The 57,671-nt window shown below is 65.8% G+C and carries 48 protein-coding genes and 3 pseudogenes (1 of these 51 only partly in view); 19 read left to right on the plus strand and 32 right to left on the minus strand.

All coding sequences use genetic code 11. The features are described 5' to 3' along the window. The first annotated feature begins 75 nt into the window (after positions 1 to 75). The 10 genes and pseudogenes from ABDW31_RS02765 (at position 76) to ABDW31_RS02810 (ending at position 11,981) form a co-directional block, all read left to right on the plus strand. The gene (locus ABDW31_RS02765; protein WP_343698267.1) at positions 76 to 1,611 is read left to right on the plus strand and encodes a DUF1800 domain-containing protein; all 1,536 of its coding nucleotides are present in this window, start codon (positions 76 to 78) and stop codon (positions 1,609 to 1,611) included. A gap of 10 nt (positions 1,612 to 1,621) precedes the next feature. Then, positions 1,622 to 2,812 (plus strand): DUF1501 domain-containing protein, encoded by a 1,191-nt coding sequence (locus tag ABDW31_RS02770; protein ID WP_343698268.1) that lies wholly within the window; start codon positions 1,622 to 1,624, stop codon positions 2,810 to 2,812. 295 nt (positions 2,813 to 3,107) lie between these two features. Next, the gene (gmd, locus tag ABDW31_RS02775) at positions 3,108 to 4,184 is read left to right on the plus strand and encodes a GDP-mannose 4,6-dehydratase (RefSeq protein ID WP_343698269.1); all 1,077 of its coding nucleotides are present in this window, start codon (positions 3,108 to 3,110) and stop codon (positions 4,182 to 4,184) included. After that, complete coding sequence (locus ABDW31_RS02780) at positions 4,150 to 5,130, plus strand: GDP-L-fucose synthase (RefSeq protein WP_343698270.1); 981 nt, start codon at positions 4,150 to 4,152, stop codon at positions 5,128 to 5,130. The genes gmd and ABDW31_RS02780 overlap by 35 nt, the downstream gene beginning before the upstream one ends. A gap of 2 nt (positions 5,131 to 5,132) precedes the next feature. Further along, positions 5,133 to 6,251: a polysaccharide pyruvyl transferase family protein gene (locus tag ABDW31_RS02785; protein WP_343698271.1), complete on the plus strand. Its 1,119-nt coding sequence runs from the start codon at positions 5,133 to 5,135 to the stop codon at positions 6,249 to 6,251. 50 nt (positions 6,252 to 6,301) lie between these two features. Beyond that, the gene (locus ABDW31_RS02790) at positions 6,302 to 7,243 is read left to right on the plus strand and encodes a glycosyltransferase (protein ID WP_343698272.1); all 942 of its coding nucleotides are present in this window, start codon (positions 6,302 to 6,304) and stop codon (positions 7,241 to 7,243) included. 2 nt (positions 7,244 to 7,245) lie between these two features. Next, on the plus strand, positions 7,246 to 8,496 hold the full coding sequence (locus ABDW31_RS02795) for an oligosaccharide flippase family protein (protein ID WP_343698273.1): 1,251 nt from the start codon (positions 7,246 to 7,248) through the stop codon (positions 8,494 to 8,496). 103 nt (positions 8,497 to 8,599) lie between these two features. Continuing rightward, positions 8,600 to 9,212: pseudogene (locus ABDW31_RS02800) on the plus strand (integrase core domain-containing protein); the annotation flags it as partial. A 476-nt stretch (positions 9,213 to 9,688) separates the two neighbouring features. Then, the gene (locus tag ABDW31_RS02805) at positions 9,689 to 10,843 is read left to right on the plus strand and encodes a hypothetical protein (protein ID WP_343698274.1); all 1,155 of its coding nucleotides are present in this window, start codon (positions 9,689 to 9,691) and stop codon (positions 10,841 to 10,843) included. Between the two features lie 499 nt (positions 10,844 to 11,342). Next, a complete protein-coding gene (locus ABDW31_RS02810) occupies positions 11,343 to 11,981 on the plus strand; it encodes a glycosyltransferase family 4 protein (RefSeq protein WP_343698302.1) in 639 nt (212 codons plus the stop codon). Between the two features lie 113 nt (positions 11,982 to 12,094). Here the strand turns inward: ABDW31_RS02810 and ABDW31_RS02815 are convergent. From ABDW31_RS02815 to ABDW31_RS02865, 11 genes and pseudogenes are all read right to left on the minus strand, one after another. After that, positions 12,095 to 12,339 (minus strand): annotated as a pseudogene (locus ABDW31_RS02815) (transposase); the annotation flags it as partial. A gap of 29 nt (positions 12,340 to 12,368) precedes the next feature. Further along, on the minus strand, positions 12,369 to 13,628 hold the full coding sequence (locus ABDW31_RS02820) for a WcaI family glycosyltransferase (protein ID WP_343698275.1): 1,260 nt from the start codon (positions 13,626 to 13,628) through the stop codon (positions 12,369 to 12,371). A gap of 45 nt (positions 13,629 to 13,673) precedes the next feature. Continuing rightward, the gene (galE, locus tag ABDW31_RS02825) at positions 13,674 to 14,651 is read right to left on the minus strand and encodes a UDP-glucose 4-epimerase GalE (RefSeq protein WP_343698276.1); all 978 of its coding nucleotides are present in this window, start codon (positions 14,649 to 14,651) and stop codon (positions 13,674 to 13,676) included. A gap of 52 nt (positions 14,652 to 14,703) precedes the next feature. Beyond that, a complete protein-coding gene (locus tag ABDW31_RS02830) occupies positions 14,704 to 15,357 on the minus strand; it encodes an exopolysaccharide biosynthesis polyprenyl glycosylphosphotransferase (RefSeq protein WP_343698277.1) in 654 nt (217 codons plus the stop codon). A gap of 627 nt (positions 15,358 to 15,984) precedes the next feature. Continuing rightward, a pseudogene (locus tag ABDW31_RS02835) lies at positions 15,985 to 17,184 on the minus strand (aminotransferase class V-fold PLP-dependent enzyme); the annotation flags it as partial. A 219-nt stretch (positions 17,185 to 17,403) separates the two neighbouring features. Further along, positions 17,404 to 18,582 carry a DUF563 domain-containing protein gene (locus ABDW31_RS02840; protein ID WP_184716236.1) on the minus strand — a complete coding sequence of 393 codons (1,179 nt, stop codon included), beginning with the start codon at positions 18,580 to 18,582 and terminating at the stop codon, positions 17,404 to 17,406. A 4-nt stretch (positions 18,583 to 18,586) separates the two neighbouring features. Then, positions 18,587 to 19,552, minus strand: coding sequence for a glycosyltransferase 61 family protein (locus tag ABDW31_RS02845; protein WP_184716234.1), 966 nt, complete (start codon positions 19,550 to 19,552; stop codon positions 18,587 to 18,589). A gap of 26 nt (positions 19,553 to 19,578) precedes the next feature. Beyond that, positions 19,579 to 21,996: a glycoside hydrolase family 99-like domain-containing protein gene (locus ABDW31_RS02850; protein WP_343698278.1), complete on the minus strand. Its 2,418-nt coding sequence runs from the start codon at positions 21,994 to 21,996 to the stop codon at positions 19,579 to 19,581. Then, a complete protein-coding gene (locus ABDW31_RS02855) occupies positions 21,993 to 22,685 on the minus strand; it encodes a class I SAM-dependent methyltransferase (RefSeq protein WP_184716232.1) in 693 nt (230 codons plus the stop codon). Before ABDW31_RS02855 ends, ABDW31_RS02850 begins: the two co-directional genes overlap by 4 nt. Beyond that, the gene (locus ABDW31_RS02860) at positions 22,682 to 23,458 is read right to left on the minus strand and encodes an ABC transporter ATP-binding protein (RefSeq protein WP_184716230.1); all 777 of its coding nucleotides are present in this window, start codon (positions 23,456 to 23,458) and stop codon (positions 22,682 to 22,684) included. Before ABDW31_RS02860 ends, ABDW31_RS02855 begins: the two co-directional genes overlap by 4 nt. Before the next feature lie 10 nt (positions 23,459 to 23,468). Further along, a complete protein-coding gene (locus ABDW31_RS02865; protein ID WP_184716228.1) occupies positions 23,469 to 24,260 on the minus strand; it encodes an ABC transporter permease in 792 nt (263 codons plus the stop codon). A 256-nt stretch (positions 24,261 to 24,516) separates the two neighbouring features. Between ABDW31_RS02865 and ABDW31_RS02870 the strand changes: the two genes are divergently transcribed. Further along, positions 24,517 to 26,268, plus strand: a complete 1,752-nt coding sequence (locus ABDW31_RS02870; RefSeq protein ID WP_184716226.1) for a hypothetical protein — start codon at positions 24,517 to 24,519, stop codon at positions 26,266 to 26,268. Positions 26,269 to 26,369: 101 nt separating this feature from the next. Here the strand turns inward: ABDW31_RS02870 and ABDW31_RS02875 are convergent, their stop codons facing one another. The 8 genes from ABDW31_RS02875 to ABDW31_RS02910 are packed head-to-tail and all read right to left on the minus strand — an operon-like array spanning position 26,370 to position 33,729. Further along, positions 26,370 to 27,458 (minus strand): chemotaxis response regulator protein-glutamate methylesterase, encoded by a 1,089-nt coding sequence (locus ABDW31_RS02875; RefSeq protein WP_184716224.1) that lies wholly within the window; start codon positions 27,456 to 27,458, stop codon positions 26,370 to 26,372. After that, the gene (locus tag ABDW31_RS02880; protein ID WP_343698279.1) at positions 27,455 to 28,336 is read right to left on the minus strand and encodes a CheR family methyltransferase; all 882 of its coding nucleotides are present in this window, start codon (positions 28,334 to 28,336) and stop codon (positions 27,455 to 27,457) included. The genes ABDW31_RS02875 and ABDW31_RS02880 overlap by 4 nt, the downstream gene beginning before the upstream one ends. A gap of 35 nt (positions 28,337 to 28,371) precedes the next feature. Next, positions 28,372 to 28,833 carry a chemotaxis protein CheW gene (locus tag ABDW31_RS02885; protein ID WP_343698280.1) on the minus strand — a complete coding sequence of 154 codons (462 nt, stop codon included), beginning with the start codon at positions 28,831 to 28,833 and terminating at the stop codon, positions 28,372 to 28,374. 38 nt (positions 28,834 to 28,871) lie between these two features. Continuing rightward, positions 28,872 to 30,572 (minus strand): methyl-accepting chemotaxis protein, encoded by a 1,701-nt coding sequence (locus ABDW31_RS02890; protein WP_184716220.1) that lies wholly within the window; start codon positions 30,570 to 30,572, stop codon positions 28,872 to 28,874. 16 nt (positions 30,573 to 30,588) lie between these two features. Next, positions 30,589 to 31,065, minus strand: coding sequence for a chemotaxis protein CheW (locus ABDW31_RS02895; RefSeq protein WP_184716218.1), 477 nt, complete (start codon positions 31,063 to 31,065; stop codon positions 30,589 to 30,591). A gap of 11 nt (positions 31,066 to 31,076) precedes the next feature. Then, positions 31,077 to 33,047 (minus strand): chemotaxis protein CheA, encoded by a 1,971-nt coding sequence (locus ABDW31_RS02900; protein WP_184716216.1) that lies wholly within the window; start codon positions 33,045 to 33,047, stop codon positions 31,077 to 31,079. Next, on the minus strand, positions 33,044 to 33,409 hold the full coding sequence (locus ABDW31_RS02905; RefSeq protein WP_184716214.1) for a response regulator: 366 nt from the start codon (positions 33,407 to 33,409) through the stop codon (positions 33,044 to 33,046). The genes ABDW31_RS02900 and ABDW31_RS02905 overlap by 4 nt, the downstream gene beginning before the upstream one ends. After that, positions 33,406 to 33,729, minus strand: a complete 324-nt coding sequence (locus ABDW31_RS02910; RefSeq protein ID WP_184716212.1) for an STAS domain-containing protein — start codon at positions 33,727 to 33,729, stop codon at positions 33,406 to 33,408. Before ABDW31_RS02910 ends, ABDW31_RS02905 begins: the two co-directional genes overlap by 4 nt. Positions 33,730 to 34,026: 297 nt before the next feature. Here ABDW31_RS02910 and ABDW31_RS02915 point away from each other — a divergent pair, with 297 nt between their 5' ends. Then, positions 34,027 to 34,974, plus strand: a complete 948-nt coding sequence (locus ABDW31_RS02915; RefSeq protein ID WP_184716210.1) for a thioesterase family protein — start codon at positions 34,027 to 34,029, stop codon at positions 34,972 to 34,974. Here the strand turns inward: ABDW31_RS02915 and ABDW31_RS02920 are convergent. Further along, a complete protein-coding gene (locus ABDW31_RS02920) occupies positions 34,971 to 35,861 on the minus strand; it encodes an alpha/beta hydrolase (protein WP_184716208.1) in 891 nt (296 codons plus the stop codon). The two genes, ABDW31_RS02915 and ABDW31_RS02920, sit on opposite strands and share 4 nt — an antisense overlap. A gap of 75 nt (positions 35,862 to 35,936) precedes the next feature. On the opposite strand from ABDW31_RS02920, the gene ABDW31_RS02925 reads away from it, so the two are divergent. Then, a complete protein-coding gene (locus ABDW31_RS02925; RefSeq protein ID WP_184716206.1) occupies positions 35,937 to 36,371 on the plus strand; it encodes a DUF488 domain-containing protein in 435 nt (144 codons plus the stop codon). Here the strand turns inward: ABDW31_RS02925 and ABDW31_RS02930 are convergent. Then, positions 36,368 to 37,159, minus strand: coding sequence for an SH3 domain-containing protein (locus tag ABDW31_RS02930; protein WP_184716205.1), 792 nt, complete (start codon positions 37,157 to 37,159; stop codon positions 36,368 to 36,370). The genes ABDW31_RS02925 and ABDW31_RS02930 overlap by 4 nt on opposite strands. Before the next feature lie 96 nt (positions 37,160 to 37,255). On the opposite strand from ABDW31_RS02930, the gene ABDW31_RS02935 reads away from it, so the two are divergent. Next, positions 37,256 to 38,107, plus strand: coding sequence for a crotonase/enoyl-CoA hydratase family protein (locus tag ABDW31_RS02935; RefSeq protein ID WP_184716203.1), 852 nt, complete (start codon positions 37,256 to 37,258; stop codon positions 38,105 to 38,107). A gap of 47 nt (positions 38,108 to 38,154) precedes the next feature. Here ABDW31_RS02935 and mdoH read toward each other — a convergent pair whose 3' ends face one another. From mdoH to ABDW31_RS02975, 8 genes are all read right to left on the minus strand, one after another. After that, positions 38,155 to 40,056, minus strand: a complete 1,902-nt coding sequence (gene mdoH / locus ABDW31_RS02940; RefSeq protein WP_343698281.1) for a glucans biosynthesis glucosyltransferase MdoH — start codon at positions 40,054 to 40,056, stop codon at positions 38,155 to 38,157. Positions 40,057 to 40,141: 85 nt separating this feature from the next. Continuing rightward, a complete protein-coding gene (locus ABDW31_RS02945; protein WP_184716199.1) occupies positions 40,142 to 41,677 on the minus strand; it encodes a glucan biosynthesis protein D in 1,536 nt (511 codons plus the stop codon). A gap of 85 nt (positions 41,678 to 41,762) precedes the next feature. Then, entirely contained in the window at positions 41,763 to 43,184 is a 1,422-nt protein-coding gene (locus ABDW31_RS02950) for an alpha/beta hydrolase (RefSeq protein ID WP_184716197.1), read from the minus strand. Positions 43,185 to 43,247: 63 nt separating this feature from the next. Continuing rightward, positions 43,248 to 44,012 carry a MipA/OmpV family protein gene (locus tag ABDW31_RS02955; RefSeq protein WP_184716195.1) on the minus strand — a complete coding sequence of 255 codons (765 nt, stop codon included), beginning with the start codon at positions 44,010 to 44,012 and terminating at the stop codon, positions 43,248 to 43,250. A gap of 104 nt (positions 44,013 to 44,116) precedes the next feature. Further along, positions 44,117 to 45,352, minus strand: a complete 1,236-nt coding sequence (locus ABDW31_RS02960) for a pentapeptide repeat-containing protein (protein WP_184716193.1) — start codon at positions 45,350 to 45,352, stop codon at positions 44,117 to 44,119. A gap of 105 nt (positions 45,353 to 45,457) precedes the next feature. Beyond that, a complete protein-coding gene (locus ABDW31_RS02965) occupies positions 45,458 to 46,417 on the minus strand; it encodes a magnesium transporter CorA family protein (RefSeq protein ID WP_184716191.1) in 960 nt (319 codons plus the stop codon). 62 nt (positions 46,418 to 46,479) lie between these two features. Next, a complete protein-coding gene (locus ABDW31_RS02970; protein ID WP_184716189.1) occupies positions 46,480 to 47,178 on the minus strand; it encodes a CHAP domain-containing protein in 699 nt (232 codons plus the stop codon). 67 nt (positions 47,179 to 47,245) lie between these two features. Next, a complete protein-coding gene (locus tag ABDW31_RS02975) occupies positions 47,246 to 48,343 on the minus strand; it encodes an acyltransferase (protein WP_343698282.1) in 1,098 nt (365 codons plus the stop codon). Positions 48,344 to 48,469: 126 nt separating this feature from the next. Here ABDW31_RS02975 and ABDW31_RS02980 point away from each other — a divergent pair, with 126 nt between their 5' ends. Then, on the plus strand, positions 48,470 to 49,258 hold the full coding sequence (locus ABDW31_RS02980; RefSeq protein WP_184716185.1) for a TerC family protein: 789 nt from the start codon (positions 48,470 to 48,472) through the stop codon (positions 49,256 to 49,258). Between the two features lie 6 nt (positions 49,259 to 49,264). Continuing rightward, the gene (locus tag ABDW31_RS02985; RefSeq protein ID WP_184716183.1) at positions 49,265 to 50,821 is read left to right on the plus strand and encodes an MDR family MFS transporter; all 1,557 of its coding nucleotides are present in this window, start codon (positions 49,265 to 49,267) and stop codon (positions 50,819 to 50,821) included. On the opposite strand, the gene ABDW31_RS02990 is transcribed toward ABDW31_RS02985, so the two are convergent. Beyond that, on the minus strand, positions 50,818 to 52,977 hold the full coding sequence (locus tag ABDW31_RS02990) for a primosomal protein N' (RefSeq protein ID WP_184716181.1): 2,160 nt from the start codon (positions 52,975 to 52,977) through the stop codon (positions 50,818 to 50,820). The two genes, ABDW31_RS02985 and ABDW31_RS02990, sit on opposite strands and share 4 nt — an antisense overlap. A 124-nt stretch (positions 52,978 to 53,101) precedes the next feature. Between ABDW31_RS02990 and ABDW31_RS02995 the strand changes: the two genes are divergently transcribed. The 3 genes from ABDW31_RS02995 (at position 53,102) to ABDW31_RS03005 (ending at position 56,849) form a co-directional block, all read left to right on the plus strand. Next, the gene (locus ABDW31_RS02995) at positions 53,102 to 53,782 is read left to right on the plus strand and encodes a DUF484 family protein (RefSeq protein WP_184716179.1); all 681 of its coding nucleotides are present in this window, start codon (positions 53,102 to 53,104) and stop codon (positions 53,780 to 53,782) included. Then, positions 53,779 to 54,693, plus strand: a complete 915-nt coding sequence (locus ABDW31_RS03000; protein ID WP_184716177.1) for a tyrosine recombinase XerC — start codon at positions 53,779 to 53,781, stop codon at positions 54,691 to 54,693. The genes ABDW31_RS02995 and ABDW31_RS03000 overlap by 4 nt, the downstream gene beginning before the upstream one ends. Before the next feature lie 137 nt (positions 54,694 to 54,830). Next, positions 54,831 to 56,849: a methyl-accepting chemotaxis protein gene (locus tag ABDW31_RS03005; RefSeq protein ID WP_184716175.1), complete on the plus strand. Its 2,019-nt coding sequence runs from the start codon at positions 54,831 to 54,833 to the stop codon at positions 56,847 to 56,849. A gap of 156 nt (positions 56,850 to 57,005) precedes the next feature. Here ABDW31_RS03005 and ABDW31_RS03010 read toward each other — a convergent pair whose 3' ends face one another. Together ABDW31_RS03010 and lpdA are read right to left on the minus strand one after the other, a co-directional pair. Further along, the gene (locus ABDW31_RS03010; RefSeq protein WP_184716173.1) at positions 57,006 to 57,410 is read right to left on the minus strand and encodes a hypothetical protein; all 405 of its coding nucleotides are present in this window, start codon (positions 57,408 to 57,410) and stop codon (positions 57,006 to 57,008) included. Positions 57,411 to 57,503: 93 nt separating this feature from the next. Then, positions 57,504 to 57,671 carry the 3' end of a dihydrolipoyl dehydrogenase gene (lpdA, locus tag ABDW31_RS03015; protein WP_184716171.1) on the minus strand. It continues 1,233 nt past the right edge of the window, so only the last 168 of its 1,401 coding nucleotides appear in the window; the start codon falls outside the window, past its right edge; the stop codon is at positions 57,504 to 57,506.

Consider the following 57,671-nt stretch of genomic DNA (forward strand, 5'->3'; position numbering starts at 1 on the left):
GGTAACGGCCCAAGGTGATGCACGTCCGGACTATGGCGACGCTGCGCCTTGAAACGGCCCCGGCGGCGTCCGAGCATGGCGTTGCTCATCGAGGGCCCGCGCATGCGCCACCTTTGGCTCGCCATCGTTGTCTGCCTTTCCTGCGCTGCATCAAGCATGTCGGCAGCAGCCAAAGTCGCGGACAATGCCGCCCTCGTCGACCGCCTGACTTGGGGACGGACGTCTCATGACCTCGCTGAAATCGATCGCTTAGGCCCTGATCGCTGGTTGAAGAGGCAACTGCGGCCCGCAGGGCCCGATCTGCTCCCGCCTCAGGCACAGGAGCAGATCGACGCACTACGGATATCAAATGAGCCAATGAGGCAGATTGCGGTCGCGATGGACGCCGAGATCAGGGCGGCAGCCAAGCTGCAAAATCCGAGCGCGCGGCAAGCCGCCCAGCAGGCGTATCAAAGGGCGATGACCGACTTGAAGCAGCAGGCCGCCGCGCGCTCGCTGCTGCGTGACCTCTATTCGCCGCACCAGCTTCAGGAACAGATGACTTGGTTCTGGATGAACCATTTCAACGTCCATGCCGAAAAGCGCGACATCCGGGCGATGATCGGCGACTACGAGGATCAGGCGATCCGCCCGCACGCGCTGGGCAAGTTTCGCGACCTCCTGAAGGCAGCCGATCTGCATCCGGCCATGCTGCGCTACCTCGACAACGACCAGAACGCGGTCGGCCGTATCAACGAGAACTACGCCCGCGAGATCCTTGAGCTGCATACGATGGGCGTCGGCTCCGGCTACAACCAGAAGGACGTCGAGGAGATGGCGCGGGTGCTGACCGGCGTCGGCGTCAGCCTCTCGCCCGATACGCCTAAGCTGAAGCCCGAACAGCAGGCCTTCTACGTCCGGCGCGGCTTGATGGAGTTCAATCCGGCGCGGCATGACTTTGGCGCCAAGGTGGTCCTGAGACGCCAGATCGGCGGCACGGGGCTCTCTGAGTTCGAACAAACGCTCGACGCGCTGGCCCGCGAACCGGCGACCGCGCGGCACGTCTCCCGCAAACTGGCGCTTTATTTCATGGGCGAGGCGCCATCCGACCTGATCGACCGGATGACCGCCAAGTTCCTGCGCAGCGATGGCGACATCGCCGAGGTGCTCGGCGTGTTGTTCAAGTCGTCGGCGTTCAAGGCGTCACTCGGCAAGAAGCTGAAGGACCCGATACACTACGCCGTCTCGGCGGTGCGCCTGGCCTATGACGGCCGCACGATCGCCAACACCGCCCCCCTGCAAGGCTGGATCAGTCGCCTAGGCCAGGGCCTCTATAGTCGCGACACGCCCGATGGCTATCCGCTGGAAGACACGGCCTGGTCCGGCCCAGGCCAGCTCGCCACCATGTTCGAAGTCGCCCGCCAGGTCGGCGCCAATTCGGCGGGCCTCTTCAAGCCCAGCGAGCCCGGCGCCGAGGATCAGGCAGCATTCCCTCAGCTCCAGAACGCACTCTTCTACGCCACGTTGGAAAAGCGGCTTTCCCCTCGGACGCGATCGGCCTTGGCGCAGGCCCGATCGCCGGCGGAGTGGAACACGCTCTTCCTGTCGTCTCCCGAGTTCCTGCATCGATGAGGTCGCCGCCATGCATCGTCGACACTTTCTGACCGGGAGCCTCGCCGCGACGACGGCCGCGGTGGGCGGCCGGGCCTGGAGCGCGCCGGCCACCGACCAGCGCCTGCTCGTGATCTTCCTGCGCGGCGGCTACGACGCGCTCAACGTGGTGATCCCCACTTCCAGCGACTTCTACTACGAGAGCCGCCCGACCATCGCGATCGCGCGGCCCGATCCGGCCAATCCCAAAGCCGCCCTGCCCCTCGACAGCGACTGGAGCCTGCACCCCGTCTTGCGCGACACCCTCTACCCGCTCTGGACCAAGAAGCAGATCGCCTTCGTACCCTTCGCGGGGACCGACGATATGACGCGCAGCCATTTCGAGACTCAGGACACCATCGAACTCGGCCAGCCGGTAGGCGGTTCGAGGAACTATCGCTCGGGCTTCATGGGGCGCCTGGCTCAGGAGCTCTCGGGCGGGCGCCCGATCGCCTTCACCGCCCAGCCGCCGCTGGCCTTTCAGGGGCCGATGTCGGTGCCCAACATCGCGATTACATCGGTGAGCAAGCCCGGCGTAGACGATCGGCAGGCCAAGCTGATCCAGGAGATGTATCAGGGCCACAACCTGCAGGCGGCGGTGACGCAAGGCTTCTCGGCGAGGGACAAGGCCTACGCGGCCCTGGCCGGCGAAATTGCGGCGGCCAATCGCAACGCGATCTCCCCCAGCGGTTTTGAACTAGCCGCCCGCCGCGTCGCCCGCTTGATGAAGACCGACTATAATCTAGCCTTCCTCGATGTCGGCGGTTGGGACACGCACGTCAATCAGGGCGGGGCGACGGGCGTGCTCTCCGATCGGATCGGCCAGTTGGGGCGCGGTCTGGCGGCACTGGCCGAAGACCTCGGTTCGGATACGTGGGCAAAGACGACCGTGGTGGTGCTCTCGGAGTTCGGCCGCACCTTCAAGGAGAACGGGGACAAGGGCACTGATCATGGGCACGGCAGTGTGTACTGGGTGCTCGGTGGTGCATTGAAGGGCGGACGCCTCGCTGGCGAGCAGGTCGCCATCCGGCCAGAGATGCTCAATGACGGCAGGGAGTTGAAGGTGTTGACTGACTATAGGTCCATCATCGCCGAAATTGTCGCGCGCGCCTTTGGCATGAACCCTCGCTCATTAAATGCGACATTTCCGGAAGTTCGCCCCACTCGCCTCGCACTGGTGTAAAAGCCATGGGCTCGCATTAATATTAAGAGGAGCCAATCCGAAGTTGAGCAATAAAGACCAGAGCAACGCGTCGAACCGAAAGCGGAGCAAGGCCTCAGTAGAGCACCGTTGGATATATTCCTGTAATGGAACGTGACTAATATCACAGTCGGTTTATGGTTAGCGGTGCCCATCAGACGTCCAAATTAAATTTTTCACGCGCCGAGGCTATTACGAGGGTCGCGCTGACCAGCAGCTTACGCTATGAGGCGCCTACGCAAGGCTAAATAGCCGCGTTCTCGATGGTGGGGATCTAATGACGGTTAAAAGCAATGGTAAGGTCGCGCTCATCACGGGCGTGACTGGTCAAGACGGCGCGTACCTGTCTGAGCTGCTGCTCTCGAAGGGCTATACGGTCCACGGCGTGAAGCGGCGTTCGTCGTCGTTCAACACGGGCCGGATCGAGCACCTCTATCAGGACCCGCACGAAGCCGACCCGCGCTTCATCCTGCACTACGGCGACATGACCGATAGCACGAACCTGATCCGGATCGTGCAGCAGACCCAGCCTGACGAAATCTATAACCTGGCGGCCCAGAGCCACGTCCAGGTCAGCTTCGAGACCCCGGAATATACCAGCAACGCCGACGGCACTGGCACCCTGCGCCTGCTGGAAGCCATCCGCATCCTGGGCCTGGAAAAGAAGACCAAGTTCTACCAGGCCTCGACCTCGGAGCTGTACGGCCTCGTCCAGGAAGTTCCGCAGAGCGAGAAGACGCCCTTCTATCCGCGCAGCCCGTACGCCGCCGCGAAGCTCTACAGCTACTGGATCGTGGTGAACTACCGCGAGGCCTATGGCATCCACGCCAGCAACGGCATCCTGTTCAACCACGAGAGCCCGCTGCGCGGCGAGACCTTCGTCACCCGCAAGATCACCCGGGCCGTCGCGGCGATCAAGCAGGGCTTCCAGGACAAGCTCTACCTCGGCAACCTCGACGCAAAGCGCGACTGGGGTCACGCCCGCGAGTACGTCCGCGGCATGTGGCTGATGCTGCAGCAGGAGACGGCGGACGACTACGTCCTGGCCACCGGCGAAACCACCCTGGTCCGCGACTTCGTGGCCAAGGCCTTCTCGGAAGTCGGCATCACGATCAACTGGTCGGGCGCGGGCGTCGACGAGAAGGGAACCTGCGCCGAGACCGGCAAGGTGCTGGTCGAAGTCGACCCTCGCTACTTCCGCCCGACCGAGGTCGAGCTGCTGATTGGCGATCCGACCAAGGCCAAGACCAAGCTGGGCTGGGTCCACGAAACCAAGTGGGAGCAACTCTGCGCCGAGATGGTCGCGGCCGACATGATCAATGTCGCGCGGGAGAAGCGTCGCAATGCCGAATGACGTGATCTTCCCTCTTGAGGGCAAGCGCGTCTGGGTGGCCGGCCATCGCGGGATGGTCGGCTCCGCCATCGTCCGGCGCCTCGCCTCGGAAGGCTGTGAAGTCCTGACCGCCGGCCGCGACGTCCTTGATCTCGAGCGCCAGAGCGCCGTCGAGGCCTGGATGGCCAAGGAAAAGCCGGACGCCATCTTCATGGCTGCGGCCAAGGTCGGCGGCATTCTGGCCAACGACACCTATCCGGCCGACTTCCTCTACAACAACCTGGTCATCGAGACGAACATCGTCGACGCGGCCTGGCGCAACGGCGTGGGCAAGGTGCTGTTCCTGGGCTCGTCGTGCATCTATCCCAAGTTCGCGCCGCAGCCGATCATGGAAGACGCCCTGCTCACCGGCCCGCTCGAGCCGACCAACGAGTGGTACGCGATCGCCAAGATCGCCGGCATCAAGCTGGCCCAGGCCTATCGTAAGCAGCACGGCTGCGATTTCATTAGCGCCATGCCTACCAATCTCTATGGCCCTGGGGACAATTTCGACCTTAACAGCAGTCACGTGCTGCCCGCGCTAATCCGCAAAGCTCATGAGGCCAAAGTTTCGGGCGCCGATCACATAGATATTTGGGGAACCGGCACCCCTAGAAGAGAATTCCTTCATGCCGATGACTGTGCAGATGCCTGCGTATTTTTGATGCAGCGTTATTCTGACTTCGAACACGTCAATGTTGGTTCAGGTGAAGACATCCCCATCGGCGAGCTGGCCCAATTAGTGTGCGAAGTCGTCGGATTTGAAGGTGAAATCCAAACCGATGCGACCAAACCGGACGGGACACCTCGAAAGTTGATGAGTGGAGAAAAGCTAAAAGCTATGGGCTGGACCCCAAAGATCAGCTTGCGAAGCGGCATCTCCCGCACCTACCAGCAATACGCGTCTACCATCTCGGCCGAGCAATAAAGATGAAGCAGAAGATCGGAATAATAACTCGTCACTGCTACCCAAATTACGGCTCCATCTTGCAGGCATACGCGTTGGAAAACGCTTTCAAGCAACTTGGCGCAGACCCCGAAGTTATTGATTACGTAAATCCCAGCGACACTCCTCTCGGGTTGGTGGCCGCCAATCTTCGGATTTCATCTATGGGGCGCTCCTGGTGGAAAAGAGCCATTTACCAGCTCGTGCAAACCCCAACCTTCCTGTCTATGGGCTTAACCTTTCGCCGCCACCAAAAGCGACTGCTCACGCTAACCCATAGTGCACGTGGTGCCAGCCAACTCAAACAGGTCTGCTCTTCATTTCACATGGTGGTCGCCGGTAGCGACCAGATTTGGAATAGAATTACTAGCGAAATAGACACAAATTATTTTCTTCCATTTCTGGAAGACGAAAAGAAGCGCGCATCATATGCTGCCAGCCTTGGCTCCACAAAGCCCCTAGACGAAGATATTGCAAAAGTACTGAGCTCAGTTGGACAGTTTTCCCACGTATCCGTGAGGGAGCCCTCCTCTGCAGATTGGCTCAACTCCCATGGAATAGACGCCAGGAGCGACGTTGATCCGGTACTCCTGCACAACAAGGAATTCTGGAGCACCTTTGCAGGAAGGTCTCGGAGCAAGAGCCCTTACATCCTTGTCTACCAACTGCATAACACGAAACAATTCAGGCATAGACTGGCAGAGGTTGAGGCGCGCTACGGCTTGCCGGTTATCAGAATCACACCGGACTGGAAGCACATTGCCCGCCACGGACGCACAAAAATTCTCGTGTCTCCAGAATCCTTTGTCGCATGGATTAGAGACGCGGCTTGCGTCGTAACCGATTCATTCCATGGCACCGCCTTCTCGCTACGCCTCGGAACGCCGCTATATGTGATCCCGCCAGGCAAGTACTCGACACGGCTTCTCGATGTTGTGGCACGTGTCGGCTTGGAGCGCCTAGTTGTCCCCGCCGATATAAGCACCCCGATTACCGAGCCACCCGACTATGATGTAGAGCTCGTTCACACGGCCCTCGATGCACAGGCAGATCGCTCTAGAGAATATCTAAGGCAACTTATTGAGACAGGAACGCGGAACTAGGCCACCCAATGAAGGAGTTACCCCAAACAGCAAGGGACGCATTGGTCTCAGTGATCGTGCCTATCTACAATGTAGAGAGGTACCTAGAGCAATGCATCGCCTCTATCATTAATCAATCGTATGAAAATCTTGAAATAATATTGGTCAACGACGGCTCGCCAGATAATTCCGGATCGATCATTGATAAGTTCTCCGCGCAAGACAGGCGCATCCTGGCTTTCCACCAATCCAATTCAGGGGTGAGCTCTGCACGAAACACGGGTCTTGCTAATGCCACTGGAAAATACGTCTGCTTCATAGATGCTGACGACTGGATTGAACAAGGTTTCGTCGAGGAATTTGTACATATCGCGGAAGCGTACAGTGCGGATCTTGTAATATCTAAATCTGTATTTGACGAAAAGCACCTCAGGAACAATTCTAGTATATCGGCAGAATTATTAACGCCCGAGCGCGCCACGGAACAGTTTCTTTACGCGCAAATCATCATAGGTTGCTGGAACAAGTTATTCAGGCGGGAGCTTATTGAACATAAAGGCCTGAGATTCATTCCTGAATATTTTATGGGCGAGGGGCTAAACTTCATAACTACATTCTCTCAGATTTCTTCAAATATAATATCGATAAGCAGTTCATCGTATCATTATAGAAAAGACAACGAAGAATCCGCAACGCAGAAGGTAAGTTTAGAAAAGTACAAAAACGCAGTTCATGCGATCGAAAATATCCGCAATAATCTAATCATTGAATCAAATGCCGTAAACTTGGCGTTGGAATTTCAAAAGTGGTGGACGTGCTTCTACGCGCTACGTGCGGCCCGCGTCACGGGTGAACGTGAAGATGAATTCTGCGAAACTTGTTATAGCTACATTAGGTCGGCGTCGTACCGTATGCTTACCCGCGCGAAAATTCCCTTTCGTAGACGTATGCTTGTGTTCCTTGTCTTTATATCCCCCCAAATTGCTCTGTTAGCAGCTGCACTGCGAGGTTAATGATGGGGGACGGCCACCGGATTGCCAGGAATTCTATCTTCCTGTTCGCTTTAACTTTTTCAAACTACTTTATAGGTCTCCTTTTATTTCCTTTTATATCACGCGTTCTCAGCGTGAATTCCTTCGGCATCGTTGGCTTTGGAATGGCTTATGCCATGGTTTTCCAGTCGATTGTTGAATTCGGATTTATGATTTCAACTACCGCCCGCATTTCACGAGTGCGCTCAGATGCCACAAAGGTGTCGGAGGCAGTGACAAACACTATGCTAGCAAAGGGAATACTTTTATTTATATCGACTTTAATATTTATACTTAGCGCTCCATTTGTGCAGATGGTTCGCGACCATCTCCTGGTCATGTCTCTTTTTTTTCTAAGCGCTGCAACTGCCGCAATGGTTCCAGATTTCTATTTTAGAGGAATGGAGCAAATGCAGTCGATCGCCACGAGGGCAATTGCGGCGCGATCGCTTTCAATTGTAATTGTCCTCGCATTGGTTCGCGGCGATCACGAATTGGCGGCTGTTCCAATGTCACTTCTTGCCAGCAACCTCGTCGCCGTTCTCTGGGCCTTCATGAAAATGCGAAGGCTTGGATTTAGATTTTCTCAGCCGTCAATAGGGGGCGCAATTGTCTATCTCAAAGAGAGCTTTATGTATTTTCTCTCTCGCGTATCAGCAACAATAAATCAATCTATGGGGGCATTCACCTTAGGGTTAGTTCACACAGGACCTTCCTACGAGATGGGGGTTTATTCGGCCGCCTGGCGAGTTTCTTCCGCGGGCGAAATGATGCTGCTCCCCGTTTCTGACAGCCTCTACCCCCATATGATCAATAAGCGGGACTATCGCCTTTTTTGGCGGGTTTACTTTCCCGGCTTGGTTCTATGGTTTTTAGGCTGTGCTTTTGTTTTTATATTTGCGAGCTCTATTTGTTCAATCCTTCTTGGCCCGCAATATGCTTCTGCAGGAGCAGCGCTTAGAATATTGTTATTCGGGTGCTTCATGGCGTTCTCAAGCAATATGTTCGGCTACAATGCACTGGCCCCTATTGGATTGGCACGACATGCAAATTTTTCTCTAATTTTGAGCGTCAGCCTCAATGCCGTGGCTATGCTAACTCTATTTGCGCTTAACAAGGCGACGCTGACCTCCATATGCACAGTCGTGACTCTATCAAATTTGGTTATATTTGCTTACCGGTTTTCAGTATTCATGGCTAACAAGGACTTAGCGCTATCAGCGAATAATAAATAAACTAGCCTCATGGACGATACTCGGAATTTCTTGACTCGCCGAATATTCTCGGCGCGACTTACAAGAAACTGCTCAGATCTCTTTTTGGAGGCGTTGCTCTTACCACGGCAAGCGGATCTACAGCCCTCACAAGGAGTTGGGCCTTCAGCTACGCAACAAGACGCCCAAACGAAAGGTCAAAGCCTAGCTCCGAGAAGATCGCCAACCAGCCTCCGGGGCCAACGATGTCTGGCCCTGGACTTCCTGCATGACCAAATGTTCGATGGCCGCAAGATCCGCATTCTGGCGATCATCGACACCTTCAGCCGGTTCTCGCCGGCGCTCTGGATCAGCGGTTCGCCTACAAGGCCGGTGACGTGGTCCAGACGCTCGAACGGGCCGGAAAGGCCGTCGGCTATCCGCGGGTCATTCGGGTCGACAACGGCCCGGAATTTGTCTCCCGCGACCTGGATCTGTGGGCCTACCAGCGGGGTGTCACCCTGGACTTCAGCCGGCCCGGCAAGCCGACCGACAACGCCTTCGCCGAGTCCTTCAACGGCAAGGTCCGGGCCGAATGCCTGAACACCGCCTGGTTCATGTCCCTCGACGACGCCCGCTCAAAATGCGAGGCTTGGCGTAGGGACTATAACGAGCAGCGTCCCCACAGCGCGATCGGCGACAAGTGCCCGATCGAGCTCATGAACGGCGCCGGGCCATATGGCCCGCCCGGCGCCTAACCGGCGAGAAATCCCGGCCCGACCTGGTCCAAGGTTGGGGGCAAGGTCAAATCAACCTAGGACTCTCATTGTGGATGGATGAGAAATGGGGGTCACGTCACTGCGTGAAGGTTCGGAGGCAGGACAGCTCTAATAGGAAAATTATCGCAGATGCATTTTATCGCGTAGCGGAGCCAGGAAAATTCATGTGCTACTCTTTTCCTCCCCCTTCCTAATCCGTAATGAAGTGCACGGCTTGGTAAGTGATGATCATAGGTCGCGAACGCACTTGGAAGAAATGCGATATAATGGCTAGCGTCAACTTGAAAATCCCCGTGCTTCCGCCAGCACTTGGAGGCCTAACCGCAGCAATTGGACTCGCTAGTGCGGCGCTAGTAAACCCGGTGCACCCCCTCGCCTGCCTACTTTTAGCCATATGCTGCGGCTTCTGCGTCGCGCTAGTGGCTTACTGCTGCTCGACAACAGACGATAAGGCTGTGACACTCTTCTCCGGCCTATTCTTGCTCGTAGTCGTCTGCTTGCCTGGCCTCATTCATAGCGCCACCGGCACCTTTCCGTTTTTTCGTAGGGACTACTCCGATGAAGCGGTAACCGCAGCAGCCATCATGATGTTGTTGTTTATGATATTTTTCACTGCGGGACTAGCGATTACGTGGTCCCTGCCAAAGCTGTCTCTTCGGCGAAAGTCCTACACTGCCGACTCGCCACGAGCTCTCGCTCTTGTCGCCCTCTTTATAGCGTTGGCAGCCTTTGCAATCCTTCGCATCGGTGCGGATAACATTCTGTCGTCCCGCGGCGAAGCCGTCATCCGCCGCGATCCTATCGAGGCGATGGTCCTTACCGGCGGAAGATACGCTGGCTTTTTTATCCTATGGATCAATATATTCATGATCCGATCAGGCAAACGGGCTTGGCTCTATGCTATCCCATTCTCTGTGCTGGCCTTCTTAGTGATGGCGAATCCGATATCAACACCCAGAACCTTCACCATTGGATTTGCCATCATTACACTTATTACATTTATCCCGTTCAACCAGTCTCGTATAAAGGTGTACACCGCAAGTTTTTACGCGCTGGCCCTCAGCGTCGCGCTTCCTCTGCTAAATCAAATTTCGAGGGGCTCCAGGGGGGGGCGTTATTTCGTGTCTCCGAAAGAATATTTCACAAGTTCAGGCGATCTCGATAGCTTTCAGTCTATCGTAAATGTTTATGTCTGGATCGATAACGCTGGTTTGCAGCTTGGCAGGCAAATAATCTCTGCAGCCTTAGTATTTATTCCACGCGCAATCTGGGCCGGAAAGGGCTTTCCTACAGGTCAGCAGGCTGCTGCGTTCAATGGATATCCATATACAAATATATCGGCCCCCCTACCTGCCGAGTTTTTTTCCGACTTTGGTTGGATAGGCGTCGTTATCGGCAGTTTAACCGCCGGGTGGCTAGTTGGCATATGTGATCGCCAAGCAACGATTGCCCGGCAACAAAATCGCATAACCGCTCTCTTGCCGTTTGCGACCGCCGCAGCGTTTTCAGGCATCGTCATGCGCGGTTCGCTTATCTCGATCGGCGCGCTTGTTGGCTATGTAATCCTAATGTCGGCGACGGTCCGCTTCATAGAGCGTCAAAACAAGTAATTTTCCTAGAGAATATGATGCCGCAAGAGCACCAATCAAACCAGGTCACAGATTGTGGTCTGCCCCGGGGAATGTCCGTTAGATGAGAAATGCGTTGCTAATCCTGGGCCCATTTCCACCGCCGGTGCACGGATTCGCCGTTATTACCGCCGCGCAGGCCAAAGAGATTCAGACGTTTAGAGATATCGTTCGAGTTGATATGTCGTCTGATGCGCGTAAGCCGATCCTGAGACATATAGGTCAGACGTGGAAGTGTTTGCTGGGCGTCAAAGCCATCGCCTCATTTGCCATTCGTGGGGGCAAAAAGATGTCGCTGGGGGCAAACAGCAGACTGGGACTCCTTTACACGCTACTTCACGTTCTCACCGCACGATTTTTCAAAATACAAACCTGCATTCATCATCACTCATACGCGTATATTAACAATCATTCCAAATTGATGCGCGCGGTCTGTTCGGTAGCAGGCCTAAGATCCAAACACGTTTTTCTATCAAAATCTATGTTGGAGAAGTTTGAGTCCATATACCCAGTCTGTACGCCATCTCACATATTGTCGAACGCCCCATTTGTACCTATTCGCAAGCGTGAAAGGACGCATAGCTCTACCACAACGGTCGGATTGCTTAGCAATCTCAGTCCCGAGAAGGGTCTTATGGATTTCCTTGAGACGGCGCGCCTCGCTAAAGAGGCGAAGCTACCAGTGAGGATGCTGCTTGCTGGGCCCGTGGCTCGAATGGACGACGCTAGAGCCATTTCCGATGCCGTCGAAGCGGGAATCGTGGAGTGGCAGGGACCACTATACGGAGAGCAGAAGTACCATTTCTTCGATAGCATCGATCTTTTTCTGTTCCCTACGCGATATCAGCACGAGGCCCAACCAACGGTGATATATGAAGCATTTGCCTCCGGCGTCCCCGTTATTTCTTTCGATCGCGGCACTATAGGAGATCAAGTTGAAGATTGCTTGCTTGCCATAAATCCCAAAGACAATTTTTCTGAGGTTGCTATAGAATTGATCAGGCAATACACTGATCTTTCCGCGGAAGAGAAGTCCAATTTATGCGATAGGGCGCGGGAAATACATGAACGGCACAGCGCCCTCAGCCTAAGGAAGCTTAGAGATTTATACGAAGATTGACCCATCTCAGTGACGCGCCCCTCCCTATTTCTCATCCAGCCATAACGAGAGTCCTGGGTTGATTTGACCTTGCCCCCAACCTTGGACCAGGTCGGGCCGGGATTTCTCGCCGGTTAGGCGCCGGGCGGGCCATATGGCCCGGCGCCGTTCATGAGCTCGATCGGGCACTTGTCGCCGATCGCGCTGTGGGGACGCTGCTCGTTATAGTCCCTACGCCAAGCCTCGCATTTTGAGCGGGCGTCGTCGAGGGACATGAACCAGGCGGTGTTCAGGCATTCGGCCCGGACCTTGCCGTTGAAGGACTCGGCGAAGGCGTTGTCGGTCGGCTTGGCGAGGCGGCTGAGTCCATGGTGAGGCCCAGTTGATGGCACCTTAGATCCTGGTCGGTTAGGTCAAAGCCTCTTTCAATTGAGACTCGAACCCATCGATGACGGCCGACATGCGCCACCGCTGCTCGGCGCGCTGGCGCGACGCGACGCCCAGGCGATCGCGCTCGTCCTTGTCGGTCGCGAGACCCGCAATGGCGTTTGCCATGGCCCGCGCATCACCTGGAGCGACAGTCAGGCCACACCCTTCGACTTCGGTCGCCAGCCCCGTCCCCGGATCCGCCATGGCGACGACGGCCCGCCCCGAGGCAAGCATGCCCGTGAGCTTAGACGGCAAAACTAGGTCGGCCGCCTCGGCGCGCTGGGGCAGCAGGTGGACGTCGGCGGTGGCCAGCAGCTCGGGCAGCTTCTCGATCGGCTGCAGGTCCATGAAGCGCACATTGTGCCGGTCGACGCACGTTGCCTCGAGAACGCCACGCAGCGGTCCCTGGCCACAGAGCAGCAGAGTGACCTTCACGTGCTCTTCCTCCAAGAGGCGAGCCACTTCCCCGAGCGTTTCCAGCCCTTGCTTGCCCGCCATGTTGCCGGAGTACAGCGCAACGGCGTGGTCGGCAGGAATATTCAGATCGCGACGATAGGATGTTTCGCTACTAGGCCAGGCCTTGATGGTTTCGACATCAACCCAGTTTCGAACCTCCAGAGCCGCTTCTTCCGCCACGCCCTTGCGCAACAGCAGACGCCGCATGCTCTCGGAAATTGTCGAAACACGATGGAAGCCCTTCAGCAGACCGCTTTCGAACCGCTCCGCCCAGCGACGAGCGCCGTCGCCTTTCAGCATTCCAAGTTCGAATGCCGCATCCACCTCGAAATCCTGAATGTGCAGCCACGATTTCGCGCCCGAAAGCTTGGCAGCCAGCAGCGCCGCTGGCGCGGACATTAGTGACGGCGCCACGGCGAAGACGACGTCCGGGCGCATGCGCAGAGCCGATCCGACGGCGATCGGAAGCGAGGAGGCGGCGAAGGAGATGTGATGCAGAAGGCGTTTCAGGCCATTGGGCTGTGGCGGCACATATAGCGGGCACCGTATGATCTTGACGCCGTTGCGTGTCTCGGTGCGCCAAGCGCCGCGGTACTCAGCACGGATCGACCACGCCGGATAGTAGGGTGGCGCCGTGATGACCTCCACCACATGCCCACGCCGGACGAGGTCTTCGCAGAGCTCTGTCGTATATTTGGGAATTCCAATGAAGTCCGGCGCATAGTTGAGCCCGACCACCAACACTTTCAGCGGACGGTCCGTCGCAAGCTGATAGTCCGCCATATTTCACTCCTGTCGGATTCCCGAGCGGGCCTCGAACCGATCTGATCAAGCCACAACTTGGCCCTGGTGCCAGCGCCAAGCGCTGGAAAGAATTACGTCGAGATCACGCACAGGCTTCCAACCGAGATGATCACGCGCCTTGCCATTATCGCCTACCAAAATAGGCGCGTCGCCGGCGCGTCGGGCCGCCATTTTCACCGGCAGGGGCTTACCCGCCGCCCGGCCAACGCCATCGACGAGTTCCCGCACCGTCGTCCCCCTACCTGTTCCGAGATTGTAGGATTCGGACGAGCCACCCTCTAGCAAACGACGTAGAGCAGAAACATGCGCGTCGGCGAGGTCGAGAACGTGGACGTAGTCTCGCACCGCTGTCCCGTCGCGAGTATCATAGTCGTCACCGAAGATTGTGAAGTGTGGACGCTGCCCCATGGCGACCTGAATCGCTAACGGTATGGCGTGGGTCTCCGGCTCGTGCCACTCGCCGATGCGCCCCTCGGGATCCGCGCCAGCTGCGTTGAAATAGCGCATCACCGCGCTCCTGAAGCCGACATAGCGGTCGTAGTCGGCCAGGGCCTGCTCGATCATCAGCTTGCTGCGGCCATAGGGATTCAGCGGCGACTGTGGATGGCTCTCATCCATCGGGAGCGTCACGGGATCGCCGAACGTCGCGCAGGTCGAGGAGAAGACCATGGCGTTTACGCCGGCCCGGCGAGCGGCCTCGATCAGGGTGATGGCGCCGCCGACATTGTTGTCGAAGAAGGTGCCAGGGTTCTTCACAGACTCGCCGACCTCAATGCGGGCGGCGAAGTGCAAGACCGCGACGGGCGCGTGGGCGGCGAACACCGCGTCCAACCGGGCGGCGTCACGGATATCGCCGACCTCCAGCGGTCCCCATTGGACGTGTTCGCGATGGCCGTTCGACAGATCGTCGAACACGACCGGACGAAAGCCGGCTTCGGCCAGGGCCAGACAGCAGTGCGAGCCGACATAGCCCGCCCCGCCGGTGACTAGAACGCTTTGCATGAAATATCCCCGACCACGGTGGGAGACAGCCCCCCCCACCGCAGATCAACGCCTAGTAGGCGTTTTCAGCCAACAGCAGATGCGGCACGGTCATCAACAGGATCTTGACGTCGCCGCTCAGCGTCCAGCGCTCGATGTACTCGTTGTCCGCATCGACACGGGCGGCCATCGCTTCGACCGCGCTGGTGCCGCCGCGAAGGCCCTTGATCTGGGCCAGACCGGTAAGGCCGGGACGCGCGCGGAAGCGCAGGTGGTAGTTAGGGATCAACGCGCCATAGTGCTCGTCGTGAGCAAGGGCGTGCGGGCGCGGCCCGACGATGGACATGTCGCCTTTCAGCACGTTGAGGAGCTGAGGCAGTTCATCGATGCTGGTCTTGCGGATGATACGACCGACCGTGGTGATGCGGTCGTCGTCGCGCTTGGCCTGGACGACCTTCAAGCCGTTCTCCTGGCAGCGCATAGAGCGGAACTTCAGGATCGTGAAAGCCTGGCCGTTCAATCCGCCGCGCGATTGACGGAAGAGCACCGGTCCAGGGGACTCGAGCTTGATCAGGACGGCGATAAGCGCGAGGAGCGGCGCAAAGAAGAGCAACGCTCCGCCCGCGACCAGAATGTCCATCGCTCGCTTGAGCGGATCCTTGGCGACCGGTGACGCTGTCATAGCGCACGGTAGCTGTTCCGCTGTCGGATTTGATACGATCAGCACGTGGTCCCCACCAGTCTTAAGCGTTCGGGTCTTTGCCCGATCATTTAGAAAGCCTTTACTAAATCGCCGCTCGTCGAACAACCGCTCGTAGGGGTTGTTAACCAACCTTTTTTCGCGGAGAGGCGACTCTTGCGCGATCAGCAGACATTTTGCGCCCTAATGGCGGGCGCCAGAGCTGCGCTCCAACAGAGTTCAGTTAAAAAGAATATGACTCGCGCACGACTAAAGTGTGATGAAATGCACGCGGCCATCACGCTACACCGGCGCAGAACCCAGACAACTCTTGAACGCGAAGATTCCGTCTATCGCCTATTGAACGCTCAAGTTGAAACGGGAATCTCGGTCTGTGTGGGATCCCTGTCCCCCGCGTCGAGAGCTCGCGCCGTCAATCGCCCGTCCGAATGGCCGACGTAGAGTCGCTCGCATAACGCACCTCCTCCGCTTCCGGATAAATATGGCTTCTGAAAGCGCCCTCCGAAATGTGGGTGAAAGTGTGGGTGAAAAAAGAAAAAACCCAAAAAATACAGTGCCTATAGGCTCCCACAGCGGACACCCTCTCCGCCACTCCCCCTTACATTTGAAGACCCAAGACAGCCCGTCCGGGCCTCGCTGCCGGACGGCTTCGCGCTAGCCGAACATCGCGTGTTCACGGCGTAGGGCGGCGGCCAGGGCGTCGCAATCGGCGGCGGGGGTGTAGAGGCCTGGGGTCACTCGGATCGCAGGGCCCTTGGCGATGCCGCCGCGCCAGACGGTGAGGATGTTGTAGCGCTCCAGCAGCACGGCCTGGACGCGGCGGGCGTCGTCGTCGGTGTTCATGCCCTTCAGGCGGAAGCTGGTGATCGCGCAATAGCGGGCTGGATCGTCGGAGACGCAGATCTCGACATTGGGCAGGTCGCGCACCCCGTCCACCCAGCGGTCGCGCAGGGCCCGCATGTGGCGCTCCTTGGCCGCGCCGCCGACGGCGAAGTGGAAGTCCACGGCCGTGGGGATGGTCATCACCGCCGGGAAGTTCACCGTGCCGGCCGGCACGCGGGTGTTGATGTCGTCCGCCGGGCCGGTGTGGTTGCCCAGGGCGATGTCGATATCGGCCAGGCGGCTCTTGCGGATGTACATCGCGCCCGTGCCCAGCGGGGCCGAGGTCCATTTGTGCACCGACCAGCCCACGAAGTCCGCGCCCAGGTCGTCGAGCTGGAAGTCCAGGCACGCCACCCCATGGGCGGCGTCGACGATGGTGTCCACGCCGCGCGCCCGGGCCATGGCGACGATCTCGCGGACCGGCGTGACCAGGCCGGTGCGGTTGGAGACCTGGGTGACCAGCAGCAGCTTGGCCCTGGGCGTGCGCTTGAGCACGTCCTCATAGGCGGCCAGGATATTGGCGGTCGTGGCCGGCTCGGGCATGGCGAACGTCACCACGTCCGCCCCGCGATGCGAGCCCAGCCAGCCCATGGCCGAGATCATCACGTCGTAGTCGAGGTCACAGTGGATCACCGCGTCGCCCGGCTTCAACGGCTTGTAGTTGCTGATCAGCATCTGCAGAGCGTCGGCGCCGCTGCGGGTGACGGCGATCTCCTCGGGCGCGCAGCCCATCTGGCGAGCGATCGCGGCCTGGGCCGCCGCCAGCGTGCTCTTCCAGCCCGCCCCGTCCGGCAGCACGTTGCGGGCCCACAGGGCGTGGGCGGCGTTGATCGCGGCGTTGTTGCGCTCATAGGCCTGGGCCACCACGCGGGGCATCATGCTCCAGTAGCCGGCCTCCAGATTGCGCACGCCGGGCGCGACGTCGAACTGGCGCGGCAGGTCGGCCGTCGCAATCGAGCCGGGCCTCAGCGCGCCTTCCGCGCTCACCGGCGCGGCCTGGAGTTCGGCGCCGGCCAGCAGCGCCGCCCCGCCCGTCGTGACGGCGGACGTGATCAGTTGACGTCGGGTGGTCTGACCGGTCATGCGCAGCGCTCGTTGTTACATCGTAACACTCAGAGAGCGCGACCCGGCGAAGCTGGCAAGGCGCAAAGCCTTCCGTACGGCATCACGACCAAGACTTGAGCAGGAAGCCTACAGCCGCAGGTCCGGCGCGCCCGGTGCGGCGTCATCCCAGCCGGCCATGGCCGCGCGAGCCTCGGCGCGATCGAGGACGAGGGTCAGCTTCTCGCGGAAGGCGGCGGCGTCGATCGTGAAGGGCTGGTTGGATTGGGGCTCGATCGTGAACAGGCGGGCCTGGCCGTCTGTGGGCATCAGATAGCCGATGTCGTGGCGGCGGAAGTTGGCGATCCGCGACTGCACCTCGACCACCCAGTTCAGCGACATCACCTGGCAGCCTTCCGGCGACAGCAGGGCGTTGTGCAGGCCCGAGCCGAACTCGCCGGCCACCACCCGGGCGCGAGAGAAAATCCTGGCCTGCTCGGTCCAGGACAGGGTCTCGGGACGCAGCAGGGTCAGGCCAAGCTCCTGGGCGATACCCTCGATCTCGGCCTCGTTCTCCAGCTCGCGGAAGGCCTGGGCGGTGCGCACGCCGCCGCGGCTGACGAAGATCCGCTCCGGCCCGCCGGCGCGCGGCCAGGCCAGGGCTTGGTCCTCCAGGCTCCAGCGCAGGAAATCATGGAAGACGTAGTTGTCCTGCAGCATGTGCGGCAGCAGGGCCGTGCCGATCTCCACCGCCTCGTCGCGCGGGTCATAGGTGACGATCTCCTGCTCGGGCAGCACGTCGCGGACGATGCGCGCCACATAGCCCGGCGCGGTGCGCGGCAGGACCAGCGGCGCGACGATCCCCGCCCGGTTCAGCGCCCGGATCAGGAAGAGCTTGGGATACATCTCGGTCAGCCAGTGACCCCAGACATAGTTGAAGTGGGTGATCACGAACGCCCGGTCCAGGCGGATGCGGACCGGCGCGTCGAAGGCCCAGGCCTCGGGCGTCACCCCGTGCTCCAGCCAGTGGCGCACATAGTAGGGATAGGCCCCGGCGGCGTAGACGATCTGGCCGTCCAGCTTCAGGTGCGCGCCCCGGCCGCCGGCGACCACGCGGCGCACGGCCAGCAGGTCGATGTCCGGCGCGAAGAGGTCGCCCAGCACGTGCTGCTCATTCAGCTGCTGGCCGGGGCAGTCCCACAGCATCGGACGCGGCGCCACCCAGCCGCTGCTCTTGATCAACAGCGCGCGGGCGGCGCGGGCGGGCCCCTCCAGGGCCGCCTTCAGCGGCGCGAGGTCGGCGCCGGAGAGGTCGACGAAGTCGCTCACGTCCTCAGCCCTCCCCGTCCAGGAAAGCAAGGAACGCCGGCAGGTCCAGCCGCCAGCCGAAGGCCGAGGCGGGGCGCAGGACGGCATCGAGCAGCGCCTCGGCGGCGTCGATGGGTTCGTGCGAGGCGTACGCCTTCCAGGCCAGGCCAGCATGGCGCGCCAGGGCCTCGATCCAGTCGCCGTCCACGCCGGGCGGGCGCAGCTCGATGACCTGGGTTCCCGGCGCGCAGAACAGCAGATTGGCCATCAACGTGCCCGTCGCGGCCACCACGCGCTCGGCGTCGCGAAAGGCAGCGATCAGCTCGCGCGGCGAACTCGTCTCGGGACGGAGGATCCGGTAGCCACGGGCCTCCATGATCATTTCCAGGCGCAGTTCGTCGTCCAGCACGGCCTTCAGCCCGGCGCGGCCGCTGACATAGACCCGGCGCGGCGGGGCCGGCGGCATGTCCAACGCCGCCAGGATCGCGGCGCGCATCGGATCGAGATGCGGCCCTGGCGTCAGCGACGGCGCGGTGGGTGCGAAGGTCAGGCGCTCGACCCGCACCAGCGGCGCGGTGATCTCGATCGGCGGCTGGGCGCCGGCCAGGGCGACGAGATCGGTCTGCCAGCGGGTCAGCGGCGGGGCCAGGACGGCGGTCGGTTCAATCGCCAGCAGGGTCGGCAGGGCGTCCAGCAGGAAGTGGGCGTAGTTGCGGGTGGCGCGACCGTCCATGAACAGCACGCCGGCGGCGACGGCAGGGGCGTCTGCGGGCAGCGGGAAGCGGACATCCTGGCCCGAGCGCCAGGCGCCGGGCGCGTGGGCCAGGTCGGCCGCCGCGCCGAACACTTGGCCTTGCGCGTCGATGGCTAGGCCCAGGGCCGGGGCGGCCCAGACGTCGCGCAGCTCTGTCGCATCGCCCCCCGGGGTCAGGACCAGGCTGGGCCGGGGCTTTTCCCGCCGTTCAGCCAGCGTGCGCAGTCGGCGGCCCACGCGACGCGCGAGGCCGACCAGGGGCCTCACAGGTCGAAGCCCGTGCGGTAGCCAGCCCGCTCGACAATGGCGGCCGTCAGGCGCTCGATCGCATGGGCTGTGGCCCCGTCGATGCGGCCGGTCTCCGGCTCGAAGCCGATGGCGTCGTCGGCCTGGTCGGCCAGCGGCGCGAAGGCGGCCACGCGGCCCCAGAACATCGAGCCGGCCGCGAACGGCGTCTCGGGCGCGGGCTTCAGCCCCATGGCGGCCGACAGTCGCTCCACGTGCGGCCAGTTGTTGTCCATCACACCGGGATCGCCCATCCGCATCCGCGCGTCGGCGGCGGCCAGCAGGCCCAGTTTCGGATCGGCGGCGAAGGCGGCCAGGGCGGCCGTGGTCGCCTCGGGACCCGCCAGACCGTCGACCAACCGCGTGCGCCACTGGTCGCCCTTGGCCTGGTCGGGCGAGCGCTTGGAGTGCAGCTTGCAAAAGACGTCGTAGCCCAGGTCGCGGGCCCGGCGCAGGGCTTCGACGAACGGCCGGATATCACGCCCGCGGTTCTCGGCCACGAAGACATAGGCCTGCGGGAACGCCTGGCGCAGCGCCGACAGGTCCGCCTCGCTCCAGGTCTCCGACACCGAGACCAGCACGTCGGCCTGGTCCATCAGCGGGGCCAGGCGCTCGGCGAACCACGCGGTCAGCTCGGGGTAGTAGAGGTGCAGCAGCACGGCCGTGTCGGACCGCTTCTGGAACCCGGCCCGCGCCTCCACGACCAGCGGATGGTCGTCGGCGATCTTGGGGGCATAGGCGCTCATCGCCGTGCGGGTGGCGTGCAGATAGCCGTGGCCGTACCAGCGGTCCGGCTCGAGATAGGCGCCCTCGGCCCACTCGTTCCAGGCGTTGACGAACACCACCGCCTCGCCCGGCGGATGGCGCTTTTCGGCATGGCTCAGCGCGCCCGACAGCCAGCGCAGATACGACGGCGGCGTCGCGTCGTGGAAGGCGTGGCCGCTCCACGGCTTGCGGGCGTGGTTGTCCCAGCCGGGCATGACGCCGGGCACGAAGGCCGCGTCGACGTCGCGCAGCTGCTCCAGCTTGCGCTCGACCACCCGCGGGAAGTCGAAGACCTTGCCGGTGAACTCCGGATGCAAGGGCGTGACCTTGTCGGTGATCTCGTCGGTGTCGATGGCGTGCGGCGGGAAGTCGATGATGCCGTCGAAGCCATGGCTTTCGTAGTCCGCGAAACCGAACGCCGTGGTGCACAGCAGATGGATCTCACCCAGGCCCATCTCGCGGGCCAGGGCGCGCCAACGTTGCGTCGTGGCCTTGGCCTCGGGGAACAGCTCGGGGCGATAGACCACCAGCACCGGTTTGCCGCCGATCTTCAGGTAGCGCGGATCGACCATGTGCCGGGCCAGGTCGCGGAACACAGCCAGGTCGTCTTCCGGCGAGTGCTGCTGGGCGATCAGGATGTCCTGCTCCTGGCCGTCCCAGCGCCGCGACCAGTTCTCGTTGGCCCAGCACAGGCAGAACGGCAGGTCCAGGGTCGGATCGGCCAGATAGAGCTCGATCGGCGTCTCCATCAGGCGCTTGCCGGCGAACCAGTAGTAATGGAAGCAGAAGGCCGAGATCCCCGCCCGCTTGGCCAGCTCGACCTGCTGGGCGATCGGGGCGCGGTGGCGCAGGTCGTAGAAGCCGAGGTCGGCCGGCAGGCGCGGCTGGTAGTGGCCGACGAACTGCGGCTGGGCCTTGGAGACGTTGGTCCACTCGGTGAAGCCCTTGCCCCACCAGGCCTCGTTCTCCGGGAACGGATGGAACTGCGGCAGGTAGAAGGCCACCAGCTTGGGAGCGTCTTCGTTCAACCGGATCTGGTCGGCGATCGGCGCGCCGTAGTGGACGCTGCGCAGATTGCGGGCCACAGCGTTGGCGTGGAGATAGGTCTCGCGCCAGGCGCCGCCGCCGCGCGGCGTGCGCGGGCCCTTCGGGCGAGCGCCCAGCCCGCGAACCTTGCGATAGGCCGCGGCGATCGGTTCGCGCAGCGGGCCCAGCACCGGCTTCAGGGCGTCGATCAGCGGGCCGACCGCGCCTCGCGGGTCCGCGCCCAGCGCGCCCGATACCGAGACCTCGAAACGGGTGACGGTCAGCCGGCAGGCGGTGTCCGACGGATCCAGGCGCAGGCGCTGCAGCTGGCGGCCGCGCGCGGGCAGTACGGCGAACAGCCCGTTGGGACCGTCCTTCAGCGCCGCACGCGAAATCTCGGAGAAGCCCTCGCCCCAATCGGCCCAGACCATCGGGTTGGTCGGCGCGCCGTTGAAGGCGACCTCCACCCGGGCCGAGCGGGCGTCGCGGAAGGCTTGGCGCTGCGCTTTCGTCGGGGTCCAGATCAGCTGGCCGCCGGGCGACACGGCCAGGACGTCGCCCTCGACGGTAATCCCCGGCTCGGGCTTCAGCTGGACGGCGCTCACCGACGGCCTCGCAGCAGCCGCGTCCAGAAGCCCACGGGGCGGTCGACGCGCTTGCGCACGACGACGGCGGCCTGAGAAAAGCGTCCGGGACCCACATAGCGGATCACCTCACCGCCGTGCGGGGCGGCGGCGCGGGCTACGGCCTTGGCGCCCAGGGCCGGGTCGGTCATCAGCACGATCAGCCCGCCCGGGGCCAGCACGCGCAGCAGCTCGGCCATCCATAGGCCCAGCACGTCGGGGCAGGCGTCGGCCAGGGCCGAGGGGGCGGTGATCAGGCGGAACTCGGCGGCCTCGAACGGCAGCGGCTTGCCGATCGTCGCGACCTCGAACTGACCGGGCAGGTCGCCACTGCGGCAGAAGGCGACGCGTTCGGCGTCCAGGTCCATGCCGACCATGTCGCAGGCCCGGAAGTCGCGCAGGAAGAACCGCCCCACCTCGCCCCAGCCGCAGCCGAAGTCGAGATAGCCGCTGGCCGCGCACGACTGGTAGTCGCGGCCGTCCATGCTCTCATGGGCGAAGCGGTAGATCTCGGCGGCCTGCTCCAGGCCGCTGGGGCTGGGCGGCAAGCGGGGGAACAGCAGGCCGCTCTGGACCCGCTGGGCCACCGAGTGCTGCAGGCGCGCGATCCAGGCGTCCGAGGCCACGCCCCGGACATCGTCATGGTCGACGCGTCGAGCGGCCGCATTCATGCAGGAAGGGCCGCCTGAGCTTGCGCAGCCAGCGCCTGGTTGCGCGCGATCCATTCGTCGGTCGTGCCCAGGAAGACGATGTGACCGCCCTGCAGCTCGCATACCCGATTGCAGACGCGGCTGACCAGGTCGTGGTCGTGGGTGGCGATGACGACGATCTTGGCGTCCTGCACCATCTGGTGCATCCGCAGGCCGGCCTTGTGCACGAAGGCCGCGTCGCCGGCGCTGAGCCACTCGTCCAGCACCAGGATGTCGGCCTCGAACTCGGTGGCGACGGCGAACATCAGGCGCGCCAGCATACCGGCCGAATAGGTGCGCACCGGCAGGTGCAGGAAGTCGCCCAGGCCCGAGAACTCGGCGATGGCGTCCACGCGGCTGTCGATCACCTTGCGCGACAGGCGGCGCATCAGGCCCAGCTTGTGGATGTTGCGAAGGCCGGTGGCCTCCATGTCGATGCCGGCGTTGATGGCGATCATCGAGGTGATGTCGCCGTCGATCTTCAGCTCGCCGCGCGTCGGGTGATAGATGCCGGCGATCACCTTCAGCAGGGTCGTCTTGCCCGAGCCGTTGTGGCCGACGAGGGCGATGCGGTCGCCCTCGTTGATCTCGAGATTGATGCCCGACAGCGCCTTGACCGCGGCCACGTCGCCAGCGGCCTTGTACATCTTGCCGCCGACCGCGAGGTTGAACATGGCGCTGCGCAGCGACTGCGAGCGCAGGCTGTAGACGAAGTAGTCGAGATCGACGTCGGTCAGCTTGATCTGGTGCGTCATCGCCTGTCCCCTACAGCCAGAAGACCACGCGCTTGCCGAACTTGGCCAGCAGCAGCAGTGCGATCAGGGCGAAGACGCCGGTCGTTCCCAGGGTCCACCACCAGTCGATGAGCAGCGGGGCCTTGCCCGTCAGGGGCGCGCGCAGCAGCTCGATCTGGTGGGCCAGCGGGTTGAAATCGGCCACCCAGCGGCGCTTCTCGCTCATCTGGTCGCGCAGCCAGAACACCGGCGTGATGTAGAAGATCATCTGGACCAGGAAGCCCATCATGTAGCCGATGTCGCGGAAGCGCGTCGACGGAATGGCGATGATGAAGCCCAGGAAGCAGACGTTCAGCAGGATCAGGGCCACGCCCGGCAGCAGCGTCCAGTGCGGGATCGTGAACCGGCCCAACACCAGCATCATCGCCCAGAAGGCCAGCATCTGGGTCAGGAAGTTGGTGATCGCCTTCAGCGCATGCAGGAAGACGTAGAAGGTCAGGGGCAGACGCTGGCTCTGCATCAGGCCGGCGTTGAACAAGAAGATCGCCTGAGCGTCGGCGATGGTCACGCCGACCAGCGACCAGGCCAGCAGGCCCGCGACGACCTGCGGATAGCTCTTGGACAGGTCCACGCCCATCAGGCCGCCGACGATGAAGGCCAGGGCGAAGGCGACGACCAGCAGGTTGCAGGCCATCCAGAAAGGACCGAGGATCGAGCGCTGGAACCGCGAGGTCGTCTGGTCCAGGCCGAGCCGCCACCACAGGGGCGCGAGACGGATGCCGTCTCCCACGTCCTTGAACGCCGCCTTCAGGGAACTCGGCATGAGGTCTTTCTCTTGGCGCCTCGCGGCGGTCAGCAAGGCGCCTCCATACAGAGCCAAGCCGTTCGAAACAAATGATTTGCAGCCCGCCGGGCTATGGAACCGGGGATATGTTGCGTAAAAACTTTAGTGCTGTGTCGTACCATGCCCCAGCCCGTCGCCGTGGGACGGATTGCCGCACGCCCTAGGCCCGCGTGTTTTACCCCATCTTCGCACATCTGGGTTGATCGTGCGCCCGCACCTATCGCGTCACGAGCTCATGGCCTCTTCATCCCTGGCTTTCTCCGCCCCCCTCCCCGCCACGGCCGCCGCCGGCGACGTCGTCGCGCGCCTGGAAGCCGCCCGCGGCGCCATCGAGGGCCGCTTCCTCGAGGTCGGCGACGTGCTGTCGCTGGTCGTCGACGGCATGAACGGCCTGATCGGCGCCCTGGACCGGATGCGCGAAGGGATCAGCGGCGGCGAGGTCGGCGCGGCCACCCGCCAGCTGGGCGAGGCCTCCTCTACCCTGAAGTCCCTGCCCGAAATGCTGCGCGAGCGGCGCGAGCGCCTGGGCCAGTTGGTCAAGGTCGGCGACGCCCTGTCCGAACGCATCGACGAGATGCGCCAGCACCTGGCCTATCTCCGGGTCTTCGGGGTCAACATCAAGATCACCTCGGGCGGCATCGTCGCCGCCGGACCCGAGTTCGCCATCTTCGCCCAGGAGATCTGCGACTGCATCGAGCTGGGTCGCGGGCAGCTGGACGCCTTCCGCGACGACCTCTCCGGTCTCGACACCGCCCTGCGCGGCGCGCTCAGCCAAGAGGACGCCCTGGGCCGCCGCTGCCAAGACCTGCTGCCGGCCGTGCCCGACGCCCTCAGCGGCCAGGCCGACGCCATCGCCGCCCACCAGGCCCGGATCGGCGTGATCACCGAACAGGTCGCCGGCCTGGCCCGTGACGTCCGCAAGAAGATCGGCGCGGCCTTGGCGGCCCTACAGATCGGCGACATCACCCGTCAGCGCATCGAGCACGTGCAGCTGGGCCTGCGCCTTCTGGCCTCGCCCGAGGTCGCGGCGCTGCCGGCCGAGGCCCGCGATCGCCTGTCGGGCTTCATCAACCGCCTGCTGGCCGCCCAGCTGTCGGCGACCATCGCCGACTTCCACCGCGACGTCTCGCGGATCGGCGACAATGTCGGGGCTATCGCCCTGGACGCCGGCGAAATCCTGAAGCTGCGCGACCACGCCCAGGGCCGCTCGGCCGGTGGCGAAACCAGCTTCCTGCGCGGCCTGGAGGCCAGCGTCGGCCAAGCCTTCGCCCTGGTGGACGACATCGACGCCGGCGAGCGCCAGGCCGAACAGGTCGGCCAGGCCGCCGCACAGTCGGCCCAGGCGCTGTCCGAACAGATCGCCGCCATCCAGACCATGCGCGCCGACGTGCAGATGATGGCGCTGAACACCACACTGAAATGCTCGCGCATCGGCGAAACCGGCAAGCCGCTGGGCGTCATCGCCATCGAGCTGCGCCAGCACGCCACGCACCTTGAGACGTCGGCCGACCGCACCCTGACGGCGCTGGAGAGCCTGGCCGCCTCGGCCGAGGGCCAGGCCGCCCAGGCGCGCGGCGGCGAAGGCAAGATGGGCGGCGCGGCCCAGGCCTCGGCCGCCCTGCGCGACGCCGTCGACCGCATCCGCACCACTGGTGACGCCGTCGAGGGCGACCTGGCCGATGCGGCCCGCCAGGGCGGCGAGGTCGTGGACATGCTGCGCCGCGCCGCGGCCCGCTTCGACTTCCAGGGCCAGATCGGCGACTTCCTGGACCAGGGCGCCGACGCCCTGGCGCGCGAAGCCGGCCCCGAGGATGCGCGGCTGGACGACGTGATGACGGTGCTGTCGCCGCTGCTGGCGAGCCTGGCCCGCGCCTACACCATGGCTCAGGAACGCGAGGTCCACGCCGCGCTGACGGCTGGGCTGGACGACGTCGCCGCACAGGCCCCCGCCGCCGAGGCGGTCGAGGACGACGACGTCTTTTTCTGAGAAAGCCGCCCTCGCCCTTCGACAGGCTCAGGGTGAGGACGAATGCAAACGGTCGAGTAGAAACCTCACCCTGAGCTTGTCGAAGGGCGAGTTTCGGCCCCTCAGCGCGTCGCCGCGCGCATGATCTCGGCGGTCAGAGCTCCCAGCGGAGCGACACGATCCACGCAGCCGCGGGCGATGGCCTCCTTGGGCATGCCGAAGACGACCGAGGTCGCCTCGTCCTGGGCGATGGTGAAGGCGCCGGCCTGTTTCATCTCTTCCAGGCCGCGCGCGCCGTCGTCGCCCATGCCGGTCATGATCACGCCCACCGCATTGGAGCCGGCCGAACGCGCGGCCGAGCGGAATAGGACGTCCACCGACGGCCGATGGCGGGTGACCAGCGGGCCGTCCTTGACGGTGACGTAGTAGCGGGCGCCGCTGCGTTCCAAGATCGTGTGCTTGTTGCCCGGCGCGATCAGCACCCGGCCGCGCAGCACGGTGTCGCCGTCTTCGGCCTCCTTGACCGAGACCGCGCACAGGCTGTCCAGCCGCTTGGCGAACGAGGCGGTGAACTTCTCGGGCATGTGCTGGACGATGACGATGCCGGGCGAGTCCGGGCGCAGGCCTTCCAGCACGGTGCGCAGGGCCTCGGTGCCGCCGGTCGAGGCGCCGATGCAGACGATGGTCTCGGTGGTTCGGGCCATCGCGGACTTGACCGGCGGCGGCAGCATGGCGTCGGCGGTCAGCTTCTTCTCGGGCTCGTGGATCGCGCGGACGGAGACCGGCGGACGGCGCGCGCCGGAGACCCGGGCGCTGGCGGCGGCCTTCACGGCGTCGCAGATGCGGATACGCGACTCCAGCAGATGCTCGGCCACGCCCATGCGCGGCTTGACCACGATATCGACCGCGCCGGCCTCCAGGGCCTGCAAAAGGGTTTCCGAGCCGGCCTCGACCAGCGACGAGCACATGACCACCGGCACCGGGTGCTGGGCCATCAGCTTGCGCAGGAAGGTGACGCCGTCCATGCGCGGCATCTCGACGTCCAGGGTGATGACGTCGGGGATTTCCTCGCGGATGCGGCGAGCAGCCTGGAACGGGTCGGACGCGACGCCGATCACCTCGATCTGCGGATCGGACTCCAGCACCTCGGCCAGGGTCTGGCGCACGGTGGCGGAGTCATCGACGATCAGCACACGGATCTTACGCGTCATACCGCGACCTTCTGGAAGACCGTATTGGCCACTTGGCGCACGGGCAGGTCGACGCCGGCGGCCGATTCCGAGTGCCCCAGGAACAGGAAGCCGCCCGGCCGCAGGTGGTCACACAGGCTGCTGAGGACCTTGGCCTGGGTCGGCTTGTCGAAATAGATCAGGATGTTGCGGCAGAAGACGACGTCCATGTCGCGATCCACCGGATAGGTCGCATCCATCAGGTTCAGGCGGGCGAAGGACACCTTGCTGCGCAGGGCCGGCGCGATACGGACCTCGCGGGCGCGGGGATCGCGGGCGGCCAGCACATAGCGGCGGCGGCGCTCCTGCGAGATCGGCTCGATCATCGGCTCGGGGAAGCGTCCAGCCACGGCCTGCTTCAGCACCTCGGTGCAGATGTCGGTGGCCAGGATCGAATAGTCGAGATTGCGGCCCTGGCCGCAGAACTCGTCCATCACCATGGCCAGAGTGTAGGGCTCGGCCCCGGTCGAGCAGGCCGCGCTCCAGACCTTGATCCGCCCACGCCCGCTGGCCGCCAGCTTGGGCAGCACCGTGTTGCGCAGATGGTCGAAGTGGATCGGCTCACGAAAGAAGTCGGTCTTGTTGGTGGTGACCGCGTCGATCAGGTGGACGCTCTCGCTCTCCAGCCCGCCCTCGTCGAACAGGAAGCGGCAGTAGTCGTTGACCTGGCTGTAGCCGTTGGCCCGCATGCGGCGGCGCAGGCGCCCCTCCAGCATCGTGTGCTTGCCGGCCGGCATCTTGATGCCGCTGTAGGCGTGGATGAACTCGGCCAGGCGGCCGAAATTCCGAAGGCTGAGCGGCTCGCCCAGGGCCGGCCCCATCTGGGCCGAGCTCTGGACCGCCATGGCGGCTTGCGACACGAGGGATCCTTCTGGATCGAAGCTAGGCGACCGAACTAGGCCGCTTGGGCAAGGAAGGCGGCGTCCTGGCTGGTCAGCAGACGGGCCAGATCGAAGATGACCACGAAGCCCCCGCCCCCAGAAGAAGCGTCGCGCCGAACGACGCCGCGGATGTATTCGGAGCGCCACGGCACGCCGATGTCTGGCGCGGCCTCGACCTGGGTCTCGGCGAAGGCGGCGACCTCGATGACGCGGTCGGCGACCAGGCCCAGCGACAGGGTCCGCCCTTCGGTCGGGACATCGACCACCAGGATGCGGGTGGCCGGACCGGGAGGAACCGGCGGCAGGCCCAGCTTGCGGCGCAGGTCCAGGGTCGGCGTCCCGCGTCCGCGCACATCCGTCAGGCCCAGCAGATAGGCGGGACCGTCGGGGATGGCGAACGGGGCGGCGTAGTCGAGGATTTCCCGAACATAGGCGACCGGGACCGCGAACACCTCGGCCCCGAGGCCGAGGGTCACGAACTGGCTCTCGGCCCCCTTCTTATCGCCCGGGCGGCTCAAGAGCCGTAGGCCTTGAAGTCGGCGTCGTCGGCGTCCGGGCCGCCGCTGGTCAGGTCCAGGGCGAAGCCGGCGGCGCGAGCCTGCTGGGCGGCCACGCCGCGCGAGGCGGACTTGGCCGGGGCCTTGCGAGCCGGCGCGCCGGCCGAGGCCGAAGCGGACGGACGCTTGGCGGCGGGACGGGCTGCCGGACGCGGGCGGCTGCCGCCCTCGTCGGTGCGGAAGTAGGCGATCGAGGCTTGCAGCTCCTCGGCCTGGGCGGCCAGCTCTTCCGAGGTCGCCGACATCTCTTCCGAGGCGCTGGCGTTCTGCTGGGTGACCTTGTCGAGTTGCTGGATGGCTTCGTTGATCTGCGAGGAGCCGATGTCCTGCTCGCGGCAGGCGGCGCTGATCTCGGCGACCAGCTCGGCGGTCTTGCGGATGTCCGGCACCAGGCTGGTCAGCATCTCGCCAGCCGACTGGGCGGCCTTGACGGTATCGGTCGAGACCGCGCTGATCTCGGCGGCGGCCGTCTGGCTGCGTTCGGCCAGCTTGCGCACTTCCGAGGCGACCACCGCGAAGCCGCGGCCATGCTCGCCGGCCCGGGCGGCCTCGACGGCCGCGTTCAGGGCCAGGAGGTCGGTCTGGCGAGCGATCTCCTGCACGATGGTGATCTTCTCGGCGATGGTCTGCATCGCGTCGACGGCCTTGGCGACGGCCTTGCCCGAGGTTTCCGCGTCGATCGCCGACTGGCGGGCGATCTTCTCAGTCTGGGTGGCGTTGTCGGCGTTCTGCTTGATGTTGGCGGCCATCTCTTCCATCGAGGCCGAGGCCTGTTCGGCGGCCGAGGCCTGCTCGGTGGCGCCCTGGCTCATCTGCTCGGCGGTGGCCGAAAGCTCCTGGCTGCCGGCCGAGACGTTTTCCGAGGCCGTGATGGCGTCGGCGACCACGCCGCGCAGGCGCTCGATCATGATGTTCACGTGACCCAGCAGGTCGCCGATCTCGTCCTTGGTGGTGATGTCGACAGACTTGGTCAGGTCACCCTCGGCGACGGTCTTCACGGCCTCTTGTGCGCGGTTCAAACCCTTGCTGACGGTCAGCGAGATGTAGATCCCGGCCACGGCCGCGCCGACCAGCGACAGGACCGACAGGCCCAGCAGCAGGTTGCGGGTGGCGGCGAAGTCGGCGTCGCCCTTGGCCGTCGCGGCCTCCAGCTGCGACTTCGACAGATCGACCAGTTCCTGGACGCGCTCGCCGGCCTCGGTGACCGCCTTGCGGCCGTCACCCATCGACAGGGCGGTGGCGGCGACGTCGTCATTGACGGCGGCCAGCTCGCGCACGCGGCCGTGCACCTCGATCAGCTGCTCCCAGGACGCGTCCAGGGCCTGCCACTTGGGCTTGCCCTCGGCGGTCGCCATGCTTTCGGCCTTGGCCAGCAGGGCTTCAAACGCCTTGCGCTCCTTGACGACGGCGGCGTCCAGCTTCTCGACCTCGGCGGGGGTCGAGACCAGGATCATGTTCTTCTCGGAACGGACGACGTTCAGCAGGTGGATGTTCAGCTGCTGGGCCATCTCCAGACGGGTGGCCGGGCCCTGAACCATCTCGTTCATGGCCTTGTTGGTGTTGGAGAGGCTGCTGATGCCGAACGCGTTGCCGATCATCATCAGGACGATGACGACGCCGAACGCCAGGGCAAGCTGAAGCTTGATGGTCAGTCGCATGGGAAACTCCGGCCGTTCAACGGTTCGGTGAAAGGGGGGTGACCGAGGCCGTGCGGCCCCGAGATGTGAAGATCTGGTCGAGGTCCGGCAGCACGATCACGTCGCCGTCGCGCCGGACCAGGCGACGGATAAAGTCGGTCCGCCAACGAAGACCCACGCGCGGGGCGTCCTCGGTGTCGTCGGCGGCGATGTCGGTGACCTCGTGCACCTTGTCGGCGCGCAGGCCGATCAGGGCCGGCTCGCCGTCCAGCGGGTGCTCGATGACCACGATGCGGCTGTCGATCCCGGTGGCCGACGGCGCCATGTCGAAGGCCAGGCGCAGGTCGACCAGCGGGATCACGCGGCCGCGGAAGTTGATGACCGCGCCCACGAACGACGGCGCGCCGGGCACGGCGGTCTCGGGCAGCAGGTCCAGGACCTCGCGCACGAGGCCGGCCTCCAGCGCGAAGGTTTCGCCTTGCAGGTCGAAGGTAAGGGCTTGAATAGTGCTCATGATGCTCCCCCTCACCCGGCCGTGCGCAGCAGCGCGTCTTGGCGCTGGCCGAGGCCAACCAGGGCGGCGATGTCGAGGATCAGGGCCACGCCGCCGTCGCCCAGGATCGTCGCGCCCGAGAAGGCGCCGACATCGGCGTGGAAGCTGGACAGCGGCTTGATGACCGTCTGGTGGTCGCCCAGGATCTGGTCGACGACGAGGCCGACGCGCTCCTGGCCGGTCGAGACCACCACGATCTTCTGATGCGGATCGGCGGGGGTGCCCGTCACGAACTGATCGCGCAAGCGGATGAACGGCACCAGCTCGTCGCGCAGGGTGATCAGGTTGCGGCCGGTGGAGCGCAGGTCCTGGGCCGGGGTCAGTTCGACACATTCCTCGACCGAGGACAGCGGGATCACGTAGCGGCCGGTCCCGACGCGGACCAGCAGGCCGTCGATGATGGCCAGGGTCAGCGGGATGCGCAGCGCGATCACCGAGCCTTCGCCCGGCGTGCTGGTGATATCCAGCGAGCCGCGCAGGCCCTCTATGGTCTTCTTGACGACGTCCATGCCGACGCCGCGCCCCGACAGGTTGGTGATCGCCGCCGCGGTCGAGAAGCCGGGGGCGAAGATCAGCTGCAGCAGCTCGGCGTCGCTCAGGGCCTGGCCCGCAACGATCAGGCCGTTCTCCTCGGCCTTGGCGCGCACGCGGTCGCGATCCACGCCGCGGCCGTCGTCGGTGATGGTGATCACCACCTCGGCGCCCGACTGACGGGCGGCCAGGTGGATGCGGCCAGCTTCAGGCTTGCCCGCGGCCGCGCGCTGCTCGGCGGTTTCGAGACCATGGTCGGCGGCGTTGCGGATCAGGTGGATCAGCGGATCGGCCAGGCGCTCGATCACCGTCTTGTCCAGCTCGGTGCTCTCGCCCTCGGTGGTCATTTCGATGCGCTTGCCGGTGTCGCGCTCCAGGTCGTGGACCAGGCGGCGGAAGCGGCCGAACAGCTGCTGGATCGGCACCATGCGCACGACCATCATGGTGTCGCGCATCTCGGCGGCCAGACGTTCGATCTCCTCGGCCACGGCGCGCAGGGCGATGTCGCTGCTGGCGTTGGCCAGCTGCTTCAGGCGCGACTGGGCGATGACCAGCTCGCCGACGCGATCCATCATGCCGTCCAGGCGCTCGGCCGGGACGCGCACGGTGTCGCCGGACTTGGCGGCCTTGGCGCCTTCGTTGGCGGGTTCCGGAGCCGCGACGGGAGCCGGCGCAGCGGCGGCCTCGACGACGACAGGGGCCTCGACGACCGCTTCGACCACGGCCTCGGCGGTCGGGGTCAGGTCCTCGACCTCCAGGGTCATCTCGTCGATCACGAAGATGAAGACGTCGTCGATGGCGTCGCGGCCGTGCGGGGTGGTCAGCAGGACCTCCCAGGCCAGGTGGCATTCAGTGGGGACCAGCTCGGCCAGCGACGGCACGGCTTCGGTGATGGCGCGGACCCGGGCCTCACCCAGGTCGCGCAACTCGTCCAGCAGCGGCAGCGGTCGCGCCCCGTTGACCAGGGCGTCGGCCGGCAGGCTGAAGCGGATCTTGAAGGTGTTGAGCGCCGGGGCGGCGGGCGCGGCTTGCGGCGCCGGCGCGCCGTCGACGGCGGCCTGCAGGTCGGCCAGCAGGGCCTCGCCCACACCGGCGGCGACGGGACGCCCCTCGGCCAGGGCGCGCATATGGTCCTGGGCGGCCAGGACGGCGGCGACCAGGGCGGGCGATGCGGGAACCTCGCCCTTGCGCACGCGGTCGAAGGCGGTCTCGCAGTGGTGGGTGAAGGCGGCCAGGGCGTCGAAGCCGAACATGGCCCCTGAGCCCTTCAAGGTGTGCAGGCCGCGGAACACGGCGTCGACCAGGGCCCGATCCCCCGGACGCCGCGCCAGATCCAGCAGACCCTGCTCGACCTGCTCCAGCAGTTCCTGGGCCTCCTGGCGGAAGGTCTCGATGGGATCGAGACCGCTCACTTGGCAAGAACCTTGGCGACGACCCGCACCAGCTGGTCGGGCTCGAACGGCTTGGTCAGCCAGCCGGTGGCGCCGGCGGCCTTGGCTTGCGCCTTCACGTCGGCGTCGGACTCGGTAGTCAGGAAGATGATCGGCACGCCCGCGCCGGCGGGGCGCTGGCGCAGGGCGCGGATCATCTCCAGGCCGTTCATGACCGGCATGTTCAGGTCGGTGATGATCAGGTCGAAGCCGCCGGCCGAGGCCTTGTCCAGGCCTTCGGAGCCGTTGGCCGCCTCGGTGACGGCGTAGCCTTCGCCGCTCAGGGCGATCTTGATGGCGGCGCGGATGCTGGCCGAGTCGTCGACGGTGAGGATCGCGGTCATTGTGCGCTGGTCCCTTGAAGCCAGAAGTCCGAGCGCGTCTGGTCCTCAGGATCCAGGAAGCCGCCCCGTTGCAGGACTTGGAGCAGCGCGCCCTGCGCCGGCTGAAGCAACCGGATCGTCCGGCCACGTTCTTCCGCCGCGCGTCGCGCCGACTCGATGAGTTGTACGAAGGTCAGGTCGACGTCGCCCAGTGACGACAAGTCGACATTCACATCACGCTCGCCGCTCATGTCAGACATGATCAGGTCGTGGGCGACGGAAATATTCGATATCGTCACGCTTTCCTGGAAGCGCACGACAATGTCGTTATCCAGACTCACAACTAGTCTCCCCCTCCGGAATACGAATTGCGAAATCAGCAGCCCGAATTCTTCGCACTAGGCTGGGTTTTCGTCCTTAAATTAGGGTAAAAAAGACAACCCCTGGGATGCGACATTCCGCCTCGCCCGAATGGGTTGTCACGGCGCAGATCAATGGTCGTCCGCCGATTGCGGAGCGCGCGCGAAGCCCGCTAGTCTTTGCCCACCCTTGTTCGCCGAGAGACGCCATGACGACCGCAGAGCCGCTTCCTGGCGTCGAGATCTGGCGCGCCATTCTTGCTGAAAGGACGCCGCGCCATGACGTCCGCTGAGGCTCTTCCCGGCGTCGAGATCTGGCGCGGCGGGGTGAACACCTGGGACTGTGACGAAATGGGGCACATGAATGTGCGCCACTATGTCGTGCGCGCCATGGAGGGGCTGGTCGGCATGGCCGCCGAGCTGGGCCTGCCCAACGCCTTCTCGCCCCACGCCAACGCCACACTGCTGGTGCGCGAGCATCACATCCGCTTTCTGCGCGAGGCCCATGCCGGCGCGCCGCTGCACATGCTGGGCGGGGTGATCGAGATCGGCGAGAGCGACGCGCGCATTCTCCAGCTGCTGGTCCACTCCAACACCGGCGAGCTGGCCGCCACCTTCCAGACCACCGTGGTGCATGCCACGCCGCGCGAGGGCCAGGTCTTCCCGTGGTCGCAGGCCGTGCGCGACCGCGCCGAGGCCCTGAAGGTCGAGATTCCAGAAAAGGCCCAGGCGCGCGGGCTGACGCTGTCGCCGTTCCAGCCAACCGCCAGCCTGGCCCGCGCCGAAGCCATGGCGCTGAGCCGCATCGGCCTGGGCGGCCTCCTGCCCTCCGATTGCGACGTCTACGGACGGATGCGGGCAGAGCAGTTCATCGGCCGGGTGTCCGACGGCATCGGCGCCTTCATCCACCCGTTCCGCGACGTCGTGGTCGAGCACGCCGAGCAGAAGCCGGGTCGCATGGGCGGGGCCGTGCTGGAGTACCGCATCGCCTATCTGGCCTGGCCCTGCGCCGGCGACCGGGTCGACATCCGCTCTGGCCTGCTGGGGACCGACGCCCGCACCATGCGCGTCGTCCACTGGATGCTGGATCCCGCCACCGGCCAGCCCTGGGGCACGTCGGAGGCGGTGGCCATCACCTTCGACCTCGACGCGCGCAAGGTCGTGCCGGTCAGCGACGCGGCGCGCGTGGCCCTAGCGGAGCACGAGGTGGAAGGGCTGGCGCTCTAGGCCGTCGCCATGTCGAACAGGGCGTCGCGGACCACGTCCGGGCGCTCCATCGGCAGGAAGTGGGTCGTGCCTTCGATGGTCTCGATCTTCACGTCCCGGCCCCGTCGCGCGAAGCCGTCGCCAGTGCGGCAGGTGGAGTGCTTCTCGGCTTTGAGGATCCGCACCGGGGCCTTGACCTGGCGCACAGCCCGCCACGGGTCGTGGGCCTGGGCGGCGTAGTTGGAGGCCTCCCACGCGGGGGCGCAGGCCAGCTCGACCTTGCCGTCTTTATGCTCCACGAAGCCGCCGGCGACATAGTCGGCCAGCATGGTCTCGGGCCAGGTCTTGAACGCGCCGCGGCCCTTGTAGCCGGCGAAGGCGGCCTCGCGGCTGTCGAACACCGCCCGGCGGCGCAGGGCCGCCTGGACCAGCGGCATGTGCTTCCACAGCCGGCCCGAGGTCCACGGCGCCTTGGCGTAGAGGGTGGCCAGCCACGGCATGATCACCGGATCCAGCAAAACGAGGCCCTTGACCCGCTCGGGCCGCGCGGCGGCGGCCAGCAGGCTGACCGTGCCGCCCATCGAGTGGCCGGCCAGCACCACCGGCGGACCATCCAGGACGTCCAGCAGGTTGGTCAGGTCATCGCGCAGATCGCGCCACGAGCGGCGACCGTCCGGGAGTGCCGGCAGGGTAGTGCCGCCATGGCCGCGCTGGTCGATGGCCAGGATGCGCAGACCCGCCGCCAGGGGCGACAGCAGCACGCGATAGGTCTGGGCGTTGAAGCCGTTGGCGTGGACGAAGATGATATCGATGGGCCGGTCCAGCGGGCCGAACTCCAGGCCCGCGATCTCGCCGCCGGGAACGGCCACGGCGCGCTTGCGGGGTTCGCGAAAGACGGCCGCGTCCATGGCTTGAGGCTCCCTGGAGATCATTGAGCGTTAAGGTAGGCTCGCGCGGACGCCGCGTCCATGGAGCTCAGGGAAATGAATAGGCTGGCCACGATCGGCTACGAGACCGACACGCAAGGCGGCATGATCGGCCGGCTGAAAGCCGCCGACGTGCAGTTGGTGGTGGATGTCCGCGCGGTGGCCTCGTCGCGCAAGGCCGGCTTTTCCAAGACCCTGCTGGGCGAGAGCCTCAAGGCCGAGGGCATCGACTATGCGCACCTGCGGCCGCTGGGCACGCCCAAGGCCGGCCGCGACGCCGCCCGGGCGGGGCGGACCGACGAGATGCGAGCCATCTTCAACGCCCATCTCGAGGAGCCCGAGACTCAGCTGGCTCTGGCCCAGGCGACGGAGCTGGCCAAAACAAAACGGGTCGCCCTCCTTTGCTACGAGGACGACCCGAACTGCTGTCATCGGCAGATCGTGGCGGATCGCATCCGCCAGACCCTGAAGTGCGAGGTGGTGAACCTCTAGGCCCGGGTGACCTGCCACTCGCCGCGATTGTCCTTGCAGGCGCTGTAGCGCTGGCTGGTGGCGCGCTGGCCGCCGCCGGCGACCGAGGCGTCGATCACGCGGCAGCTGGCGACCTGCTGGCCGTAGGGGCGCACCAGCGAGGCGGCGGCATAGCCGATCGCCTGGCCACTGCGGCCGACCAGCACCCAGCCGCCGGCCGGGGCCAGGCCGATGGCGTCGAAGCTCTCGCCCGAGGCCAGCTTGCCGACCACCGCCGACTTGGTCGACGGACCCGCGCGCAGGTTGGTCGTCGAACCGGCGACATAGGCGCCGCCGGCGGCCTCATAGCTGGGCAGGTTCTGGACGCCGCGCGCATAGTTGACGCTGCGACCGTCGATCGGCGGGCCGTAGCTGGACGACACCACGCTGATGCGGCCCGAATTGCCGGTGCGGCTGTTGGACCAGGTCTGGGCCACGCCCGTCTCCAGGGCCTTCTTGGTCGCCTGCTCGGCCATGTTGGCGTCGGTCGACTGCATGCGGCAGCCGATATAGCCACCCGCCGCCGCGCCGGCGGCCGCGCCGACCAGGGTGCCGAGCGTCTTGTTCTTCTTGCCGCCCACCTTGTTGCCGAGCAGGGCGCCGGCGGCTGCGCCGATCAGGGCCCCGCCCTCTTGCTTGCCGCCCGAGCCTTCGCAGGCGAACAGGCCGCCCAGGCCGCGCGATTGCGCCAGGCTCGCCGTCGGCGCAGCGGCCAGGGTCGTGGCCGCCATGGCGGCGATCGCCAGCGCTGCAGAGATCTTGCTGGTCATGTCTTCACCCTCTTCCGTCGGGTCAGTGTTGTGGTCTTCCGCCGCCCATCGGATAGTTCTCCCCTAAGAACAAGTTTGCTTTTGGGGAGCCCCGGGATGAGCCAGTCGGACTATAGCTGTTTCAAGGTCGAGATCGACGCTGGCGTCGCGCACATCCAGTTGAAGCGGCCCGAAGCCATGAACACTATGACACGGCCGTTCTGGAATGAGCTTCCCGCAATTGTGAAACATATTGACGACAACGCCCTGGCCCGCTGCATCGTCATCTCCTCGACCGGCAAGCACTTCAGCGCGGGCATGGACTTGTCGGTCTTTACCGACGACGAGGGCGTCACGGCCCGCACCGACGCCGACCGCTGGGTCGCCGCCGAGAGCTTCCGCCGCTTTGTGCATCACCTCCAGGACACCTTCACCTGCCTCGACAAGGCCCGCATGCCGGTGATCGCCGCCATCCAAGGCGGCTGCATCGGCGGGGCGGTCGACTTCATCAGCGCCTGCGACATCCGCTACGCCAGCAGCGACGCCTTCTTCACGATCCAGGAGATCCACCTCGGGATGACGGCCGACGTCGGCACCTTCCCGCGCCTGTGCAAGCTGATCCCCGAGGGTTGGGTGCGCGAGCTCGCCTATACCGGCCGCCGCCTGCCGGCCGCGCGGGCCCGCGACATCGGCCTAGTCAACGAGGTGTTCGACACCCACGAGGCCGTGGTCGAACACGCTCTGGCCACTGCCCGCGAGATCGCCGAGAAGTCGCCGCTGGCCGTGGCCGGCAGCAAGGTCATGATCAACTACGCCCGCGACCACACCATCGCCGACGGCCTGGATTACATCGCCACCTGGCAGACGGGGATGTTCTCGGGTCCGCACATGGCCGAGTCGTTCAAGGCCAAGGCCGAGAAGCGGGCCGCGGAATATCCCGACCTGCTGCCGCTGAAGACCAAGATGTAGATTTGGGATCCGCCCTCCCCGGCCTGCGCCGGGGAGACGGGTTCCAGCTAGGCTGCCTCGTAGCCCAGACGGGCCGGCAGGGGCAGCAGCACCGGCGGCGTATCGGGCGTCACCAGGCTGGCGACGGTCGCCGCCGAGCGCAGCTTGAGGGCGCGGTCCAGCAGGCGCGGCGGCCGGCGGATTTCCGGGGTCAGCAGAAGGCCCAGGTCGCCGGCGTCTTCCGCCGTCCAGGCCGAGACCAGGAAGGCGAAGGTCAGGGCCAGGGCCGGCAGGGCGATCCAGATGAAGGCCCCCGGCGCGAACACAAGGCCGACGATGACCAGGGCCAGGCCGAAGATCGCCTCGGTGCGGTGGGCGCGCAGGGCCTCGCGGATCGACAGCTTGTCCAGGTCCCGACGCTGGGTGGCCCAGCCGCAGTCGCGGCCCGTCAGGATCTCGATCACCGAACGGGTCTGAGCGAACAGCACGATCGGCGCAATCAGGCTGGAGACCACGGTCTCGAGACCGACGCCGGCCAGGGCGCGACCGGCGCCGCCGAACGCTTGAGCCTGGCCGCTGCGTAGCACCAGGGCCCAGGCCATCAGCTTGGGGGCCAGCAGCAGGGCCAGCGAGGCGCTCAGCACCCAGCCCATCGGCGCCTCGGCCATCACCGAGGCCTCGTGCGCGGCGCCGCCGGCCAGGGTCGGGAAGGCCGCCAGCAGCAGGCCCACGGTCAGCAGGCCCAGCCACAGTGGCGCGGTCAGATAGGTCGAAAAGCCCCGCAGCAGGTGGAAGCGGCTCAGCGGATGCAGGCCCTGGGCGGCGATGACGGCGATGTGCTGCAGGTTTCCCTGGCACCAGCGACGATCCCGGACGATCTGGTCGATCAGGCTGGGCGGGCTTTCCTCGTAGCTGCCCGACAGCTCGGGGGCCAGGCGCACTTCCCAGCCAGCGCGGCGCATCAGGGCAGCCTCGACGAAGTCGTGGCTCATGATCGCGCCGCCGAACGGCTTGGGACCGCGCAGATGCGGCAGGCCGGCCTGCTCGGCGAAGGCCTTCACGCAGATGATGGCGTTGTGGCCCCAGTAGCTGGACTCCGCCCCGCTCCACCACTCCAGGCCACGAGCGAACATCGGGCCGTACAGGCGGCTCGCGAACTGCTCCAGGCGCGCGAATAGGGTGCGGGCGTTGACGATCACCGGCACGGTCTGGATCAGGCCCACGCCCGGCGCGGCCTCCATGGCCCCTGCCAGGCGCACCAGCGACTCGCCGGTCATCAGGCTGTCGGCGTCCAGCACCACCATGTGCTCATAGGCCCCGCCCCAGCGGCGCACCCACTCAGCGATGTTGCCGGCCTTACGGTCGATGTTCTCGACGCGGCGGCGATAGTAGATGCGGACCAGACCGCCGAACCGGGCGCAGAGCCGGTCATAGGCCTCGCGCTCTTCGGCGGCCACCTCGGCGTCGCGGGTGTCGCTGAGCACGAAGACATCGAAGTGATCCAGGGCCCGGACGGTCTGCAGCGACTCCAGCATCGCCGTCAGGCGGGCGAAGACCGGAGCCGGCGCCTCGTTATAGACCGGCAGCAGCACGGCGTTGCGGCTCTTGACCACCGGCAGCGGACCCTGAGTGTCGCGGTGACGGCCCTCGCGCCACATCGCCACGAAGCCGGCGGCCGACGAGGCGCACGAGAACGCCGTCCAGGCGAAAAGGCTCGCGAACAGCGGCAGGGCGACCAGCTCCAGGATCATGAACCGGTCGGCCGCGAAGGCCATGGCCATGACCAGGGTCGCGGCCAGGCTGGTCACGATCGTGAAGGCGATAAGCCCCGCGCGCCGCCGCAGAAGGCGGTCGGCGATCGGCTTGGGATCCAGAACAGGACGAGGGGGCGCGGCCCCCAGTTCTTGGGTCGGCATGGCCATCGGCGATTCCATCGGAACCGCATCGGCCGGCCAGGAAACGGTTCGCATTACAGAACGCCTAACTCACTCAAGCCCCCGGCCCGACCTTTCCGCAATGCGGAGAAAGCCTGGCCGAAAGGTTTTGGATCGGGATTTAGTTCCCGGCCGGGGCCGGAAAAACGAGCGCCGTCCAGGTTTCGCTCAGCGCGCGACCTTTCTGCCGCAGCACCACGCGGACATCGGCCGGTTCCGCGCCATCGGGCGCGACGTCGAACGTGACCCGCCACAACGTGTCGGTTTCCGCCTCGTGTTGGGCGGCGGGATAGTGCGATAGACCCTGGATCTTGCCGTTGCGGGCCGTGACGTCGGCCTCAATGTCGATGGCCTTGCGCAGGGCGCCCAGCTCGCCGCCGCGGAACTCAATGGCGACCCGGCGGCCCTCCACGACAGCGGCCTTGCCCGGCTGCCCCGGACGCCCCGTGCGGGTGGCGACCACGCGGGCCAGATCCGGCGCCGGCGGCGCGTCGTCGGTCCAGTGCAGGCGATAGGTCAGGTCGATGGCGCTGCCCGCCGTCACCGGCGCGTCCGGCGTCCAGAAGGCGACGATGTTGTCATCGGTCTCGCTGCGGGTCGGAATCTCGACCAGCCGCACCGAGCCCTTGCCCCAGGCCCCCACCGGCTCGACCCAGACGCTGGGCCGGCGCTCGTAGCGGGCCTGGTCGTCGTGATAGTCGTCGAAGTCGCGGTCGCGCTGGACCAGGCCGAAGCCCTTGGGGTTCTCGTCGCTGAAGACGCTGGTGACCACGCGCGAGGGGTTGCTCAGCGGCCGCCAGATGCGCTCGCCGGCGCCCGTCCAGATCGCCAGGCCGTCGCTGTCGTGGATCTCGGGCCGCCAGTCGGGCGAGGCCTGGGCGCGGTCCTCGCCGTACCAGAACATGCTGGTCAGCGGCGCCATGCCCATCTGGTCGAAGGCGCGGCGGAAGAAGACGGCGGCCTCGACGGTCTGGGTCAGGGCCAGGCCGTCGCGCTCATTGACGAAGCGATAGGCCCCGACGATGCCGGCGCTCTCCATCAGGGCGTGGATAACGAGGCGGCCTTGAGCATCCTTCTCCAGCCAGACCTCGCGCCAGTCGGGAAACTCCTCGGGCTGGACGGCGTAGGTGTCGGCGGCGATGGCCCGCGCCGACAAGCCGTATTGGCCGTAAGGCGCCGGCGAGCGGAAATAGGACGCGCCGTGGAACACCAGCCACTCGCCCCGGTCGTCGCGGCTCATGGCTCGGAAACCGGCGAAGCCCGCCGAGGGCGGCAGGCTGCGCAGCGGACTGTCGGCCCGCATCGAGAACATGCTGGGATCATAGCCCAGCGGCCGGGCCACGCCGTTCTCGACCAGGTGGATGGTCACCGTCTTGGGCACGCCGCGGCTCAGGGGAAACAGCTCGATCCCCCAGTCGTCGCCCCACAGAGGGATCTTCTCGCGATAGAAGCCGACCGCCTGGGCCGCGTCGTAGTCCATGGCCTGGACCTGCGGCGGCGGGGGCGGGGGGGTGACATAGGCGCGCCCGGCCAGGGCCTTGGCGCGCGCCTTGACGCTCTCGAACGAGAAGGCGCGCCCCTGTCCCAGCGCCAGTCCGGGCGCGGCGGCGGCGCCCGTCATCAGCAGAAGGGCGGCGCGGCGATCAAGCGTCGTCAAAGGGTCCTCGCAGCGGCGTCAGCTCGAAAGCCGGCGCTGCTACAAGCCATTCGTGGCGGAAATGGTTCAGCTACGTTGCTGAAATCTATTGATACGTAAACGCCATCGGCGTGTCGGCGGCCGGCAGGCAACTGCGGTCGACAGGCCTGGTGGGGTCCTGGAAGAAGGCCCGGATCATCGCCCGCGCGCACGGGCTGCCGCGCGAAACGCCGTGGGTGGCGTTGGTGACGATGACCACCTGCGAGCCCTGATAGCCCTTGGCGGCGGCGCGGGTCAGCTCCGGCGGGCAGCCCGGATCGATCTCGGCGGCCAGGAACAGGGTCGGGATCGCGGTCTTCACCGGCGCCTGCTCGCCCTTCGAGATCGGCCCCACGTCGATCGCCTTACAGACGTCGTGGATGCGCTGCATCGACACCACCATCAGGCGGGCGACCGGATCGTTCTCCGTACCCTTGACCACGTCGCCACGGGCCTCGAACGGGATCTCTTCCTTGCACAGGTGGGTCATGAACTGGCCCTCGCTGTAGTAGTCGCGGCTGGCGACGAACTCGGCCACCGGCGAGACATCGCCCTCAATGATCTTCCAGAGGTCGCGCGGCAGCACGCCGGCCGTGAAGTAGCTGGCGTCCATCAGATAGCCGCCCAAGTCGTCGGCCGTGTAGATCTTGCCGCCGATGGTCTGCGGGCCAGCCAGCCAGCGCTCGGCGACCGTGGCCAGGCGGGCCTTCAAGTCGGGATAGCGCTTGGCGCACTCGGCCACGACGGCGCACTTGGCCATGACGATGTCGATCGAGCTGGAGACCATGGCCGGACCCCCGATGGTCCAGTCAGCTTCGGGCGGCCAGGGCGAGTCCTGCACCACCGCCCGCACGCCCTGCGGCGCGTGAGTCTGGATCGCCGCCTCGATGCGGGTGCCGTACGAGCCGCCGAACAGGTCGATCAGCGGCAGCTTCAGCACCTTGCGCAGGTCCTGGACGTCCTGGGCGACCTCGACGGCGTTGTAGCGCGACAGGTTCACACCCTGCTTCTGGAAGGTCTCCAGGCAGGCCACGATGCCGTCGGCGTCCTTGTCCGAGGGCGGGCCGGCATCGGTCAGGTTGGTCCCGGGGCAGTCCAGGTTCGGCTTGGACTGACCGCCGCCGCGCTGGTCGATGAAGATCCAGTCCTGGTCGGCGGCGACGAACTCGCGCGAAGCCTTGCTCTTCAGCATCCGCGGCAGATTGCCCACGGCCGAGCCGCCCGGCCCGCCGTGCAGATAGACCACTGGCGGCAGGCCCTTGGGCTGGGCCGCGCGGACGATGGCCACCGCCACGTTGATCCGCCGGCTCTTGGGATCGCCGCGCGTCTCGTCGACGACTAGGTCGCCGCAATCGACCTTCAAGCCGGTATCCTTGTAGTCGGCGGCGCAGGCGGTCTTCTTGAACTGCGGGGCGGCGGCATGCGCGCCCCCGGCCAGAGAGCACAGGGTCAGCGCGCCAGCGGCGGCGATCCAGGATAGGCGAGACATGAACGGCTCCAGCGATTTGGCCGCCATCAACACGGACTTCCCGTCTCGCCGCAAGGACCTTTGCTAGAACCGATAGGCGGCGGAGACGAACACCGCCGGCTGGGTCGGGTCGGCGACGATCGGACTATCCTTGGCGTCGCCCTGCAGGCTGCTGAGGCTGGCGGTGGCCCCCAGGGTGACGCGGTCGTTCAGCCGGTACATGGCGCCCAGCGAAGCCGAGACATCCTTGATCCCGCCGCCCGCCCTATAAACCGGCAGGCCCGAGGCCAGGGACTGGGCCGGGGTGACGCCGAAATAGCGGTTGTTATAGGTCCGGTCGGCCCAGGTCGCCGACACGGCGGGAACCAGGGTCAGGCGCGGCGACACCCGCAGCGGCAGGGCCAGGCCCGCATCGATCAGAGCGCCGTCGACGCCGCCCGACACTACCTTGGTCGCCCCAAGGCTGATCATCGCCATGCCGGTGCGGAGGTCGGCCGACACCCGCGCGCCGGCGCCGTTCTTCAGCCGGCCGATGCCCGCGGGCGCGTCGCGACGGCGATAGCCGGGCACGAAGGTCATGCCTGCCCCGACCGAGATCTTGTCGCCGTCCACCAGCGACCAGCCCACGCCCCGGCGTGCATTGGCGTAGAAGCGGTCGCGCTTGATGTCGATCACCGGGAACGGCAGCGTCCGGTACTTGTCGGAGCCCTGGTAGGCGGGGGTGTGGATCCCGGCCAGGCCGACGACCGTGCGGTTGCGGTCCTGGGCGAACGCCGTCTCGGCGGTTCCGGCGGCCAGGGCCACCATGCCGCAAGCCATCCGCCGGGCAGTGAAGAGTGCCAGTGTCATCGCCGTGGTCCGTTCCAGGATCGCGCCGGAACACTTCCGGTCACTTCCTGAATACGCAACCTCCGCGACATTGGATGCATGGCGCGCGGACGGCGCGGCGATTTTCAGCCGCCGACGCCGGCCGGCAGCTCCGCGCCCGCCAGATCGGCGCCGTCCAGCTTGGCGCGCGCCATGTCGGCCTCGATGAAGCGCGCGCGTGGAGCGCTGACGCCCTTGAGGTTGGCGCCGCGCAGCACGGCGCGGGTCAGGTCGGTGCGGATCACCCGGTTCTCGCCGATCTTCAGCGGCCCCAGCTTGGCGCCGGTCAGGTCGGCCCGGGCCAGTTGGGCGTCGACCAGCCGCGCGCCGCGCAGGTCGGCCCCGCGCAGCTTGGCGCCGCGCAGGTCCGCGCCCGACAGGTTGGCGCCCTGCATCTGCACACCGTCCAGATCCATGCCGAAGAACACCGCCTTGGGCGCCGACAGACCGCTCAGGCGGCGGTCCTTCAGGCGCTTCAGCGGCCGAAAGTCGACATCGGCCAGCTTACCTACCGCCCCGTCGGCGCCGTCGCTCTTGCAGAACAGTTCGTGGGCCTCCAGCACCTCGTGCAGGGGCAGGTCGTCGACATAGATGATCGGCGGCGGCGCGCGCAGCACCTCGGTCATGTCGGCGTCGCTGAGGTCGGCGCCGCTGATGTCCACGCCGACCATGACGGCCCGGCGCAGCGAGACGTGGGCCATCTCGGCGTTGTGCAGATTGGCCCCGGACAGGTTCGCCCCGTCCATGCAGGCATTAGTCAGCTTGGCGCCCTGCAAGGTGACGTTCGACAGGTCGGCGTCGGTGAAGTCGGCCTTGCGCGCGAAGGCCCCCGACATCTGCGCGCCCGACAGGTTGGCGCCCTGCAGCAGGGCGTAGTCCAGCTCGCCCGCCCGCTTGGAATGTTCCAGGATTCGCAGGCCCTTCTCGCCGTCCTGCACGGCGGTCACGCCCTCGCGCAGATCGCAATTGGCCAGGTTCGCCCCGCCCAGATTGGCCCCACGCAAGCACGCCCCGCGCATGTCGCAGCGCGACAGATCGGCGTCGCGCAGGTCGGAGTCGCGTAAGTCCGCGCCGTACAGGATCGCGCCCTTCAGATTGGCCCCGCGCAGCGACGCGCCGCCCAGCAGCGTCCCGGTCAGGTCAGCCTCCGACAGGTCGACCCCGTCCAGCTCGTAATTGTTCAGATTGACGTAGGACAGCATCGCCCGGCGCCCGCCCGGCAGGCCCTTGATGTAGCGCCCATGCGCCTCGATCACCTCACGCACCGCCGTGGCGTGGAGGGTTCGGATCAGGCTCGGTCGTGAAGACGCAGGCGGCGGCATGGGGCTGGCGGGACGCTCTTTGGCTGATCTACGCGGAGATGGCGTCCATCCTCCCACGGCAGCTTTAAGCCATCGTTTAGACCGCGGCGGAAAGTCGCAAGCGACCTAAAGCCAGCCCTTCTTCTTGAACCACAGGATCGGGGCGCCGGCGGCCATGATCATCATCGCCACGGCCATCGGATAGCCCTCGATCCAGCGCAGTTCGGGCATGTGCTCGAAGTTCATGCCGTAGATCCCGGCGATCAGGGTCGGCGGCAGGAAGATCACCGAGAACACCGAGAACACCTTGAAGATGGCGTTCTGCTCGATGTTGATCAGGCCCAGGGCCGCATCCAGCAGGAAGGTGATGTTGCCGGCCAGGTAGCTGGAGTGGTCGGTGATCGACTGGACGTCGCGCTGCAGCGATTTCAGGTGGTCGCGCAGGTCCTTCTCGCCGTCGAACTGGTCGGCCAGGGCCGCGAAGCTGAGCAGGCGCGCCAGGCTGACCAGGCTGTCACGGGCTTTGGAATTGACGTTCTGAGCCCGGCCCAGCTTGTTGAGGATCAACTCGAAGGCCGCGCCGCGCGGGCGGCTGAAGATGGCCCGCGACTGCACCTCGACCTCGGCCGCCGTGCGCTCGAGGATGTCGGCGGTGCGATCGACGATGGCGTCCAGCAAGCCCAGGAAGGTCTGCAGGCCATTGGGGCACAGGCTGGGCTGGCGCTCGGCCTGGGCGGCGAACACCGAGAACGACTTGGGCTCGACATAGCGGATGGTGATCAGCCGAGCGCCGGCCAGGACGAAGGTCACGGGCGCAGCGGTCGGCAGGTCGCCGTCGGCGTTGACCAGCACCGTGGCGGTCATGAACGTGCCGCCGTCTTCCTGATAGAGGCGCGAGGAGGCCTCGATCTCGGCCATCTCTTCGCGGGTGGGCAGCAGCAGGCCGATCGACTGCTCGACGGCGACTTCCTCGGACCGGGTAGGATTGACCAGCTCGATCCAGACGGTGTCACCGGGCACACGCCAGTCGGGCGTCTCGCCGCCGGGTTCGAAGCCGGGCGCGCCGTGACGGAGGATTCTGAGCATAGTCGCGTCCTAGCTACCGGCCGGGTGTGCCCCGGCCAGAGCTTGGCGTCAACGCGCTCCGCTTAGCGGGGCGCGTTCTGCTTGCTGGCGTCGTTGGACGACGAGCCACCACCGGCGGCCTCGATCAGAGCCGCGATGCGGTCGGTCGAGTCGGCGGCCTGGCCGATGATGTCCAGCGGCGAAGCGCGGACCGAAGCGGCGACCTGGTTGGCGGCCTGCTTGGCGGCCGAGACCACGGCGTTCTGGGCCATGGCGATCTTGCTGGTCGCGACGGCGATCTTGGTCGCCTGAGAGTCCTGATAGATGAAGCCGTTGGTCGGATAGACGCTGGTGCCGAGGTCGCGGATCGGGTCGTACCAGACCTTGACCTGCGTCCAGTCGCCATTGGGCGAGACGTCGACGACGGTGACGTCTTTTTCAATCTGGCCACGGTCGCCATCGATGATCGACCAGTTGGCGTGCGTGACCTGGATGACCCGGTCGGTGAGCACCTGGCTCACGAAGGCCACGTGGCCGAGGTTCATGCGGGCGGTGGGCTTGAAGGAGAGGACCGAGCCGATCTTCGGGGTCGAACCCGTGTCGTACTTGCCGGCGGCCTGCGACCACCACGTACGGGCGTCGCCAAAGATCTGGATGCCCGACATCAGTCGCGCGAAGGGCACGCACTGCCAGTAGCCATCAGCACTCGCCGAAACCGGCGCGAAGCTGATCATGGCGGCAGCGGCCAGGGAACCCAGAAGGGCCCTCGTCCGTTTCGTCATGCTGTGGGTACTCCCCCGCGTCACTGGGTTAAGGGATAACCTTCTCAGGAAGACGTGAAAAGAGTGTTTATGCCGCACCTGAGAGAGCCAAGCGGCGCTGTTTCCAGCTCGAAGCCCAAGTCTTCATACGCTCCCGGCACGGATTTTCTATGATGTGATAGGAGATTGCGGAGAGCGGGATAAGCGCTGCCACAATCACGATCCAGACCAGAAGCGGCAACTTGTCGCCCTCGATATTGAGGAGCTTGGCCGCAGCGTTGATCCCTAGAATCTTCCACGGGATGCAAATCATGTAGGTCGAGTAGCTGATCTCACCCAGATAGACGAAGACTTGCTGTCCAGCAAAGTCAAAACCGGTCCTGGCGAGGCTCGCGAGCATGAAAATAAGCCCGCCCAGAAGCATGACAATGACCGGATCCGGGCACTGGAACTGCACGGCGGCAAGCGTGGCCATGCCCAAGAAAGCGGCGCCGTAGCCGCTGAGTCGGCTGGGGAATCGGTCCGAACGCCACAGGGCGTGCAAGGCGCAGCCATAGGCGAAGCACGGCACGATGCGCAGAGCGCCCCACTGGATGGTCGCCTGGGTCAGCGAGAAGCCGGCCAGGGCCTCGAACACCGGATAGAGCACCGCGATCACCGCCAGGGCGCCCAGCAGGGCCGCCACTGGCCGCGCGCGCAGCTTCCAGGCCGCGAAGGCGAAGGCGGGGAACGTCAGATAGGCGAACCACTCGGCCGAGATCGACCACGAGGCGTGGTTCCAGCCGGCCACCGGCGCAAAGCCCCAGGCGTGCACCAGCAGCAGATTGGCCGGCAGCGACTTCCACGACAGGATGTTGGGATCGATGACCATGCCCGCGACCGTGGCCGCGCCGGCCATCAGGCCGACCCCCAGCAGGGTGGCCAGGTGCAGGGGATAGACCCGCGCCAGGCGGTTCCACAGGAAGTCGCCATAGCGGAACCGGCCCTCGCCAAAACCGCTGAGATAAACGTGACAAAGTATGAAGCCCGACAGGACGAAGAAGGCCTCGACCCCGAGATAGCCCTTGTCCACCACGGCCGGCGTGAAACCCACGTCCAGCTTGGGCCAGTAGTGGAACATCACCACCCAGAAGGCGGCGAAGAACCGCAAGGCGGTCAGCGGCTTGATGTGGGCGGCGTCCTGCATCACGACATCCTCGACAGCCGCTCTTCCGTCCCCCACGGTAGAAAGACCGGCGTTGGTCGCCTATCTCGCCCGGAACTCCGGTTGCGGGCTAAGACGGCTCATCCGGACTATCCTTAGAGAGGACCGATGAACGAACTCCTTCAACTGGCCGCAGACCCCGCGGCATGGGCCGCCCTAGTCACTCTCGTGGTGATGGAGGTGGTCTTGGGGATCGACAACCTGGTCTTCATTTCGATCCTCTCGAACAAGCTGCCGCCCGAGCACCGTCAGCGCGTGCGCCGCATCGGCATCTCGCTGGCGCTGATCATGCGCCTCGTCTTGCTGTCGACCATCGCCTTCATCGTCGGCCTGACCGCGCCGGTCTTCGACCTGGGCATCACCGGTCCTGTCGGTTCGCATGGCGAACCGGGCTTCGAAACGGCCTTCTCGTGGCGCGACCTGATCCTGATCGCCGGCGGCGTCTTCCTGATCTGGAAGGCGACCAAGGAGATCCACCACACGGTCGACCCCGGTGTCAGCGATGACGTTCTGGAGAAGGACAAGGCCACGGTCGTCATTTCCAATGTCGGCTCGGCCATCTTCCAGATCATCCTGCTGGACCTGGTGTTCTCGATCGACTCGATCCTGACCGCCGTCGGCATGACCGATCACCTGCCGATCATGATTATCGCCGTGATCATCGCCGTCACCGTGATGCTGCTGGCCGCCGACCCGCTGGCGAACTTCATCAACAGCAACCCGACTGTGGTCATGCTGGCCCTGGGCTTCCTGCTGATGATCGGCACCGTGCTAATCGCAGAGGGCTTCGGCGCCCACGTGCCCAAGGGCTACATCTATACGGCCATGGCCTTCTCGGCCGGCGTCGAGGGCCTGAACATGATGGCCCGCAAGCGCAACGCGAAGAAAACCGACTAAGGCTCCATGGCCCAGACCTTCACCGATGCCGAGCGCCGCCTGACCCTGGCGGCGCTCATGATCGTCTTCCTGCTTAGCGCGCTGGACCAGACAATCGTCTCCACGGCCATGCCGAGGATCATCTCCGAACTGAATGGCCTCAATCTCTATTCTTGGGTGACCACGGCCTATCTGCTCAGCTCGACCGTCATGGTGCCGATCTGGGGCAAGCTAGGCGACATCTTCGGGCGCAAGCCCGTGCTGATCACCGGCATCTCGATCTTTCTCGCGGGCTCCTGGCTGTCGGGTCTATCCGGCGAGTTCGGGACCGTGCTGGGCGTGCCCGGCATGGTGCAGCTGATCGTCTTCCGCGCCCTGCAGGGCATCGGCGGCGGGGCGCTGTTCACTACAGCCTTCGCCATCATTGCCGACCTTTATCCGCCGCGCGAGCGGGGCAAGTTCGCCGGGATCTTCGGCTCGGTGTTCGGCCTGGCCAGCGTGCTGGGCCCCATCATCGGCGGCTATTTCACCGACCACGGCACCGTGCAGATCGGCCCCCACACCGTCGCCGGCTGGCGCTGGGTGTTCTACGTCAACCTGCCGCTGTCCCTGCTCTCGCTGTTCATGGTCATCGTGAAGATGCCCAAGCTGGAACACCGCCGCTCGGGCAAGATCGACTTCTTGGGCGCGGCCCTGCTGATCGCCGCCTTCGTGCCGCTGCTGCTGGCCTTAAGCCTGGCGGGTCACGACTTCGCCTGGGCCTCGCCGCAGAGCCTGGGCCTGTTCGGCCTGGCCATCGGCGCCCTGGTCACCTTCGTGTTCGTGGAGACCAAGGTCTCCAACCCGATCGTGCCGATGCACCTCTTCCGCAATCGGGTGTTCGTCACCGCCAACCTGGCCGGCTTCCTGATCTCCATGGCCTTCATGGGCGTGGTGATGTTCCTGCCGCTTTATCTGCAGCTGGGACGCGGCGTGTCGGCAACCCTGAGCGGCATGGCCATGCTGCCGCTGATGGCCGGCCTGATCACCGGCAGCACCGTGGCCGGCCAGCTCGTCACCAAGACCGGCCAGTACAAGCCCTACATGATCACCGGGGCCAGCGTGCTGCTGATCGCGGTGTTCCTGCTGCACGACCTGTCGAAGATCGGCCACCTGGGCCAGCTGGCCCTCCTTCTGGCCTTCGTCGGCCTGGGGCTGGGTCCGGGGCAGAGCCTCTTCAATATCGCCACCCAGAACGCCGTCGATCCGCGCGACCTGGGCGTGGCCACCAGCTCCAACCAGTTCTTTCGCCAGATCGGCTCAACTGTCGGCGCGGCCCTGGCCGGGGCGCTGCTGACCGCGCGCCTGGCCGGACTGCCGGGCGGGCTGAACCTGGGGGCGCTGGAGGGCATGGCGATCAAGGCCGCCGCGGAAGGCGGCTCTGCCCAGGCCGACCCGGCCCTGCAGGCGGCGCTGATCCACGCCGTCAGCGGCGTGATGGTCGCGGCGGTGTTCGTGGTCGCCGCAGGCCTCGTCGCCATCCTGATGATCCCCGCCCTGCCGCTGAAATCACGCCAGCCCGCAGCGGTGGCTGAGCCGACCTAGAGGAACGAGTACGGGTCGATGTCGATCGTCACCCGCACCGAGTTCGGGACCTTGGCCCGCGCGCGCCAGGCGGCCATGAAGCCCTGCAGGTCGACATTGCGCTCGGCGCGGACCAGGAAACGCTTGCGGCGACGGCCGCGCACCAGGGCCAGCGGGGCGTCGGCGGGGCCGAACACCTCGACGCCCTCGGCATTGGGGATCACGGCAGCCAGGGCCTCGACATAGGCGTCCAGCGCCGCACCATCGGGCCCCGAAGCGATCACCGCCGCCAGACGGCCGAACGGCGGCAGGCCGGCGTCCTGGCGCATGCCCATCTCGGCCTCGATGAAGGCGTCACGGTCTTGGGCGGCCAGGGCCTGCATCACCGCGTGGTCCGGGGAATAGGTCTGCAGCAGCGCGCGGCCGGGCTTCTCGTGACGCCCGGCGCGGCCCGCAGCTTGGGCCAGCAGCTGGAAGGTTCGCTCCCCTGCTCGCAGGTCGCCGCCCCGCAGGCTGAGGTCGGCGTCGACCACGCCCACCAGGGTCAGGTTCGGGAAGTTGTGGCCCTTGGCGGCGGCCTGGGTGGCCACCAGGATGTCGATCTCGCCGGCCGCCATGGTCGCCACCAACGCCTTGGCTGCCTCGGCGTCCATCACCGTGTCGGACGAGAACACCGCCACCCGCGCGTCGGGGAAGATGTGCCGCGCCTCCTCCTCGACTCGCTCGACGCCGGGACCGATCGAGACCAGCGAGTCCTTGGCGCCGCAGTGCGGGCAGGTCTCGGGCTTCTTCATCGAGAAGCCGGTCAGGTGGCAGACCAGGCGGCCGGTGTAGCGATGCTCGACCAACCAGCTGTCGGTGTCTGGCGACTTCATCTTCTCGCCGCAGGCCTTGCACAAAACGAGCGGCGCATAGCCCCGCCGGTTCAGGAACAGCATGGCCTGCTCGCCGCGCTGCAGGGTCACGGCCATGGCCTTGATCAGCGGCGGCGACAGCCAGCGGCCCGGCTCCGGCGGCGTCTGGCGCATGTCGACCAGGCCGATGTCGGGCAGCTGCGCCGCACCATGGCGGGCCGACAGCCGTAGCCAGCGGTATCGGCCGGCCTGGGCGTTGAACAGGCTCTCCAGCGACGGCGTCGCTGAGGCCAGCATCACCGACGCCCCCTCGATCTTGGCGCGGGCCACGGCCAGGTCGCGGGCCTGATAGATGAAGCCCTCTTCCTGCTTGAACGAGCTGTCGTGCTCTTCGTCGACGACGATCAGCCGCAGCTTCTTGAACGGCAGGAACAGGGCCGAGCGGGCGCCGACCACGATGCGGGCGTTGCCGCTGGCCACCGCCTCCCAGACCTGCCGACGACGGGGCGGCGAGACGCCCGAATGCCACTCGGCTGGCCGCGCCCCGAACCGCTGCTCGAAACGAGACAGCACAGCCTGGGTTAGGGCGATCTCGGGCAGCAGGATCAGCACCTGGGCCTGCGGATCCTGCAAGGCGGCCGCGACGCCCTCCAGATAGACCTCGGTCTTCCCCGAACCTGTGACGCCGTCCAGCAGCGCAGCCTGGAAGCCGCCGGTGTCCAGCATCTCCTTCAGCACCTCGACGCAGGCGGCCTGGCCGGGATTCAACTCACGCGGCGGCAGGGACAGGTCCGGCTGCGGCAGGCCGCGATCGGGCTCGACAAAATCGACGGCCAGCACACCCTCGTCGACCAGGCCCTTCACGACCCCGGCCGAGACGCCGGCGGCCGAGGCCAGGGCGCTGTTCGAGAGCTTCACCCCCTCGGCGGCGGCCAGCACCTTCAGCCGGGCCGGCGTGACGCGGGCGGGCTGGGTCCCGGTCAGGACCAGCACCTTGTCGGGCTTGGCCGGCGGATGGCGCAGACCGCGCAGGGCCATGGCCAACGGGAAGCCCGGCAGGTCGACAGAATAGCGCGCCGCCCACTCCACGAAGGCCAGCACGCCGGGCGGCAGCGGCGGATCGTCGACCCGGCCCTGGATGACCTTCAGCGGCCGGTTGCCGCCGGTCCCGTCGCGCAGGGCGGTGACCACGCCGCGGATCACACGCGGCCCCAGCGGCACGGCGACGTGATCGCCGAGCGAAAGGTCCATGCCCTCCGGCTCGGCGTAGTCGAAGGCCTCCGGCAACGGCATCGGCAGCAGGACGGAAGCGATACGGGACATGACGCGATGCTTTTGCCGACAAACCATCCCCAGGTCGAGAGGCGCCACGGTCTAGATCGTCAAGCCGGCGTTAACCGAGTTGCGGCTTCATCAGGCCGTCAGTTTACGAACGGTGGGGCAGACGATGAGCGACGCGACTGGTGCAGCCTTGAAGGCGACCGTCGATCCGGACAGCGTGCGCGATTTCCTGCGCATCGACCCTGGCTTCCTGCTGGGCGACGAGAGTCTGCTGGGCGAACTGGGCCTGAAGGTCGACGGCGGCAACGTCATCGACTTCGGTCCCGCCGCCCTAGCCAAGGCCGCCGCCGCCCACCGCCGCGAGGCCAGCGTCCGCCAGGCCATCGAGGACAACGCCCGCGCCAACTACTCGGCCCAGGCCCAGACCCATGCCGCGGTCATCGACCTGCTGGACGCCCGCAACCATTCGGACCTCGCCCGCCGCGTCGACGATATGGCCATGCTACGCTTTGGCCTGGCTGCCGGCGTCATGGCCCTGGAAGGCCCCAGCCGCGTGCCGGCCGGCTGGCGTCCGCTGGCCGAGGGCCAGGTCGACATGATCCTGGGCGACGCCCCCATCGCTCGCATGGGCTTCTTCGCCCCCGCCCTGCCGCTGTTCGGCGACCGGGCCGAGACCATCCGCAGCATGGCCCTGGTCCGCATGGCCATCTGGGAGCCGCGCCGCGAGGCCCTGATCGCCTTCGCCTCGAAGGATCCGGAGGGCTTCACGCCCGACATGGGCACCGAACTGGTCAACTTCCTAGCCCGCGTCGTCGAGCGCACCGCCGAACGCTGGCCCGTGTTGTGAGCGCTCGCCAGGCCTATGCCGCCTGGCTGGACTACCTGACGCTGGAGCGCCGGGCCTCGCCGCGCACGGTGCGGGCCTATGGCGACAACGTCCTGGCCTATCTGAACTTCCTCGAACGGCACCGGGGCGAAAGCCTCGGCCTCTCCGCGATGGGCGAGATCACCGCCGCCGACCTGCGCAGCTATCTGGCCTTCCGTCGTCAGGGCGAGGACGCCCTGGCCCCGCGCTCGGTGGCCCAGGCCCTGTCGTCGATCCGCGCCTTCCACCGCTATCTCGACCAGCGTCACGGCGTGGCCAACGCCGCCGTCGACCTGGTTCGCGGCCCGCGCCTGAAGGTCGGCCTGCCTCGCCCCGTCTCCGAGGACCAGGCCCGCGACCTGCTGGCCGAGGCCGCCGGCGACACCGAACGCGATCCCTGGGAGACCGCCCGCGACGAGGCCGTGCTGACCCTGCTGTGGGGCTGTGGCCTGCGGATCAGCGAAGCTCTTTCGCTGACCTGGAGCAGCGTCCCCCTCGGCCAGGCTCTGCGCATCACCGGCAAGGGCGGCAAGACCCGGATCGTGCCGGTGCTGGACGCCGTGCGCGAGGCGATGGACGTCTATGTGAACGAGCTGCCGTTCGTCCTGACCGCCGACGAGCCGCTGTTCCGGGCCAAGCGCGGCGGGCCGCTGTCGCCCCGCCACGTCCAGGGCCTGGTGCAGAACCTGCGCGGGCGCCTGGGCCTGTCGGATCGGGTGACGCCGCACGCCTTCCGCCACGCCTTCGCCACCCATCTGCTGGGCGCGGGGGCGGATCTGCGTGCGATCCAGGATCTTCTGGGCCATGCCTCGCTGTCGACCACCCAGCGCTACACCCAGGTCGACGCCGCCGGCCTGCTGGCGGCCTATCAGGCGGCCCACCCCAAGGCCTGAACCGCAGCCCTGCGACAAACTGCCGTTCACCGGTCATTAAGCTGAAGCTTTAACCCTGATTTTACACGGTTGTGCGCCTCTTACTCAAAATGAGCGTGCGTCCCGCGTCGGGCAACGTTCGCCCGCGTGAGGCTCCGATGAAGTTCGACGACCTGAAGATTTCAACCAAGGTGGCCCTGCCGGCCATCGTTCTGACCGTGGTCGCCTTGGTGATCGTCGCCATGGGCGCGATCCAGTCCAAGCGCGTCGAGGCCAGCACCAAGGTTCTCGTCGAGCAACGGGCTCCGGCCGAGCTTGACGCCGCCCGCTTCAACCGCCGGGTGGCCACCATCGGTTACGCGGTCTACCGCACCATGTCCTACGAGGGCAGCTCGCAGCAGAGCCAGTCGGCCAGCGCCGAGCTGGACGCGGCCTACAAGGAAGCCAAGGAACGCCTGGCCGCCATGAAGGCCGCCGATCCCTCGACCGCCAAGACGGTCACCGGCTTCGCCACGCGCCTCGACAAGATCTATGCCGACGCCCGCAACGGCGCCGACATGGGCATGCAGGACATGAACGACGCGGCCAAGATGATGATGATCGGCATCGATCCGGACATCGCCAGCCTGACCAAGGACGTCAACACGTTCATCGAAAAGCACACCGCCGAGACCAACGTGATGGTCGCCAAGGCTTCGAAGGAAGCCGACATGGGCACTATCCTGGCCACGGTGTTCGGCGTGGTGTCGGCCGGTCTGGCCATGATGTTCGCGCTGTGGATCGGCTCTAAGAAGATCGGCGCGCCGCTGAACGCCACCGCCAAGACCATGGAAATCCTGGCCCAAGGCTCGGTGGACGTCGAAGTCCGCGGCGCCGAGCGCAAGGACGAGGTCGGCGCCATGGCCCGCTCGGTCCAGGTGTTCAAGGACAACGCCCTGGCCCTGCGCACCGCCGAAGCCGCCCAGCAGCGCGCCAGCGCCGAGACCGAAGCCGAACGCCGTCGTAACCAGGAACTGGCCGACGCCGCCGCCAAGGAACAGGCCTTCGTCATGGAAGCCATCGCCTCGGGCCTGAACCACCTGGCCGAAGGCGACCTGACCTTCCGCGTCGACGCCCAGTTCCCGCCCGCCTACAAGCGCCTGCAGGACGACTTCAATGGCGCCATCAGCCGCCTGGAAGAGGCGATGGGCACCATCGTCCACGCCGCCAACGGCATCGGCGCCGGTTCGGACGAGATCGCCTCGGCCGCCGACGACCTGTCGCGCCGCAGCGAGCAGCAGGCCGCCAGCCTGGAAGAAACCGCCGCCGCCCTGGACGAGATCACCGCCACGGTGAAGCGCTCGTCGGCCGGCGCCCAGGAAGCCTCGCGCGTGGTCGGCTCGACCCGTTCGGACGCCGAACGCTCCAGCGTCGTGGTCCGCAACGCCGTCGACGCCATGAACCAGATCGAGAAGTCGTCGCAGTCGATCAGCCAGATCATCGGCGTCATTGACGAGATCGCCTTCCAGACCAACCTGCTGGCGCTGAACGCCGGCGTCGAGGCGGCGCGCGCGGGTGAAGCCGGCCGTGGCTTCGCCGTCGTCGCTCAGGAAGTGCGGGCTCTGGCCCAGCGTTCGGCCGACGCCGCCAAGGAGATCAAGACCCTGATCTCGACCTCGTCGCAGCAGGTCAATCAAGGCGTCAGCATGGTCGGCCAGACCGGCGAGGCCCTGCAGGCCATCGTCGTCAAGGTCGGCGAGATCGACGCCCTGGTCTCGGAAATCGCAGCTTCGGGCCAGGAGCAGGCCACCGGCCTCAACCAGGTCAACGCCGCCGTCAACCAGATGGACCAGACCGTCCAGCAGAACGCGGCCATGGTCGAGCAATCGACCGCCGCCAGCCACTCGCTGAAGAGCGAAGCCACGGGCCTGCTGCAGATGATCGGCCGCTTCCGCGTCGGCGGCGCCTCCAGCGCCATCGCCGCCAGCGGTGGCGGTCGCTCGACCTCGCGTCCCTCAGCTCCGCCGCCGGCCCCGCGCGCGGCTCCGGCTCGCCCGGCCGCCGCTCCGGCCGTGGCGCCGGCCACCGCCGCCAGCCGCCCGGGCCTGAACCCGGTCGCCGCAGCCCAGGCCAAGCTGGCCAGCTTCGCCCAGAAGAGCTCGGCTCAGCCGGCCTCGGATGACTGGGAAGAGTTCTAACCCGAGCGCGACAGCCGAAAGTGGACGCCGGTTTCGGCGCCCGTCGCGCGGCAAAAGAGTTTCAGTAAGCGTACCGCCCCGCTGAGCGGCGGGGCGTTTTCTCCCCTCGAAAACACTAGGCCTCGCCTCCTCTAGGGCGAGGCCTTTTTCGTGGGCTCAGCGCTCGATCGGACCTTGTGCGATCGTCACGGCCACCGGGCAGCCGTCCACGAGGCGGGCCACCGCCCGTTCGCCGCGCGCCTTGGGCATTTTCGACAAGGGCTGGCCCTGCAGCATTTCGGCATTGGCGATCAGTTCCGGGCCCTCCCCTCGGCAGTTCGCCATCTGCGGATTGACCACGAAGTCCTTCGGCCCGGCCCTCTTGAAGGTCCGCGAGGGCGTGAACCGCGAGCGCATCTGCGGCGGGGCGGGCAGACGGGGCATGGCCTTGCGCGGGGCTATGGTCAGCTCCCCCACGGACTGGGCCCGGCTAGCGGGCCGTTCGCCGATCACATAGCCCTTCAGAGCCATCTCAGGCGTGGCCTGCAGAGCGGCGGCGGCGAGTAGCGCAGATAGAAGCATGGCGGGGCTCCGTTCCCGAAACCCCGCCACTCTACGTCCGATTGACCGAACGTGGATATTAAATTTTGGGCAGGCTGGGCCCGCCCCAGACGCTTAGGCCTGCATCGTCCAGCCTTCGACGCCCATGGCCGCCTGACGGATGGCTTCCGAACGGGTGGGGTGTGGGTGGCAGGTGCGGGCGATGTCTTCCGACGCGCCGCCGAACTCCATGGCCACACAGACCTCGGCGATCATGTCGCCGACGTTCGGACCCACGGCGTG

Origin of the sequence: Caulobacter sp., from assembly GCF_039596335.1 — a bacterium.
Taxonomy (GTDB): domain Bacteria; phylum Pseudomonadota; class Alphaproteobacteria; order Caulobacterales; family Caulobacteraceae; genus Caulobacter.

Excerpts from the sequence above, each read along its gene's own strand:
- ABDW31_RS03010 (WP_184716173.1), bottom strand. The coding sequence starts at position 57,410 with ATGCTTCTATCTGCGCTACTCGCCGCCGCCGCTCTGCAGGCCACGCCT.
- ABDW31_RS02995 (WP_184716179.1), top strand. The coding sequence starts at position 53,102 with ATGAGCGACGCGACTGGTGCAGCCTTGAAGGCGACCGTCGATCCGGAC.
- ABDW31_RS02985 (WP_184716183.1), top strand. The coding sequence starts at position 49,265 with ATGGCCCAGACCTTCACCGATGCCGAGCGCCGCCTGACCCTGGCGGCG.
- ABDW31_RS02965 (WP_184716191.1), bottom strand. The coding sequence starts at position 46,417 with ATGCTCAGAATCCTCCGTCACGGCGCGCCCGGCTTCGAACCCGGCGGC.
- gmd (WP_343698269.1), top strand. The coding sequence starts at position 3,108 with ATGACGGTTAAAAGCAATGGTAAGGTCGCGCTCATCACGGGCGTGACT.
- mdoH (WP_343698281.1), bottom strand. The coding sequence starts at position 40,056 with ATGCGAACCGTTTCCTGGCCGGCCGATGCGGTTCCGATGGAATCGCCG.
- galE (WP_343698276.1), bottom strand. The coding sequence starts at position 14,651 with ATGCAAAGCGTTCTAGTCACCGGCGGGGCGGGCTATGTCGGCTCGCAC.
- ABDW31_RS02925 (WP_184716206.1), top strand. The coding sequence starts at position 35,937 with ATGAATAGGCTGGCCACGATCGGCTACGAGACCGACACGCAAGGCGGC.
- ABDW31_RS02905 (WP_184716214.1), bottom strand. The coding sequence starts at position 33,409 with ATGACCGCGATCCTCACCGTCGACGACTCGGCCAGCATCCGCGCCGCC.
- ABDW31_RS02820 (WP_343698275.1), bottom strand. The coding sequence starts at position 13,628 with ATGGCGGACTATCAGCTTGCGACGGACCGTCCGCTGAAAGTGTTGGTG.
- ABDW31_RS02895 (WP_184716218.1), bottom strand. The coding sequence starts at position 31,065 with ATGAGCACTATTCAAGCCCTTACCTTCGACCTGCAAGGCGAAACCTTC.
- ABDW31_RS02935 (WP_184716203.1), top strand. The coding sequence starts at position 37,256 with ATGAGCCAGTCGGACTATAGCTGTTTCAAGGTCGAGATCGACGCTGGC.
- ABDW31_RS02915 (WP_184716210.1), top strand. The coding sequence starts at position 34,027 with ATGACGTCCGCTGAGGCTCTTCCCGGCGTCGAGATCTGGCGCGGCGGG.
- ABDW31_RS02980 (WP_184716185.1), top strand. The coding sequence starts at position 48,470 with ATGAACGAACTCCTTCAACTGGCCGCAGACCCCGCGGCATGGGCCGCC.
- ABDW31_RS02970 (WP_184716189.1), bottom strand. The coding sequence starts at position 47,178 with ATGACGAAACGGACGAGGGCCCTTCTGGGTTCCCTGGCCGCTGCCGCC.
- ABDW31_RS02860 (WP_184716230.1), bottom strand. The coding sequence starts at position 23,458 with ATGACGCACCAGATCAAGCTGACCGACGTCGATCTCGACTACTTCGTC.
- ABDW31_RS02765 (WP_343698267.1), top strand. The coding sequence starts at position 76 with ATGGCGTTGCTCATCGAGGGCCCGCGCATGCGCCACCTTTGGCTCGCC.
- ABDW31_RS02930 (WP_184716205.1), bottom strand. The coding sequence starts at position 37,159 with ATGACCAGCAAGATCTCTGCAGCGCTGGCGATCGCCGCCATGGCGGCC.
- ABDW31_RS03005 (WP_184716175.1), top strand. The coding sequence starts at position 54,831 with ATGAAGTTCGACGACCTGAAGATTTCAACCAAGGTGGCCCTGCCGGCC.
- ABDW31_RS02780 (WP_343698270.1), top strand. The coding sequence starts at position 4,150 with ATGTCGCGCGGGAGAAGCGTCGCAATGCCGAATGACGTGATCTTCCCT.
- ABDW31_RS02875 (WP_184716224.1), bottom strand. The coding sequence starts at position 27,458 with ATGACGCGTAAGATCCGTGTGCTGATCGTCGATGACTCCGCCACCGTG.
- ABDW31_RS02920 (WP_184716208.1), bottom strand. The coding sequence starts at position 35,861 with ATGGACGCGGCCGTCTTTCGCGAACCCCGCAAGCGCGCCGTGGCCGTT.
- ABDW31_RS02975 (WP_343698282.1), bottom strand. The coding sequence starts at position 48,343 with ATGCAGGACGCCGCCCACATCAAGCCGCTGACCGCCTTGCGGTTCTTC.
- ABDW31_RS02990 (WP_184716181.1), bottom strand. The coding sequence starts at position 52,977 with ATGTCCCGTATCGCTTCCGTCCTGCTGCCGATGCCGTTGCCGGAGGCC.
- ABDW31_RS02870 (WP_184716226.1), top strand. The coding sequence starts at position 24,517 with ATGGCCTCTTCATCCCTGGCTTTCTCCGCCCCCCTCCCCGCCACGGCC.
- ABDW31_RS02865 (WP_184716228.1), bottom strand. The coding sequence starts at position 24,260 with ATGCCGAGTTCCCTGAAGGCGGCGTTCAAGGACGTGGGAGACGGCATC.
- ABDW31_RS02810 (WP_343698302.1), top strand. The coding sequence starts at position 11,343 with ATGTTGGAGAAGTTTGAGTCCATATACCCAGTCTGTACGCCATCTCAC.
- ABDW31_RS02890 (WP_184716220.1), bottom strand. The coding sequence starts at position 30,572 with ATGCGACTGACCATCAAGCTTCAGCTTGCCCTGGCGTTCGGCGTCGTC.
- ABDW31_RS02955 (WP_184716195.1), bottom strand. The coding sequence starts at position 44,012 with ATGACACTGGCACTCTTCACTGCCCGGCGGATGGCTTGCGGCATGGTG.
- ABDW31_RS02950 (WP_184716197.1), bottom strand. The coding sequence starts at position 43,184 with ATGTCTCGCCTATCCTGGATCGCCGCCGCTGGCGCGCTGACCCTGTGC.
- ABDW31_RS02770 (WP_343698268.1), top strand. The coding sequence starts at position 1,622 with ATGCATCGTCGACACTTTCTGACCGGGAGCCTCGCCGCGACGACGGCC.
- ABDW31_RS02795 (WP_343698273.1), top strand. The coding sequence starts at position 7,246 with ATGGGGGACGGCCACCGGATTGCCAGGAATTCTATCTTCCTGTTCGCT.
- ABDW31_RS02785 (WP_343698271.1), top strand. The coding sequence starts at position 5,133 with ATGAAGCAGAAGATCGGAATAATAACTCGTCACTGCTACCCAAATTAC.
- ABDW31_RS02855 (WP_184716232.1), bottom strand. The coding sequence starts at position 22,685 with ATGAATGCGGCCGCTCGACGCGTCGACCATGACGATGTCCGGGGCGTG.
- ABDW31_RS02960 (WP_184716193.1), bottom strand. The coding sequence starts at position 45,352 with ATGCCGCCGCCTGCGTCTTCACGACCGAGCCTGATCCGAACCCTCCAC.